Annotated in this window: 56 protein-coding genes (2 of these 56 cut by a window edge); 4 read left to right on the plus strand and 52 right to left on the minus strand. The window is 56.9% G+C overall.

What is annotated here, in order from left to right; translation table 11 throughout:
• The 19 genes from flhF to motA form a co-directional block, all read right to left on the minus strand.
• Nucleotides 1–984: the 5' portion of a flagellar biosynthesis GTPase FlhF gene (flhF, locus tag AT959_RS14270; protein ID WP_066884178.1), read on the minus strand. The gene continues 486 nt to the left of window position 1, outside the view; only the first 984 of its 1470 coding nucleotides appear in the window; its start codon is at nucleotides 982–984; the stop codon falls past the left edge of the window.
• A complete protein-coding gene (gene flhA, locus AT959_RS14275; RefSeq protein WP_066884180.1) occupies nucleotides 981–3065 on the minus strand; it encodes a flagellar biosynthesis protein FlhA in 2085 nt (694 codons plus the stop codon). Before flhA ends, flhF begins: the two co-directional genes overlap by 4 nt.
• Nucleotides 3066–4199: a flagellar biosynthesis protein FlhB gene (gene flhB, locus AT959_RS14280; RefSeq protein WP_066884182.1), complete on the minus strand. Its 1134-nt coding sequence runs from the start codon at nucleotides 4197–4199 to the stop codon at nucleotides 3066–3068.
• Between the two features lie 177 nt (nucleotides 4200–4376).
• On the minus strand, nucleotides 4377–6299 hold the full coding sequence (locus tag AT959_RS14285) for a chemotaxis protein CheA (protein ID WP_205629919.1): 1923 nt from the start codon (nucleotides 6297–6299) through the stop codon (nucleotides 4377–4379).
• Nucleotides 6300–6311: 12 nt separating this feature from the next.
• A complete protein-coding gene (gene cheZ, locus AT959_RS14290) occupies nucleotides 6312–7157 on the minus strand; it encodes a protein phosphatase CheZ (protein ID WP_066884184.1) in 846 nt (281 codons plus the stop codon).
• Nucleotides 7158–7162: 5 nt separating this feature from the next.
• Nucleotides 7163–7558 carry a chemotaxis response regulator CheY gene (gene cheY / locus AT959_RS14295; RefSeq protein WP_066884186.1) on the minus strand — a complete coding sequence of 132 codons (396 nt, stop codon included), beginning with the start codon at nucleotides 7556–7558 and terminating at the stop codon, nucleotides 7163–7165.
• A gap of 25 nt (nucleotides 7559–7583) precedes the next feature.
• The gene (locus tag AT959_RS14300) at nucleotides 7584–8522 is read right to left on the minus strand and encodes a chemotaxis protein (protein WP_066884188.1); all 939 of its coding nucleotides are present in this window, start codon (nucleotides 8520–8522) and stop codon (nucleotides 7584–7586) included.
• Nucleotides 8523–8541: 19 nt separating this feature from the next.
• Entirely contained in the window at nucleotides 8542–9513 is a 972-nt protein-coding gene (locus AT959_RS14305; protein ID WP_066884190.1) for a chemotaxis protein, read from the minus strand.
• 172 nt (nucleotides 9514–9685) lie between these two features.
• On the minus strand, nucleotides 9686–9991 hold the full coding sequence (locus AT959_RS14310; RefSeq protein WP_066884193.1) for an STAS domain-containing protein: 306 nt from the start codon (nucleotides 9989–9991) through the stop codon (nucleotides 9686–9688).
• A 79-nt stretch (nucleotides 9992–10070) separates the two neighbouring features.
• The gene (locus AT959_RS14315) at nucleotides 10071–11123 is read right to left on the minus strand and encodes a protein-glutamate methylesterase/protein-glutamine glutaminase (protein ID WP_083518417.1); all 1053 of its coding nucleotides are present in this window, start codon (nucleotides 11121–11123) and stop codon (nucleotides 10071–10073) included.
• A 55-nt stretch (nucleotides 11124–11178) separates the two neighbouring features.
• Nucleotides 11179–11784, minus strand: a complete 606-nt coding sequence (gene cheD / locus AT959_RS14320; protein WP_066884197.1) for a chemoreceptor glutamine deamidase CheD — start codon at nucleotides 11782–11784, stop codon at nucleotides 11179–11181.
• A gap of 20 nt (nucleotides 11785–11804) precedes the next feature.
• Nucleotides 11805–12710, minus strand: coding sequence for a CheR family methyltransferase (locus AT959_RS14325; RefSeq protein ID WP_066884199.1), 906 nt, complete (start codon nucleotides 12708–12710; stop codon nucleotides 11805–11807).
• A 2-nt stretch (nucleotides 12711–12712) separates the two neighbouring features.
• Nucleotides 12713–15556, minus strand: a complete 2844-nt coding sequence (locus AT959_RS22030) for a methyl-accepting chemotaxis protein (RefSeq protein WP_066884201.1) — start codon at nucleotides 15554–15556, stop codon at nucleotides 12713–12715.
• A gap of 28 nt (nucleotides 15557–15584) precedes the next feature.
• Nucleotides 15585–17984 carry a methyl-accepting chemotaxis protein gene (locus tag AT959_RS22035; protein WP_157651312.1) on the minus strand — a complete coding sequence of 800 codons (2400 nt, stop codon included), beginning with the start codon at nucleotides 17982–17984 and terminating at the stop codon, nucleotides 15585–15587.
• 25 nt (nucleotides 17985–18009) lie between these two features.
• Nucleotides 18010–18510 carry a chemotaxis protein CheW gene (locus AT959_RS14340; protein ID WP_066884204.1) on the minus strand — a complete coding sequence of 167 codons (501 nt, stop codon included), beginning with the start codon at nucleotides 18508–18510 and terminating at the stop codon, nucleotides 18010–18012.
• A 22-nt stretch (nucleotides 18511–18532) separates the two neighbouring features.
• Nucleotides 18533–20875 (minus strand): chemotaxis protein CheW, encoded by a 2343-nt coding sequence (locus AT959_RS14345; protein ID WP_066884206.1) that lies wholly within the window; start codon nucleotides 20873–20875, stop codon nucleotides 18533–18535.
• Nucleotides 20876–20962: 87 nt separating this feature from the next.
• The gene (locus tag AT959_RS14350) at nucleotides 20963–21328 is read right to left on the minus strand and encodes a response regulator (protein ID WP_066884208.1); all 366 of its coding nucleotides are present in this window, start codon (nucleotides 21326–21328) and stop codon (nucleotides 20963–20965) included.
• Between the two features lie 200 nt (nucleotides 21329–21528).
• Nucleotides 21529–22476, minus strand: a complete 948-nt coding sequence (gene motB, locus AT959_RS14355) for a flagellar motor protein MotB (RefSeq protein ID WP_066884210.1) — start codon at nucleotides 22474–22476, stop codon at nucleotides 21529–21531.
• Nucleotides 22477–22504: 28 nt separating this feature from the next.
• On the minus strand, nucleotides 22505–23362 hold the full coding sequence (gene motA / locus AT959_RS14360; RefSeq protein WP_066884212.1) for a flagellar motor stator protein MotA: 858 nt from the start codon (nucleotides 23360–23362) through the stop codon (nucleotides 22505–22507).
• Nucleotides 23363–23549: 187 nt separating this feature from the next.
• Here motA and AT959_RS14365 point away from each other — a divergent pair, with 187 nt between their 5' ends.
• Nucleotides 23550–24095: an NUDIX hydrolase gene (locus AT959_RS14365; protein ID WP_066884469.1), complete on the plus strand. Its 546-nt coding sequence runs from the start codon at nucleotides 23550–23552 to the stop codon at nucleotides 24093–24095.
• Here the strand turns inward: AT959_RS14365 and AT959_RS14370 are convergent, their stop codons facing one another.
• The 11 genes from AT959_RS14370 to AT959_RS14415 form a co-directional block, all read right to left on the minus strand.
• On the minus strand, nucleotides 24096–24764 hold the full coding sequence (locus AT959_RS14370; RefSeq protein WP_066884214.1) for an energy transducer TonB: 669 nt from the start codon (nucleotides 24762–24764) through the stop codon (nucleotides 24096–24098). It abuts the gene before it with no gap.
• Between the two features lie 100 nt (nucleotides 24765–24864).
• Complete coding sequence (locus AT959_RS20610; protein ID WP_083518418.1) at nucleotides 24865–25005, minus strand: DUF3149 domain-containing protein; 141 nt, start codon at nucleotides 25003–25005, stop codon at nucleotides 24865–24867.
• A gap of 27 nt (nucleotides 25006–25032) precedes the next feature.
• Complete coding sequence (locus tag AT959_RS14375) at nucleotides 25033–25542, minus strand: FixH family protein (RefSeq protein WP_240481842.1); 510 nt, start codon at nucleotides 25540–25542, stop codon at nucleotides 25033–25035.
• A gap of 13 nt (nucleotides 25543–25555) precedes the next feature.
• Entirely contained in the window at nucleotides 25556–26968 is a 1413-nt protein-coding gene (gene ccoG / locus AT959_RS14380; protein ID WP_066884218.1) for a cytochrome c oxidase accessory protein CcoG, read from the minus strand.
• Between the two features lie 145 nt (nucleotides 26969–27113).
• Nucleotides 27114–28013, minus strand: coding sequence for a cytochrome-c oxidase, cbb3-type subunit III (gene ccoP, locus AT959_RS14385; RefSeq protein ID WP_066884220.1), 900 nt, complete (start codon nucleotides 28011–28013; stop codon nucleotides 27114–27116).
• A gap of 15 nt (nucleotides 28014–28028) precedes the next feature.
• Nucleotides 28029–28205: a CcoQ/FixQ family Cbb3-type cytochrome c oxidase assembly chaperone gene (locus tag AT959_RS14390; RefSeq protein ID WP_066884223.1), complete on the minus strand. Its 177-nt coding sequence runs from the start codon at nucleotides 28203–28205 to the stop codon at nucleotides 28029–28031.
• 5 nt (nucleotides 28206–28210) lie between these two features.
• Complete coding sequence (ccoO, locus tag AT959_RS14395) at nucleotides 28211–28852, minus strand: cytochrome-c oxidase, cbb3-type subunit II (RefSeq protein WP_088178985.1); 642 nt, start codon at nucleotides 28850–28852, stop codon at nucleotides 28211–28213.
• A gap of 10 nt (nucleotides 28853–28862) precedes the next feature.
• Nucleotides 28863–30290, minus strand: coding sequence for a cytochrome-c oxidase, cbb3-type subunit I (ccoN, locus tag AT959_RS14400; RefSeq protein WP_066884228.1), 1428 nt, complete (start codon nucleotides 30288–30290; stop codon nucleotides 28863–28865).
• A gap of 294 nt (nucleotides 30291–30584) precedes the next feature.
• Complete coding sequence (ccoS, locus tag AT959_RS14405; RefSeq protein ID WP_066884230.1) at nucleotides 30585–30785, minus strand: cbb3-type cytochrome oxidase assembly protein CcoS; 201 nt, start codon at nucleotides 30783–30785, stop codon at nucleotides 30585–30587.
• Nucleotides 30785–33223 (minus strand): heavy metal translocating P-type ATPase, encoded by a 2439-nt coding sequence (locus AT959_RS14410; RefSeq protein WP_066884232.1) that lies wholly within the window; start codon nucleotides 33221–33223, stop codon nucleotides 30785–30787. The genes ccoS and AT959_RS14410 overlap by 1 nt, the downstream gene beginning before the upstream one ends.
• A 57-nt stretch (nucleotides 33224–33280) precedes the next feature.
• Nucleotides 33281–34048: a 3-hydroxyacyl-CoA dehydrogenase gene (locus AT959_RS14415; RefSeq protein WP_066884234.1), complete on the minus strand. Its 768-nt coding sequence runs from the start codon at nucleotides 34046–34048 to the stop codon at nucleotides 33281–33283.
• A 206-nt stretch (nucleotides 34049–34254) separates the two neighbouring features.
• Here AT959_RS14415 and AT959_RS14420 point away from each other — a divergent pair, with 206 nt between their 5' ends.
• Together AT959_RS14420 and AT959_RS14425 are read left to right on the plus strand one after the other, a co-directional pair.
• Complete coding sequence (locus AT959_RS14420; RefSeq protein WP_066884472.1) at nucleotides 34255–34446, plus strand: hypothetical protein; 192 nt, start codon at nucleotides 34255–34257, stop codon at nucleotides 34444–34446.
• An 85-nt stretch (nucleotides 34447–34531) separates the two neighbouring features.
• On the plus strand, nucleotides 34532–35500 hold the full coding sequence (locus AT959_RS14425; RefSeq protein ID WP_083518419.1) for a diguanylate cyclase: 969 nt from the start codon (nucleotides 34532–34534) through the stop codon (nucleotides 35498–35500).
• 20 nt (nucleotides 35501–35520) lie between these two features.
• Here the strand turns inward: AT959_RS14425 and AT959_RS14430 are convergent, their stop codons facing one another.
• Nucleotides 35521–36225, minus strand: coding sequence for a lytic transglycosylase domain-containing protein (locus tag AT959_RS14430; protein ID WP_066884237.1), 705 nt, complete (start codon nucleotides 36223–36225; stop codon nucleotides 35521–35523).
• Between the two features lie 28 nt (nucleotides 36226–36253).
• The gene (locus AT959_RS14435) at nucleotides 36254–37675 is read right to left on the minus strand and encodes an undecaprenyl-phosphate glucose phosphotransferase (RefSeq protein ID WP_240481844.1); all 1422 of its coding nucleotides are present in this window, start codon (nucleotides 37673–37675) and stop codon (nucleotides 36254–36256) included.
• A 165-nt stretch (nucleotides 37676–37840) separates the two neighbouring features.
• Here AT959_RS14435 and epsA point away from each other — a divergent pair, with 165 nt between their 5' ends.
• Entirely contained in the window at nucleotides 37841–38644 is an 804-nt protein-coding gene (gene epsA, locus AT959_RS20615; protein WP_083518421.1) for an XrtB/PEP-CTERM-associated transcriptional regulator EpsA, read from the plus strand.
• Between the two features lie 16 nt (nucleotides 38645–38660).
• Here the strand turns inward: epsA and AT959_RS14450 are convergent, their stop codons facing one another.
• The 20 genes from AT959_RS14450 to xrtB all read right to left on the minus strand — a co-directional run.
• Nucleotides 38661–39059 carry a VanZ family protein gene (locus AT959_RS14450; protein ID WP_157651313.1) on the minus strand — a complete coding sequence of 133 codons (399 nt, stop codon included), beginning with the start codon at nucleotides 39057–39059 and terminating at the stop codon, nucleotides 38661–38663.
• A complete protein-coding gene (locus AT959_RS14455; RefSeq protein ID WP_066884247.1) occupies nucleotides 39016–40458 on the minus strand; it encodes a mannose-1-phosphate guanylyltransferase/mannose-6-phosphate isomerase in 1443 nt (480 codons plus the stop codon). Before AT959_RS14455 ends, AT959_RS14450 begins: the two co-directional genes overlap by 44 nt.
• A gap of 175 nt (nucleotides 40459–40633) precedes the next feature.
• Nucleotides 40634–41119 carry an FxDxF family PEP-CTERM protein gene (locus AT959_RS14460; RefSeq protein WP_066884249.1) on the minus strand — a complete coding sequence of 162 codons (486 nt, stop codon included), beginning with the start codon at nucleotides 41117–41119 and terminating at the stop codon, nucleotides 40634–40636.
• A 134-nt stretch (nucleotides 41120–41253) separates the two neighbouring features.
• Nucleotides 41254–42372 carry a nucleotidyltransferase family protein gene (locus AT959_RS14465; RefSeq protein ID WP_066884251.1) on the minus strand — a complete coding sequence of 373 codons (1119 nt, stop codon included), beginning with the start codon at nucleotides 42370–42372 and terminating at the stop codon, nucleotides 41254–41256.
• 79 nt (nucleotides 42373–42451) lie between these two features.
• Nucleotides 42452–42955 carry an FxDxF family PEP-CTERM protein gene (locus tag AT959_RS14470; RefSeq protein ID WP_083518422.1) on the minus strand — a complete coding sequence of 168 codons (504 nt, stop codon included), beginning with the start codon at nucleotides 42953–42955 and terminating at the stop codon, nucleotides 42452–42454.
• Between the two features lie 127 nt (nucleotides 42956–43082).
• Nucleotides 43083–43622, minus strand: coding sequence for a dTDP-4-dehydrorhamnose 3,5-epimerase (gene rfbC, locus AT959_RS14475; protein ID WP_066884254.1), 540 nt, complete (start codon nucleotides 43620–43622; stop codon nucleotides 43083–43085).
• Nucleotides 43622–44500: a glucose-1-phosphate thymidylyltransferase RfbA gene (gene rfbA / locus AT959_RS14480; protein WP_066884473.1), complete on the minus strand. Its 879-nt coding sequence runs from the start codon at nucleotides 44498–44500 to the stop codon at nucleotides 43622–43624. The genes rfbC and rfbA overlap by 1 nt, the downstream gene beginning before the upstream one ends.
• 15 nt (nucleotides 44501–44515) lie before the next feature.
• Complete coding sequence (rfbD, locus tag AT959_RS14485) at nucleotides 44516–45403, minus strand: dTDP-4-dehydrorhamnose reductase (RefSeq protein ID WP_066884256.1); 888 nt, start codon at nucleotides 45401–45403, stop codon at nucleotides 44516–44518.
• 1 nt (nucleotide 45404) lies between these two features.
• Entirely contained in the window at nucleotides 45405–46463 is a 1059-nt protein-coding gene (rfbB, locus tag AT959_RS14490; protein ID WP_066884258.1) for a dTDP-glucose 4,6-dehydratase, read from the minus strand.
• Between the two features lie 94 nt (nucleotides 46464–46557).
• On the minus strand, nucleotides 46558–47121 hold the full coding sequence (locus AT959_RS20620; protein ID WP_157651314.1) for a serine O-acetyltransferase: 564 nt from the start codon (nucleotides 47119–47121) through the stop codon (nucleotides 46558–46560).
• On the minus strand, nucleotides 47118–47867 hold the full coding sequence (locus AT959_RS14495; RefSeq protein ID WP_205629921.1) for a WecB/TagA/CpsF family glycosyltransferase: 750 nt from the start codon (nucleotides 47865–47867) through the stop codon (nucleotides 47118–47120). The genes AT959_RS20620 and AT959_RS14495 overlap by 4 nt, the downstream gene beginning before the upstream one ends.
• A gap of 28 nt (nucleotides 47868–47895) precedes the next feature.
• The gene (locus tag AT959_RS20625) at nucleotides 47896–49047 is read right to left on the minus strand and encodes a glycosyltransferase (protein WP_083518424.1); all 1152 of its coding nucleotides are present in this window, start codon (nucleotides 49045–49047) and stop codon (nucleotides 47896–47898) included.
• A gap of 3 nt (nucleotides 49048–49050) precedes the next feature.
• Nucleotides 49051–50127 carry a glycoside hydrolase family 26 protein gene (locus AT959_RS14505; protein ID WP_066884264.1) on the minus strand — a complete coding sequence of 359 codons (1077 nt, stop codon included), beginning with the start codon at nucleotides 50125–50127 and terminating at the stop codon, nucleotides 49051–49053.
• On the minus strand, nucleotides 50124–51092 hold the full coding sequence (locus AT959_RS20630; RefSeq protein ID WP_083518426.1) for a glycosyltransferase family 2 protein: 969 nt from the start codon (nucleotides 51090–51092) through the stop codon (nucleotides 50124–50126). Before AT959_RS20630 ends, AT959_RS14505 begins: the two co-directional genes overlap by 4 nt.
• Nucleotides 51089–52591, minus strand: coding sequence for an O-antigen ligase family protein (locus AT959_RS21215; protein WP_157651315.1), 1503 nt, complete (start codon nucleotides 52589–52591; stop codon nucleotides 51089–51091). Before AT959_RS21215 ends, AT959_RS20630 begins: the two co-directional genes overlap by 4 nt.
• Complete coding sequence (locus AT959_RS14520; RefSeq protein WP_205629922.1) at nucleotides 52591–53799, minus strand: Coenzyme F420 hydrogenase/dehydrogenase, beta subunit C-terminal domain; 1209 nt, start codon at nucleotides 53797–53799, stop codon at nucleotides 52591–52593. The genes AT959_RS21215 and AT959_RS14520 overlap by 1 nt, the downstream gene beginning before the upstream one ends.
• Nucleotides 53792–54997, minus strand: coding sequence for a polysaccharide pyruvyl transferase family protein (locus tag AT959_RS14525; RefSeq protein WP_066884270.1), 1206 nt, complete (start codon nucleotides 54995–54997; stop codon nucleotides 53792–53794). The genes AT959_RS14520 and AT959_RS14525 overlap by 8 nt, the downstream gene beginning before the upstream one ends.
• 9 nt (nucleotides 54998–55006) lie before the next feature.
• The gene (gene epsI, locus AT959_RS14530) at nucleotides 55007–55693 is read right to left on the minus strand and encodes an exosortase-associated protein EpsI, B-type (RefSeq protein ID WP_066884272.1); all 687 of its coding nucleotides are present in this window, start codon (nucleotides 55691–55693) and stop codon (nucleotides 55007–55009) included.
• Nucleotides 55694–56971: an oligosaccharide flippase family protein gene (locus tag AT959_RS14535; RefSeq protein ID WP_083518427.1), complete on the minus strand. Its 1278-nt coding sequence runs from the start codon at nucleotides 56969–56971 to the stop codon at nucleotides 55694–55696.
• A 26-nt stretch (nucleotides 56972–56997) separates the two neighbouring features.
• Nucleotides 56998–57671, minus strand: partial view of an exosortase B gene (gene xrtB, locus AT959_RS14540; RefSeq protein ID WP_066884276.1) — the 3' portion only. Its footprint extends 196 nt past the window's final position; 674 of the gene's 870 nt are visible here — the last part of the coding sequence; its start codon lies off the right edge, out of view — the gene reads right to left on this strand; it ends in the stop codon at nucleotides 56998–57000.

The raw sequence follows: 57671 nt of genomic DNA on the forward strand, positions 1-57671 counted from the left end.
ATAAACCGAAACCCCGAGGATACGACCGTAGATCCGTAGTTGCTCGTGCGCGCCAATCCGGTAGCCATCAGTAGTGACCAGCGCAACCTTGCTCGGACCGTGGCGCAGAACACAGCGGGCAGCAAGCTTGGCCGTCGTGGTGGTCTTGCCGACACCGGTCGGGCCAACCAGGGCATAAATCCCGCCACGATCAACGATGTCGCTTTCGTTACCTATCGTAAACAACGAGCGGTCTGCCGCCCCCTTGACCCAGGCCATCGCCTGCAGGCCATCCATCTCCATCGGCAAATCCGCCAGCAGGTCGCGGGAAAACTGTGGTGAAAAGCCGGCGTCCAGCATCTGGCGCAAGACATCCGTCTTCACCGGCTCGGAACGCGCCGCCTCGCCCCAGGCAAAGCCGGCCAGATGTTGCTCGACAATCTTGCGCAGGGAGCGAATTTCGTCCATCACTTCCATCGGCACTACGTCTGCCTCGGTCCGGCGCGGCGGCGGGCCGGCTTGCGTCTGGATGCGCGGCGCCGGCGATGGCGCTGGCTTTTGTACCGGCGGCGGCGTGAATCCTGCGGTCGACTGTTGTGGACGCCCCATTTCCAGATTACGCAACGCCCCCGTTCGGGGAATAGCGGCATTCACAGTCGCAACCGGACGCGGCGCGGCGGCCGGCGCGACCGGCCGTGCCGCCATCGGGGCCGGTTGCGTCTGAACGCGCGGCGGCACACCTTGAGCCGCCTGAGCGCGGGCCGAACTCAGGGAAACCCGGTAATCGTCATCGATTTCGGCAATCGCTGGTCGTCGGTCCGGTGGCGTCGTATCGGCCACCTGAGTCGGAACGATCATCGCCATATCGCGCGCGGCGACGGCCATGATCTCAACCCCGCCAGGAATTCCGCGATTGGACAAAATGATCGCATCGTTACCGAGCGTTTCCTTCACTTTCCTCAAGGCATCCCTTGCATTGGCGGCGATGAATTTTCTGACGTTCATGTTCTACCTCCGATTATCGAGGTGACCTTGATAATTCGTGTTTCTGGAACTTCGTTATGGGCCAGCACCTTCAACTGAGGCACGGTGCGGCGCAGGAAGCGGGAGAGCAGCAGACGCAGACTGGCAGGCACGAGCAATACTGCCGGCAGACCAAGCGTTGCCTGACGCTCGGAAGCGGCGGCGGTTTCACGGACCAGGGTATCGGCCAGGCCCGGCTCAAAACTTGTATTTCCCGTACCACCGGCCACGGCTTGCGCCAGCAAGCGCTCCAGCGCCGGATCGAGGGACATCACCTGCATTTCGCCAGTACCCGGGAACAGTTGTTGCACGATGGCTCGACCGAGTGCGTTGCGAACCTGGGTGATCAATTCATCAGCATTCTGGGTACGGGTCGCGTGATCGGCGACTGTTTCGATGATGGTCCGCATATCGCGGATATGCACACCTTCGTCGAGCAACCCCTGGAGGACCTTTTGCAGAGTGCCCAGCGGCAACACCTTGGGAACCAGGTCCTCGACCAGTTTGGGCATTTCCTTGGCCAAGTGTTCGAGCAACTGCTGAACCTCCTGACGACCGAGCAATTCGGAAGCATGGGTCAGAATCAGGTGATTGAGATGGGTGGCCACCACAGTGGACGCATCAACCACGGTATATCCGTAGGCCTGAGCTTGGTCGCGCTGACTGGCATCGACCCAGGTTGCCGGCAAGCCAAAGGCTGGATCGGTGGTCGTTGTACCATTCAGCGTGCCGGCAACGCGCCCGGGATTGATGGCAAGAAACTGGCCGGCATAGGCCTCACCGGCACCGACCTCGACGCCCTTAAGGAGTATCCGGTAGGCATTCGGCTTCAATTCGAGGTTGTCGCGGATATGGACCGGCGAGACGAGGAAGCCCACTTCCTGCGCGAATTTCTTGCGAATCCCGCGGATGCGACGCAACAACTCGCCATCCTGCGACTTATCGACCAAGGGAATCAGGCGGTAACCGACTTCCAGACCCAGCACATCCAGCGGCGCAACATCGTTCCATGTCGCCTCGACGGTTTCCACAACTGGTGCTGGCGCAACCTTGACCGGGGTTTCGACGATCAGTTTTTCCTTCTCCAGCATCTTCCAGGCAAACCAGCCAAGCATCGAGGCCAGCGCCAGGAAAACCAGATTCGGCATCCCCGGAATCAGGCCGAGAAAACCGACGATTCCGGCCGTAATCGCAATAGCCCGGCCATTCTTGAACATCTGCCCCACTACCTGCTGACCGATATCGCGATCGTCAGAGACACGGGTCACCACCATACCTGCGGCGATCGAGATGATCAGCCCCGGAATCTGCGCCACCAGACCATCGCCGATGGTCAGCAGGGTGTAATTCTTGGCCGCCAAGGCGAATTCCATGTTGTGCTGAACAACACCAACCACCAGACCACCAACCACGTTCAAGAGCATGATGACGATACCGGCCACCGCATCACCACGCACGAATTTCGAGGCACCATCCATCGAGCCAAAAAACTCGGCCTCACGGGCGATATCTGAACGACGCTTGCGGGCATCCTCTTCGCCGATCAGGCCGGCATTCAAATCCGCGTCGATCGCCATCTGCTTGCCCGGCATCGCATCGAGCGTGAAGCGCGCCGACACCTCGGCAACCCGCCCGGCACCTTTGGTAATCACGACAAAATTGATGACCGTCAGAATCAGAAACACCATGATACCGACCGCAAAATTGCCGCCGACCAGGAAGTGGCCAAAGGCTTCGATAACCTTGCCCGCCGCATCCGGCCCGGTATGCCCCTGCAACATGACGATCCGCGTCGAGGCCACATTCAGTGAAAGACGAAGCAGCGTGGTGACCAGCAGCACTGTCGGGAAAACGGAGAAATCCAGGGTTTTCTGGGTGTTCACGGCAACCAGCAGGACCAGCACCGAAATGGCAATATTGAACGTGAACAGCAAATCCAGTGCAAATGCCGGCAATGGCAGAACCATCATGGCCAGAATCATCAGGATCAGCACTGGCGCGGCCAGTTGCGTCACATTGAGACGACCAAACAGATTCTGCATCCGGAGCGAAGCGCCAGCCATTTAGCTCGCCTCCGGCACAAGTTCAGGCGGCACCGGCAAATTGCTCGGCTGAACCGGATAGGCACCACCAACCTGACGCCAGTTGGCAAGCTGGTAGATATAAGCAAGAACCTCCGCAACTGCGTTATACAGGGCGGAGGGTATTTCGGCATCCAGTTCGGCGTGCTTGTATAACGCTCGCGCCAAGGGCGGCGCCTCCAGGAGAGGCACCGCGTGTTCCGCGCCAACCTCTCTTATCTTAAGCGCGATCGCTCCCTGCCCCTTGGCCACCACTTTGGGAGCGGTCATTCCGGCCTGGTAGGACAAGGCCACTGCAAAATGTGTCGGATTGGTGACGATCACGCTGGCCTGCGGCACCGCAGCCATCATCCGCTTGCGAGCAGCCTGCATCTGAAGGCTGCGGATGCGTCCCTTGACATGCGGATCACCCATCATTTCCTTCATTTCCTGCTTGACCTCTTCCTTGGTCATCTTCAATTTGTGGAAGTGTTGCCAAAGCTGAAATGGCACGTCAGCGGCGACAACCAGAACAAGTGCCGCAACCAGTATCAGGAAGGAATAGCTGATCAGATTGCCGGCATGCGCCAAGCCCGCGTCCAGAGGTTGCGCGAGCAAGCCGAAAATCTCGTCCCGCTCTTTCCAGATCAGCATGGCGGCAATTCCTCCAACCAAAGTTGCCTTGAGTACAGCCTTGCCAAGCTCCATCAGACTGTTCCAAGAGAACATGCGCCCCAAACCCGTCAGCGGGCTTAGCCGAGCCAGGTCAGGAACCAGCGCCTTGACTGAAAACACCCATGCGTTAAGGAAGAAGGGCGGAAGTATCGCGGCCAGCAGCAACAGGGCTAATAAAGGAGAAAAAACGAGCACCGCATCCAACGAAAGATCAGCCAGTCGCGGCAGCATCAATGCCGGCTCATGCATATGGCGCACTTCCATGGTCAGACCTTTGCGGGCCATCGCGATGACACCCTCAGTCAACCACCCCCCCATCATCCAGAATGTGGCGGCTGCGACCATCAAAACCAGAAACGTGCCAAGTTCACGGGAATGGGGCACCTGCCCCTGCTCGCGGGCCTGCTCGATTCGCCTACCACTAGGCTCTTCTGTTTTATCGAGGTCGCTCTCTTCCGCCATAGCCGTCTTTGGGTGTAGGTGCGGCTATTATAGGAAAAACCAAGGAAATTAAATAGGTACGGGTGTTTATTTAGCTTGTTTCTCAAATGCCACCCGCAAGCGCATGACAACAGAGTAAACATTTAAAAACAAAAGAGGGGGCAAGCCCCCTCTCAAGTGGTTGACCGAAAACGGGAATCAAGCGAAATCGAGCGCCCGCAACCCAGAACCAATTTCGGAATGCTGGCCGAGATCGGTCAACAACTCCTTCATGTCGAGGATCAGCACAATCTGCCCGTTGGAAAGCGTCGTCACCCCGGCCACACCCTTAGGCCGGAAGTCTTCGAGCGACTTGATCACCGCATCGTCACGACCGGCAAAGCTATCGACCCCAAGAATGAAGCTACGCTCCGCCGTCTGCATGAAAACGCCATACTCCGGAGACTGCTGCAACGGCCAGCCAAGCAAGCGGGCCAAGGTAATGACCGGCAACACCTCGCCCCGCACTACCAAGGTTTCCTTGCCGCCGACCTCCTGAATCCGGTTTTGCTCAATCGGCAGAATTTCGCGGACCAGTGACAACGGCAGCGCAAACGGCTGGTCCCCCAACAACACCAACAACACCGGCAGGATCGCCAGCGTCAATGGCAGGGAGATAATGAACACCGAGCCTTTGCCCGGCTCGGAGCGAATTTCGATCGAACCATTCAGCTTCTGAATATTGGTCTTCACCACATCCATGCCGACGCCGCGCCCCGAAACATCGGAAATCTGTGACTTGGTAGAGAAACCAGGCAGGAAAATCAGATTCAGACTTTGCCGCTCATCCAGCGTATTGGCTTCTTCCTCGGAGATCAGGCCCTTTTCGATAGCCTTGGCCCGAATCCGTTCAGCACTCATGCCCTTGCCATCATCAGCAATGATCAGAACGATGTGATCGCCCTCTTGGCGCGCCTCGAGGCGAACCAGACTCTTCGTTGGCTTGCCCGCTGCCTGGCGTTCGGCCGGCATTTCGACCCCGTGATCGACCGCGTTGCGAATTAAGTGAATCAGCGGGTCGGCCAAATCCTCGATCATGGTCTTATCGACCTCAGTCTCTTCGCCAGCCAGCACCAACTCGACATCTTTCCCCAACTGACGGGCCAGATCGCGGGCAATGCGCGGATATTTCTGGAAGAGGCGGCCAATTGGCTGCATCCGGGTCTTCATCACCGAGTTTTGCAAGTCCGAAACCAGTAGGTCCAACTGACTGACAGCCTGATCAAGGGCGTGCAGGGTTTCGGAATCATTCTTACCGGCGAGAATATCGGCACGCAGACTGGTCAGGCGGTTCTTGGTCAGACCGATTTCACCGGACAGGTTCAGAACCTGATCAAGACGCGAGGTATCGACCCGAATCGTATTTTCCCGACCACGCTCTTCCGAACGCCGGGCAGATGTCGGTTGGCCGCCAGGGCGATCCGTTGTACGCCGACCGAACGGTGATGGCGCAGGTGCCTGCCCGGCCGGGGTAACTTGCGTTGCAGCATCCACTGCCGCAGGGGTCGTCACGGGCGCACTGGCCGCATCGGTTTCGGCCTTGGTAATCACCTCGCCCTGTGCTGGCGCAGGCTGACCGGTCACAATGGCGTGCAAAACATTCCAGTCCGGTTCGCCTGCCACAGCCGCCTGCGGTGCCGCTGATGGCGGAGTGGCCATCACCTCAGGCGCCGGCGCAGCCCCTGGCAACTCACCATTGAGCGCCCCCTGGAGTGCGGCAATAACCTCGGCATCGGCCGCCTGCGGCTGGCACATCTGCCCCAACTCGCCGAACATGTCGCGTACACCTTTGGTGGCCGCCATGATGACATCCATCAGCTCGGGGGTCAGCTCCAGTTCGCCGTTACGCAAACGGTCAAAGAGATTTTCCGTCAGATGACAAAGCGTCACCAGTTCGGTGGCATTCAGGAAACCGGCCCCTCCCTTGACGGTGTGAAACCCGCGGAAGATATCGTTCAGCAGGCTACGGTCATCCGGCATTTTCTCAAGATCAACCAGCTTGTTGTCCACATCCGACAACAAATCATGTGCTTCTTGCAGAAAGTCCTGCAGAAGGTCTTCCATTCCGCCAAAGTCGCTCATTTTCGACCCTCCTCAGAAACCGAGGCTATCCAGCAAATCATCAACCTGCTCCTGATTAACGACGACGTCGGTACGCCCTTCGGCGTTAACCACGGGCCCGTTCATCAGACTATTAACTTCCTCGGTGCGCTTGGTATCCGGCAACACCTCAAGCAGCACACCCATCAAGCCGGTCTCGAGATCCTGCGCAAGACTGACGATTTTCTTGATGACCTGACCGGTCAAATCCTGAAAATCCTGAGCCATCATGATCTCAGTCAACTGGGCATGCGTTCCCTTGGTCTTCTCGGGCAACTGTCCATTCAGGAAGGCACGCGTATCGACTGCCAGCGCCTTGAAATCCTGCGGACCGAGCTGATTGGCGAATACCTTGTCCCAGCGCTCACCGAGCGCCCGGGCGCCATTCTCAATATCATCGACCAGCGGACAGGCAATATCCGTTGCATTGAGTACGCGACATGCGGCCTGCTCGGTCAAATTGGCAACGTAGGCAAGGCGGTCCTTGGCATCGGGCAAGGCAGAAACCGTTTGCGAAAGCAGCTTGTCGTAGCCCAATTGCCCCAGGGTATCGTGCAGCAGCCGGGCCATATGGCCGATACGGTTGAATACAGCCTCCTGCCGGGGCCACTCCTCACCCGTCGGTTCCCCGGTAGCGGAGCCAGGAGCCTCGACCTTCGCCGCTTGCGTCTCGGCAGCAACGCTGTCGAACAGCGCCTGCAGATCATCGCTATCATCGGTAACCGGTGCCTTGGCCACAGCGACTGGGGCTGGGGCTGGCTTGGCTGCCACCGGAGCAAAATCGCCCGCTATCGAGTCAAAGAGCGCCTCGAGATCGTCAGAATCATTGGTTGCAGTCATGATGATCAGGCCTGCCCCATTTTTTCGAAGATCTTGTTCAGCTTCTCCGACAAGGTTCCCGCCGTAAAGGGCTTGACGATGTAACCGCTGGCCCCGGCCTGAGCCGCGGCAATGATGTTTTCCTTTTTTGCCTCGGCCGTGATCATCAACACTGGCAAATGCTTCAGTGTCGGTGTCGCCCGAATCGTCTGCAATAGCGTCAGACCATCCATATTCGGCATATTCCAGTCCGTAACCACGAACTCAAAGCCACCACCCTGCAGTTTTTGCAGTGCAATTGCCCCATCTTCAGCTTCATCGACATTGGTGAAGCCAAGCTCCTTGAGCAAATTACGGACAATACGACGCATGGTGGAAAAATCATCCACCACGAGAAATCTCATTTTCGGATCAGCTGCCATGCAGAACTCCAGAGCTTACTTGTTGTTATCGTTCGATCAACGGGCGCAGCGTATCCGCCAGCGCCTCGGCATCAAATTTAGCGACATACGCGTCCACCCCGACCGACTTGCCCATCGCCCGATTGGCCTCGGAAGAAAGTGAGGAGTGCATGACAACTGGCACCCCTTCGAAGCGAGGATCGGACTTGATATTCTTGGTGAGGACGTAGCCGTCCATTTCCGGCATTTCCGCATCGACCAGAATCAGACGAATTTCGTCACGAATGCTCCGGCCAATCTGCAAGGCATGAGCAGCGATTCCTTGCAGACGCGTCCAGGCCTCCATGCCGTTGGTCGCATGCTTGTGGCGCACACCGAGCTTGTCCAGCACTTCGGATATTTTGCGGCGAGCGACAATCGAATCGTCAACGAAGAAAACGCTGGTTTCAGGATCAACGCGGGCTGGATGAATGTCGACAATCATCGCTTCGCCAAAGGCATTCGCCAGAATCTGCTCGACGTCGAGAATCGACACCAAACCGCCGCCTTCCAACTCGATGACGGCAGTGATCAAGCCCTGATTGGCCGACAATACGCTTTCCGGCGCTTTGACCCGCTCCCAGTCAACCCGAATAATCCGGTCAACTTCATGCACCAGGAAACCCAGGGTACGCTTTGAATACTCGGCGACCATCATGGTCTTACCGAGACCAGGCGGTACACCTTCGAGGTGCATGAACGGCGCCAGCGACAGAACCGGGATGACATTGCCCCGCAATGAAATCAGCCCCTCGACGCCACGCGGCATGTTCGGGGTCTTGGTAATGCGCGGGGTACGCCCGACCTCACGCACCTTGAAGACATTGATGCCGAATATTTCGCGCGTCCCCAGCGAGAAAAGCAGGATTTCCATTTTATTGGAACCTGCCAGACGAGTACGGGCATCGACGCTATCGAGAAGGTTTTTGCTTTCAACAAGATCCATTGTTCTCTCCGACTAGCGCTCAGGCAATTTTGGCGAGTGTCGCGGCGTCCACGCCCAGGCGACGAGCCAGGGTTTCCGAAAGACGCTGCGGTTCAAACTTGGGGACATACTCGTCAACGCCAACCGATTGGCCGAGTTTCTGATTGGACATACCGGACAGCGAAGAATGCATCACTACCGGAACACCATTGAAGCGGGGGTCAGACTTGATTTTCTTGGTCAGGATATAGCCATCCATCTCGGGCATTTCGATGTCGGTCAAGACCAGGTTGATCAGCGCGGAGGCCGGCTTGCCAACTGATTGCGCAAAATTCGCAACCTTCTCCATCTCTTCCCACATCTGACGCCCATTGACCGCGACCACCCCCTTGACGCCCATGACTTCAAGGGTGCGCTGGATCTGTTTGCGAGCCACGCTGGAGTCGTCACAATAGAAAACCGTCACATCCGGACGGTCTACCGGCACGACACCGCGGAACATGATCTCATTGTCGATGCTGGTCGTCTCGGAAAGCACTTTCTCGACATCCATCATCATCACCAGACGGCCATCAACAAGTTCAGTCACAGCTGTGACCAGGCCGCCGGTCTGCGCCGTCAGCATTTCCGGCGGCACCCGCATCTTGCTCCAGTCCAGCCGGAGGATGGTATCGACCCCCTCCACCAGGAAACCCTGCGTATGGCCGTTGTACTCCGTCACGATCATTATCTCGCGCGGCGTTTCGGCGGAAATCCCCGAGTATTTGGCAAGGTCGATGACGGGAACCAGGGCCCCGCGCAGGCTGACCATCCCCTCGACCGAGGAGGGCATATCAGGCGCGGCAGTAATCAGCGGCGTGCGCATCACTTCGCGAACCTTGAAAACATTGATCCCGTAAGTCTCGCGGCGACCAGTGCGCTGATCCACGCCAAGGAAGAAAAGCAATATTTCGAGCTTATTGGTGCCGGCCAACTTGGTCCGTGCATCAATATTCTTCAGCAACTCCGACATCGTCATCCCCTCGCAATTCGTGCAATCGGCTTGTTTTCATGGCTATGGCGCCGAGGCGAACCTAGGATACACGCTTTTCTATGAGCTTCAAACCGCGCTCCAGCCAACCATTTCGGGCAAATCCAAGAGCTGCCCGCACTCATTCAAAGTATCGGCCAATCTCGGGCCGACTTTAGCAAATCTGGAACAACTTGCCAAAATTGGCAATATCCAGCACTTGTTTAACGTTACCACGAACACCACTCAAGCCGACCTCCTTGTTGGCGCCACCCATCTTGTCGCGCAACATCAGGAGCATGCCCAGGGCCGAACTGTCGAGATAGTCGACTGCCGAGAAATCCACGGTCACTGCCCGGACCAGCGCATCGGCGACCAGCGGTTCGTAGGCGCCCCGAAATTCACGGTGGGTATTGAAATCGAAACGACCGCTCAATTTGATGATCGCCTTGGCCCCATCCTTGATCACGTTTGCTTGCATGGTTTTTCCTATCGAAAATCGAGGTTAACTTTTTCTAGTGTAATACTTTAGCAATAGGCGGCAAACCGCCAGCCTGCGATTAGCGACTCACTGCCAGCAATGTTCGACGCGCCATCTCGTCAAGCGGACACTGCTCTTCGACAGCCCCGACCAGAAACGCTTCGCGCGGCATGCCGTAGACCACGCAACTCGCTTCGTCTTGCCCGAGTGTTCGGGCGCCAGCCTGACGCATGCGCATCAGCCCCTGGGCGCCGTCCTTGCCCATGCCGGTCAGGATCACCCCCACCGCCTGCCGGCCAACGACTGCCGCCGCCGAGTCGAACAGCACATCGACTGAAGGGCGGTGCCGATTGACCGGCGGCGTGGCGAGCAGTTCGGTAACAAGGCCGGAGGCCGAGCGCTTGACCTGCAAATGCGAATGGCCCGGGGCGATGAAGACCTTGCCTGGCTCCAGTTTTTCGTTGCCTTTCGCCTCGATGACCGTCGGCTGGCAAAGGCTGTCGAGCCGTCGGGCGAAGGAGCCGGTAAAGGATTCGGGCATGTGCTGGACGATCATGATCGGCGGGCAATCGGCCGGTATACCGAGGAGGAACTCCTTGATCGCCTCGGTGCCGCCGGTCGACGCGCCGACAAAGATGATTTTCCCGCTGCTGGCGGGACGCCCGGCCAGGGAGGTGCTGACAGACGGGACAACGGCGGGCGCGATCTCTGACTTCATAACCTGACGGCGCAGGCGCGCCCCTTTGGCAGCACGGATTTTTTCGACCAACTCTTCGGCATAGATTTCCATCGTCTTCGCGCTGTCGGCCCGCGGCTTCCCGATAAAGTCGATCGCCCCCAGCTCGAGTGCCTTCAAGGTCGTGTCCGAGCCGGCCTGGGTGTAAGCCGAAACCATGACGACCGGCATCGGCCGCAGACGCATCAGACGCTCGAGAAATTCCAGGCCGTCCATTTTGGGCATCTGAACATCGAGCGTCAGCACATCGGGATTCAATACCTTGATCATTTCCCGGGCCGTTGGCGCATCGGGAGCCGCCCCGACGACTTCCATGTCTGGCGCAGAATTGATCATTTCGGTCAGCAAGCCGCGCATCAGCGCAGAGTCATCAACGACCAGAACACGAATCTTCATTGACATCAATCCGGCACAAATCCATCAAAAAGAGATGCGGATGCAAAGGCCCGCATCAAATAAACAACTCGACGTCGCCTTCGACCTTGGTGACGGACAGGCGATCCTTGTAGTCCCGCTCGCGACTGAACAGCGTTTCGTTATGGACGCGATGCAGTTTTTTGACCAGAACCCGACCGGTAGTCGGGAAATAGTAGACTTTTCTCGGATATGAATCCAACAAGTCCTTGGCCACCACCGGGATCTTTTCGGTTTTCAGATAATCAAGCACAAATTCGGCATTCCGGGCGCCGACATTGCTGCTCGACAAGCTGGCTAGCACCGCACCGCCCCCAAATACCTTGGCTTCCAGACGATTGCGGCGCGCCCCCATTTTCAGCAGATGGTTGATCAGCACTTCCATGGCGTAGGTACCATAGCGGGCCGATGAACTGACATGGCCCCGCCCGCCGTCATCCGGCAACATGAAGTGATTCATGCCGCCGATGCCGGAGTCGGTATCCCGAATGCAGGCGGCGACGCAGGAACCCAGCACGGTAACCAGCAACATATCCTGATCGGAAACGAAATATTCCCCCGGCAGTATCTTGGCCGCGGGGGCGTCGAAATTCCGGTCGTAGTAGCGATTGCTGGACAGGTGCTCGTCGTAGGCGTGCTGCACAGGGCTCCCTGGAGATAGGATTAGCGGGGCTTGCTCAGGGCATAGACCGTCTTGCCCAGAGATTTGAAGAGATCGGCGGCGTGCAGGAAGCTTTCGGAATGGCCGGCAAACATCAGGCCATCCGACTGCATCATCGGCGCGAAGCGGGAAAGGATCTTGTACTGGGTCGGCTTGTCGAAGTAGATCATCACACTCCGGCAGAAAATGATGTCGAGCGGCCCTTTTACCGGCCAGTTCGGCTCCAGCAGGTTGATCCGCTGAAACTCGATCAGGCGCTTCAGTTCCGGACGCACGGCAACGTAACCTTCCTGCGTCCCGGTGCCGCGCAGGAAAAACTTGCGCAAGCGCTCGGGCGAGAGCTTCTCGACCCGGTCCAGCGGATAGACGCCTTTTTGCGCCGTGGCCAGCACATTGGTATCGAGGTCGGAGGCAATCACCGAGACATGCGAGGTATTGGCCCCGAAGGTTTCGGCGATGGTGATGGCGATCGAATAGGGCTCTTCGCCGGTCGAGGCGGCCGAACACCAGACCCGGATCGGCCGCGAACTGCCCAGCTTGCGCAGATGCTCGGCAAAAATCGGGAAGTGATGCGGTTCACGGAAAAACGAGGTCAGATTCGTCGTCAAGGAATTGACGAAACGCTCCCACTCATCGCCGCCATTCTTTTCCAGCGCATCGAGATACTCGGCGAAGCTTTGCTTACCGGTGGCGCGCAACCGCCGGGCCAGGCGGGAATACACCATATCCTGCTTGACCGGCGACAGCGAGATGCCGGCATGTTGATAAATCAGCTTTCTGACCCGCTCGAAATCCGCCGTCGAGAAGAAAAACTCGCGCAGGCTTGTTTCCCGTGCCGGCAGCGGACGCGTTGCGCCCAGCCCGGATGCACTGATACCGGTGGTGCCCGGCTTACGTATTTCAGCCATGATCAGAACTCTTCCCACTCGTCATCAAGTGAAACGGGCAATGCCGCCTTGCGCATGCTCAGTCGCTTGGCAGCGGGCGCCGGCTTTCTCACCTCGGCTTTTTGCACTTCTGGCGGGGTTGACCGCAGCAGTGGCGTATTGACCGCCTCCTGCCCGACCCGGAACACCGCCACCGACTCGGCCAATTGCCGCGCCTGCTCTTCCAGGCTTTCTGCAGCCGCAGCCGCTTCTTCAACCAAGGCGGCATTCTGCTGCGTCACCTGATCCATCTGCCCGACCGCCAGGCTGACCTGTTCGATCCCCGAACTCTGTTCGCGACTGGCGGCGGCGATATCGGTCATGATGCCGGTGACCCGCTTGATGCTGGCGACCACTTCCGACATGGTGCGCCCGGCCTGATCGACCAGACGATTGCCACGCTCGACCCGATCCACCGAGTCCGAAATCAAGCCCTTGATTTCCTTCGCAGCCGTCGCGCTGCGCTGGGCCAGATTGCGCACTTCGGTCGCCACCACGGCAAAGCCGCGGCCCTGCTCACCGGCCCGCGCTGCCTCGACCGCGGCATTGAGCGCCAGAATATTGGTCTGGAAAGCGATGCCATCGATCACCCCGATGATGTCGGCAATCCGGGTGCTGGCCTGATGGATGGAGGCCATGGTCTCGACCACCTGCCCCACCACCTCGCCGCCCTTCTCCGCCACATTCTGCGCCGAGCCGGCCAGGCCGTTGGCCTGCCGGGCATTTTCCGCATTCTGGCGGACCGTCGCCGTCAGCTGCTCCATGCTCGAAGCCGTTTCCTCAAGACTGCTCGCCTGCTCTTCCGTCCGGCTGGAGAGATCCTGATTGCCCGAGGCGATTTCCTTGGCTGCCGTATTGATCGCGTCGGCCGAACCCTGGATATCTCCGACCAGTTCGCGCAGACGGGTCACCGTTTCGTTGGCATCGTCGCGCAGCTTGGCAAAGGTACCCTGATACTCGGTATCGACCGTACAGGTCAGATCGCCGCCGGCTACCCGTTCGAGCAAGCCGGCAATTTCGCCGATCGCCGAACCGCTGGTCTCCAGCAGGCTGTTGATGCCACTCCCGAGCTCCTTGTAAAAGCCTTCGAGCGTATCGGTATCGAGCCGCGCTTCGAGATCGCCGGCCGACGCCTTGCTGATCAATGCGGCGACCGAACGCTGGGCATTCAACTCGGCAGTCCGGTCCACCCACTCGCCGACCGTACCCAGTCGCTGGCCGCGCTCATTGACGATCGGGTTGGTCAGGACGTTGTAGATTCGCCCACCGATATCCATTTCCGTACTGCGCGTCTGCTGCAATTCACGCAGCGACTGCAGCGCGGCGGCCGGATTCTCGTAGAAGCTACCGATATTGCTGCCGACAAAACGGTCGACCGAGAAATCCGGCTGCTTTTGCCGCAGGCCGTCCTCGATGCTGCGCAAGGTATTGAGCAGACCGCGGTTGGCGTAGATCACCGTGCCATCGTCATCGGCAATGCGCAGATTGGCCGAGACGCAATCGAGCGCAATGCGGATGCGCAGGTTGTCGTTGGCCAGGCGAATACTCTCCGCGACATTGAAGCCCTGCTGAATCTGCATCGACTGCAAGCCCTGCAAGACTTTGCCCATTTCATCATTGCGGGAAATATCGACATTACGGGTGAAATCGCCATTGGCCAGCGACTGCATGGTCTCGATGGTGGCGGCGATCGGCCGCGTTACCGAGCGAATGATCAGCCCGGCGATCACCACCCCGGCGGCACAGGCGGCGGCAACCAGGAGCAGCACCCAGAGCCGCAACTGGGCCAAGCCCTCGTTGCTGGCCAGCAATTGCGCCCGGCTCAACTCGTTTTGTTGCTGCAGCAACTGGTCGGCCTTTTTGGCGGCTTCCGTATATAACGGGTTGATCCGCTTGAGCAGGATTTCATTGGCCTCGCCGAACTTGCCTTCGGCCAACGCCCCGCGTGCTGCCAGCAAACCGTCACTGACAAAAAGCTGGCGGGCTTGCTGGTACTCATTGACCAGGGCTTGCTGCTCGGCCGAGGCAACCGCTTTTTTATAGACTTCCCACTGCCGACCGATCTCGGCGATATTCCTGTCGATCGCCCCGAGATGGAAATCCAGGGTGTGGTCGTGTGCTTTGGCGTAAGCCCCGCTCGGGTCGTGCTGCAAGGCGAGCAGCACCTGCGACCGGTTATCGGCCATCAGCTTGCCGATCACAGCCAGCGCCTGTACCGGTTCAAGACGATCGTGATACAGCCCCTCCACGGCGTCATTACTGCGCCCGACACCCCACAACCCCATGCCGGCGACCACCACCAGCGCCAGCAGCAAGGCGGCAAAGCCCGCCACCATGCGACTCTTCAAGGACAGCGCGGCGAACAGACCGGGACCACCGCTGACCACCTGGCCATGACGGATCTGCGAACGGCCGGCCCGTTTCTCGCGGAACAGCCGATAGGCACTATCCGCCGCCGCAATCTGCGCCTGGCTGGCCTTGCGGCGCACCGACATGTAGCCGGTGACCTGGCCGTTTTCAAGGATTGGGGTCGCCGTCGCCAGCACCCAGTAAAAATCGCCATTCTTGCAGCGATTCTTGACCAGGCCAGTCCACGGCCGTCCATCCTTCAGGTCCCGCCAGAAATCGGCGAAGGCCTCGACCGGCATGTCGGGATGACGGACAAGATTGTGCGGCTGACCAACGAGTTCCGACTCAGTGAAGCCGCTGATATTGATGAAGTCCTTGTTGATGTAGGTTATCTGGCCCTTGAGATCGGTTTTCGAAACGATCAAGGTATCGTCGCCGAGGGTCACCTCGACATTGCTCACAGGAAGATTGGTTCGCACGTTCGCTCTGTTGGTCTGGTGATTGTTGTTAGAACTCGGCCCATTCGTCATCGCCACGCGCGATGCTGTCCGGCACTTTCGCAGGGCTGGCACGACTGCCCAGGCGAACCGGTTCCCGATACGGCAGGGCAGCTGGCGTCTTGCGGGCGGGCGGCTCGCTGTGACGCGGCTGGGCAACACTCCGTTCGACGTTGTGCGTCAAGGCGAAGACCGAAACCGACTGCGCCAGGCTGCGCGCCTGTTCCTCCAGACTTTCGGCGGCGGCAGCGGCCTGCTCGACCAGCGCGGCATTTTGCTGGGTGACCTCGTCCATCTGGCTGACCGCCAGACTGACCTGCTCGATGCCGGCACTTTGCTCCCGGCTGGCATCCGAAATATCGGCCATGATCTTGGCCACACGCTTGATGCTCGCCACTACTTCTTCCATCGTCCGCCCGGCCTGATCGGCCAGCCGGTTGCCGGCCTGCACCTTGTCCACGGAGTCGGAGATCAGGCCCTTGATTTCCTTGGCGGCCGCCGCGCTGCGTTGGGCAAGATTGCGCACCTCAGTGGCGACCACCGCGAAACCACGGCCCTGTTCGCCGGCCCGGGCGGCCTCGACGGCCGCATTGAGGGCGAGAATATTGGTCTGGAAAGCAATGCCGTCGATGACACCGATGATGTCGGCAATCTTGTTGCTCGACTGGTGGATGGCGCTCATCGTCTGCACCACCTGACCGACGACTTCACCGCCCTTGACCGCAACTTGCTGGGCGTTGCCGGCCAGTTCGTTGGCCTGCCGCGAGTTGTCGGCATTCTGTCTGACCGTGCTGGTCAGTTGCTCCATGCTGGAGGCCGTTTCTTCCAGGCTGCTCGCCTGCTCTTCGGTCCGACTCGACAGATCCTGGTTGCCCGAAGCGATTTCCTTGGCCGCCGTATTGATCGAGTCCGTCGCATCCTTAATCGACAAAATGATCTCCTGCAGGTTGTCGACCGTAACGTTGGCGTCATCCTTCAACTTGCCAAGCATGCCTTGATACTGGGTATCGATTTTTTGCGTCAGGTCGCCGCGCGACATCCGGGCGAGCATGGCACCGACATCATCAAGGGCACGGGTATTGGCCGCCAGCAGGTTATTGATGCCTTCCGAGATTTGCTTGAAGAAGCCGGTCATGTGCCCTGCATCAAGACGCTTGCTGAAATCGCCGGCCACCGCGGCATCGATGATATCCGAGACTTCCTTCTCGATAGCCACTTCGGCCGTGCGATCTCGCCACTCGACTACCGTCCCCAGGCGCTCACCACGTTCATTGACGATCGGACAAGCAACCAGGCTGAAATAACGGCCACCGATGTCCATTTCGGCGCGGTGCATGCCCTTCAAACCGGCCAGCAGATTGCGCTGGTGGCTCGGCTGCTTGTGATAGATGTCGAAGTTGGAGCCGAGCATGGCATCAGCCCGGAAATTGGGCAGTTGCTTGCGCAGATCGCTCTCGGCGGCCCGCATCATTTCCAGCACTGCCGCATTGCAGTAGATGATCTTGCCGTCCGGGTCCGCCACCATCACGTTGTTCGAAGTCACATCCAGCGCCACCTTGATGCGCAGCGTCTCATCGGCCACCCGGCGGTCTGCCTCGATACGCCCCTTCAGTTCGGAACGCATTTTCTCCAGCGCACGCATCAGGTCGGCCACCTGATCGCTGCCGGAAACCTCGATCCCTTGTTCAAGATCGCCGGCTGCGACGGCATCGGCCACCTTGACGGCGCGGGCCAGCGGCAAGGTGATGCTGCGGGCGAAGACAAAGGAAAACGCCGCAATCAGTGCGGTAACCACAATGGCCAGCGCCAGCATCAGCTTGGCGGTCGAGTCGTAGGTCTGCTGGGCGGCAAGATGCATGTTCTTGCCGCTTTCGGCGTAATACTGGCGCAGCGCATCGGCCGCCTCGCTCGCCTTGGCGTAGGCCGGACGAACGGCTTCGGCATAGATATCGGCTGCTTTGTCAAAATCGCCGGCCTGCAGGGCGGCGCTGGCGACCATCAGGCCATCCTTGACGAAAACGGCGCGCGACACTTCATAAGCTTCGGCCAGTTTCTGTTCCTGATCATTCAGCTGGCGCGACTTGAACTGCGCCCACAGTGCGGTAATCGTGTCCCGGTTCTTGGTCACCTGATCGGTATGCAAGCTGATCGGATGGTCGTGCCGGGCCGCCTGCTTGCCGGCCGGGTCATGCAGCAGCCCGGCGACGATCTGCAGGTTGTTTTCCGCCATCAGCGTCTGAATCCGCAGGACAATCGCCCCCGGCTCCAGCTTGTCGCTATAGATCGACTCGGTGGCCCGGTTCAGATCGCGCATGTAGGTTAGCGCCACGATCACCAGTACCGCAAACCAGAAGGCCATGCCGAGCGCCTGCCAAAAGAGCCGGCTACCAATCCGCATATTATTCAGCATCTTCACTCTCCTTTGCCGCACACCGTCAGGCGCTTGCGTTGTCGATCAGTTCCATGTCGGCGCTGGTCATCAGGCGCTCGATGTCGGTGACGATCATCATTCGGGAATCCATCGAGGCCAGCCCCAGGATATACTTGGTATCGAAGGTCCCCGAAAAATCCGGGGCCGGGCGAATTTGCGAGGCAGTCAGCGAAATGACATCGGAAACGCTATCGACGACCACGCCGATCACCCGCCCCGCCACGTTCAGGATGACGACGACGGTAAAGGGGGTGTATTCGATCTTGCCCAGATTGAATTTGATGCGCAGATCGACAATCGGCACGATGATACCGCGCAGGTTGATTACCCCCTTGATGAAGGGCGGCGCATTGGCGATCAGCGTCGGCGGCTCGTAGCCGCGAATTTCCTGCACCTTGAGAATATCGATTGCATATTCTTCGTTGCCCAGCGTAAAGGTCAGATATTCGCTGGCGATCAGATCGTCTTCGCCTGCTGTCACCCCGCCATGCGTCATCGCTTCCATTGTCTGCTCCTTGTTGCGGCCGTCAGCCGGCTTTCTGCATATTCGATTTGGCCATGCCGGCGATCGCCGACACGTCGAGGATCAGGGCGACATGCCCGTCGCCCATGATGGTTGCCCCAGAAATTCCGTTCACCCGGCGATAATTGGCCTCCAGGCTCTTGATCACCACCTGGTGCTGGCCGAGCAAGGCATCGACGAACAAGGCGGCCTTGGCGCCATCGGCATCGAGCACGACCATGATCCCCTGCGTCAAATCACTCCAGCCCGACTTCAGGTTGAAGACCTCGTGCAAGACCACCACCGGCAGATATTCGCCGCGCACCTGCATGACCCGGGCCTGGTTGGAAAGCGTTTTGATATCGTCGGCTTCGGGCTGCAGTGACTCGACGACATAGGAGAGCGGCAGGATGTAGGTCTGATCGCCGACCGCCACCGACATGCCGTCCAGGATGGCCAGCGTCAGCGGCAAGCGGACGGTCATCCGGGTGCCGACGCCGAACATCGACTCGATCTCGACCCGCCCGCCCATCGCCTGGATATTGCGGCGCACGACATCCATGCCGACGCCGCGCCCGGAGACATCGGTAATCTGCTCCGCAGTCGAGAAGCCCGCTTCGAAGATCAGATTGAAGACTTCGCTGTCAGTCATCTGATCGGACACCTGCAGGCCGCGTTCGCGGGCCTTGGCCAAAATCTTCTGGCGGGGCAGGCCGGCGCCGTCATCCCCTACTTCGATAACGATATTGCCGCCCTGGTGATAGGCCTTCAGGGTAATCGTCCCGACCGGATTCTTGCCTGCGGCAATGCGCTTTTCGGGCAGTTCGATACCGTGATCGAGGCTGTTGCGTATGAGGTGGGTCAGCGGGTCGGCAATACGCTCGATCAGGCTCTTGTCGAGCTCGGTCGTTTCACCGGAAGTTTTCAGTTCGACCTGCTTGCCAAGCTTGTTGGAGAGATCACGCACGACACGCGGGAAGCGCGAGAAAACAAAGGAAATCGGCATCATCCGGATGGACATCACCGACTCCTGCAGGTCACGCGTATTGCGCTCGAGCTGGGCGAGGCCGTTCAGCAAGCGCTCCGGAGCGTTCTCCTGCATCTGGCTCGAAGTCTGCAACAACATGGCCTGGGTAATCACCAGTTCGCCCACCAGATTGATCAGCTGATCGACCTTCTCGATGCTGACCCGAATCGATGAATCGCTGGCGGCCGCGGCGGATGCCGCCGAGCGCACGGCCCTGGCGGGCTCGCGGGCCAGGCTGGCAACCGCGGTTGGTAGCTGGGCAAGCGGCGCCGGCTCGGACGATTCGGCAACAGTTTCGGGCACCGGCGCCGGCAAGGGCACAAAGAACCCATAACCCTCGCCCTCGTCAAGCGTCGGCGGCACGATGGAATCGCCACCGGCAGCGGACAGGGGGGCAAAAAACCCGTAGCCATCACCATCTTCAGGCAAAGCAGTGGGTTCGGTGATCTGGGCTGGCGTTACCGCAGACAAGGGCTCGAAAAAACCATAGCCATCATCATCGTCTGCCGCCTCGACCGCCGCCGCGATCTCCCCCAAAGGGCGCTCAACAAGCGGCTCGAAAAAGCCATAGGCCTGCTCTTCATCCGGCGCCCCGGGAGCCTCGGCAAAAAACCCGAATTCATCAGCCGTCGCAGCCGACTTGTCTTCAGCAACCCGCCAGGCGCCATTGTCGGCGACAAAATCGATCTGATCGGCGAAGTCGCTCTCCACACCAGCCGTCGTCAGACGCAGTTGCCAGAAGCCGACGCCATGCGGTGCATCGTCCGGCTGGCTGAGAATATCCAGCTGACCAAAAGCCCGCAGATCTTCCAGCAAGTGGACAACGCCATCGCCTTTGGCCGACGCCTCGGTCGGCACAAACTGAATATCGAAAATACGCTTGCTGGCAAGGTTGACCGCAGGCCTCGCCTGGCCAGCCGGTTCGACCGGCGCTGCAACGGCGACCACCGCCTCATCGGCGGACAACTGGCGCAAGCGGGCACAGATCGCCTCGACCGCCGCCTGATCCACCGCCCCCCGGCCCTGGTGGGCCTCGAGCATTTCGCGCAGTACGTCGCCGGACTCGAGGAACGCGTCCACCATGTCGGCGCGCAATTCCAGTTCCTGCTTGCGAATACGATCAAGCAGGTTCTCGAGAATGTGTGTTGTATCGGCCAGATCGGTGAAACCGAAAGTTCCGGCACTCCCCTTGATCGAATGCGCGGCGCGGAAAATCGCATTCAGTTGCTCCGTATCCGGATTCTCGACGTCCAGATCGAGCAGGAGCGCTTCCATTGCCGCCAAGTGCTCCGCCGACTCATCGAAGAACACCTGGTAGAACTGACTCATGTCGATAGCCATGCTACCCCCTAAGCACGGCCGCCATCAGCGCGGCAGCCGGAAATCGAATGCAACGAACACCAGCCAATGGCGGTGCCGGTGTCAGCTTCAGCCGATTACCTTGCGCACGACTTCAATGAGCTTCTGCGGGTCGAAGGGCTTGACCAGCCACCCCGTCGCACCGGCCGCCCGGCCTTGCGATTTCATCGCATCGGAGGACTCGGTGGTCAGCATCAGGATAGGCGTTGAGGCGTATTGCGGGATGCCACGCAAACTCTTGATCAGGGTCAGGCCATCCATGCGCGGCATGTTTTGGTCGGTCAACACCAGGTTCACGCTTTTTGCCTTGGCCTTGTCCAGCCCATCCATCCCGTCCACTGCCTCGATCACCTCATATCCGGCACTCTTCAGGGTAAAGGAGACCATTTGACGAATGGACGCCGAGTCATCTACTGCAAGAATGGTTTTAGCCATGTTTTCCTCTAGTGCAAATCAGAACAACCCGACATCACCGCTGGCGTGGCCGGATTGCCTGACAGGATTGTTATCCACGCCCTTTTTCAGGGCCCTTAATTTTTGCGACAGTGGCTCGACGTGTGCGCGCAAGCCAGTCAGTATCTTCAGCGTGCCGGTCGGGCACTTGCCATCGCCGGCTCATCCCCGAGCATCACCAACTAGCCGGCGGTTCCCTTGCCGACATTGGGCAACTTCAGACCTTCGGGCACCGCCTCCTCGTTGGGAACCTCGGACTCCGGTCCTTCTTCCTGGAGGATCGCCATTTCTGTTTTCTGGTTCAGTACAACAATGCTGATCCGCCGGTTGACCGAATTCAGCGGATCATTTTTATCGAACAGCACGGTGGAGGCCAATCCGACCACCCGCAACACCTTGCTGTCATCCATCCCGCCCAGCACCAGCTCGCGTCGCGACGCGTTGGCACGGTTGGCCGAGAGTTCCCAATTGGAAAAACCGCGCTCGCCGCCGGCAAATTGTGCGGCGTCGGTATGCCCGGCCAGACTGACACGATTGCTGACACCATTGAGCGCCTTGCCGATCTGGCGCAGGATATCCCGCGTGTACGGCTTGAGATCGGCGCTGCTCGAATCAAACATCGGCCGGTTCTGCTCATCGACGATCTGGATGCGCAAGCCCTCGGACGTGATATCGAGCAACATCTGCTTTTTGAACTGGGCCAACTGCGGACTCTGTTCGATCATTTTTTCAATATCGGCCTTCAAGAGCTCCAGACGCTCCCTCTCCTTGCGCCGAAACTCGGCTTGAGCCTCCTTGGAAAAGGAAGTTGCCTTCTTTGCCTCAACATCCCCCTTCTTGACCTGCCCGGATTGCCGCGTCAGATCCTTACCGCCGCCCTGAAGCACACTGGTCGCATCGCCCGACCCCGCCCCACCTTGCTGGGAAAGCTTGAGCGGGTTCTGGAAAAAGTCGGCAATACCCTGCAAATCGCCCTTCGCGGTCGAGCCCAGCAACCACATCAGCAGGAAGAAGGCCATCATCGCCGTCACGAAGTCGGCATAGGCAATCTTCCAGGCGCCACCGTGCGCACCGCCGGCTACGACCTTCTTGCGCTTGATTATTATTGGACGTGTGGAATCGTCGCTCATCTCTCAGACCTGATCATTGGCAACAGAATCACTTACCCTTGCGCGCCTTGAGTTCTTCCTCCAACTCGCGGAAGCTCGGACGCGAGTGGGAGTCCAGAGTCTTGCGACCGAACTCGATCGCCACCTGGGGAGCATAGCCGGACATTGAGGCCAGCAAGACCATCTTGATGCATTTATAGATCGTCGAACTTTCGTGCGACTTTTGCTCGATCAGCTTGGCGATCGGTTCAACAAAGCCATACGCGATAAGAATACCAAGGAAGGTGCCGACCAGCGCCCCACCGATCATCTTGCCCAGCACGGCTGGCGGCTGGCCGACCGAGCCCATCACGTTGACCACCCCCATCACCGCGACCACGATACCGAAAGCCGGCGTCGCACCGGCAATATTTGACACGACATGCCCCGGCTCGGCCCCCTCGTGGTGATGGATTTCCAGTTCGACATCCATCAGGCTCTCGATTTCGACCGTATTCAGATTGCCGCCCACCATCATGCGCAGGTAATCGGTCGTAAACTCCATGATGTGATGGTCATGAACCAGTGCCGGATACTTGCTGAAAATCGGGCTGGCCTCGGGGTTCTCGACATCCCCCTCAATGGACATCAACCCTTCTTTACGGACCTTGGCCAGAATCTCGAAGAGCATCGCCAAGGCGTCGATATAGAAGGCTTTGTTGTATTTCGAGCCCTTGACCACGCCAGCGACGGCAGCAAGCGTCGCCTTGATCACCTTCATGTCGTTGGCGGCAACGAAGTAGCCAATCACCAGACCAACGATAGCCACGTACTCGGTTGGCACCCACAAAGCGAGCAGGCTGCCGTGAATGGCGTAGGTACCCAGCGCCGCTGCCAGAATGATGACATAACCGATGATTAGAAACATGTAGAGCCCCTGAGTGCGCCCAACTGGCAGTGGCGCAAATGTGCATACTTATTTGTGTTCGCTATTGTAGCCACAGGCTCCGCCGTAGTGCAAAGGAAGACGCTGCGCCCACCTGCTTATCCCCCCTCTTTCCAGCAGGTGGACAGTGATAAACTTAAAACCATTGCCTCCGCCAGGAATTCGCGTGATCAGATACTGCAACCGCTGCGGCGCCGATGTCTCGTTCATCGTACCGGCCGGCGACTCACTCCCCAGATTCGTATGCAATAGTTGCGGCCATATCCACTACGAAAACCCGCGCCTCGTTGTCGGTTGCGTGGCAACCTGGGAAGAACGCATCCTGATTTGCCGACGGGCCATCGAACCACAACTCGGCTTCTGGACCTTGCCGGCCGGCTTCATGGAAAACGGCGAAACCACCACCGAAGCAGCAACCCGGGAGACCATGGAGGAAGCTGGCGCAAAAATCATCGTAGACGCCCCTTTTGCCATGGTCAGCATCGCCCACATCAACCAGGTGCACCTCTTCTATCGCGGCCGCCTTGCCTCGCCGGACTACGCAGCAGGTGAGGAAAGCCTGGAAGTGGCCTTGGTTGCCGCCAATGAAATCCCCTGGAACGAACTGGCTTTTCGTAGCGTCCGGCATTGCCTGGAACGCTTTCTCGAAGACCGGGCCAGCGGTCGCTTCCAATTCCACGAAACCGCACTGACCCCGCTGGCCAGCACGCCCTGATCACTCATCAAGGGAATAACGCACCGGCAGGCTGACGCTAACCGCCTTACCGCGCAACGACTCCGGCAGCGATGCCGCGAGTACGGCCTGGCCGATCATCTCCAGTGCCTGACGATCCAGGATCTCATGCCCGGAGCTTTTGCCCAGAGAAACCAGAGGCAAAGCCCCGGGAATCGGGATGCTGATGGTGACGGTCACCACGCCCTCCCAGTTACGCTCACGGGCCAGCGCCGGATAGCGTTTATAGCGCCGCGCCTCTTTGGCCAGCGCAAGACGATACTGGCGCAAACCGTCGGCATCGATGACTTCCGTCGGCATAGCGGTGATCGTTTGCATAGCGGGAGCAGCCACTCCATCATCCTTGGCTGGTGAAACGGAGGATAGTGCTGCGGTAGACGGCCTATTTTCGGCCAAAACCGGCGCCTCGGAACGCGAGTTTTCCCGCGCCGGCGCAATGATGCGTTCCGGCCTGACTCTGAGGCTTTTCGGAACCACCCGCTCCTGCTCCGAATGAGCCGGCGCCTCCGGCACCGCCGCTCTCGACAGAACGGCCTCAAGCGCCTTGGGGACCGAAGCATTGATCGGCACCAACGGCAACTCCATGACCCGCAAACCCAAAAAAAATAGCAGATGCAGAAACAGGGAGGCGATCAGGGAGCGCAGCAACATAGGCCCGATTATTCGCTAATTCGACGCCCAAAAAAACAACCCCCGCCAGAAATACATGGCGGGGGAAATTCCGCCCGAAAGCGGAGAATGCCGCAAGGGCTTATTTGCCCAGCTTGCGGGACTCTTCTTCCATCTTGCTGGAATAGAGCTTACCCATCACACCGCCGATGACCAGAACGCCAATAATGACGACCAGGCTCATCAGACCGATATCGCTACTAAACAACAGTTCCCATGCCATGTGCCACCTCCCAGTAACAAAATTAAACTACTTATTAGCCCTGGCCGTCAGGCGCAGCGGCTCCTCTGAATCAGCCAACCAGTCGCCCTGCAAGCGCCACTGACCAGCGGGATCCTCAATCGACACCAACCAGCGCCCAGTGACATCAGTACTCAGTTTGCCGGTGTACAAACCCTGTCCGTCAGAAGTCAGTTCGATCAACTGATCCTGACCAGCCCGTGTCGGGTGAGCGAGTTTCAAGCTGATCGTCGATGGCAGCCCGGCATCGCCCTCGGCGCGAAGCAGCAGACGAAGGTTCAAGCCTGAACGCATCACGTCACCGTGTAACCCCAGGCTGCTCGCCTGATGGTCGCGCTTCAGGGTCTGATTTACCGCCAACCCCTGCTTGTAATAGTCATCGGTTACCAGACCGTCGTTACTGACCACGGCCAACCATGTGGTGACCACGCCGGCGACGATCACGACTGCCGGGCCAGCCATCAGCAGCCAGGGCCAGCGCTCCTTGTACCAGGGTTGGTTGCTCGTGCGCAGTGTCATTGCATTACTCATGTCAGGGCATCAGGAAAGAGGCCTTCTCGTGAACCGCGATGGCATCGTGATTCAGGGCCTTGATATCAAAATAAATCGTGTTGGCGCCTTTTTTGCCAGACTCTGGCGGCACCCGCACAACAATGGTCACTTCGTGGTTTTCGGCACTGTCCACCGCAACGATTCGCTCGCCGACAATTTCGATGCCATCCATCCCCTCCACCGACAGCGCATAACGCTTGGGCTCTTCGGTGGTATTCATCACTTTCAGGTTATAGACGTTTTCAATCCGGCCATCGTCAGCCTCCCGGGCGAGAATCGAACGGTCACGGATGACATCGACCTTTAACGGCACGCGCGAAGCCAGCGACCAGGCTGAAGCCACAACGATGCCGAGCAGGATGACCGTGTAGAGCAGAATACGGGGCCGGACCACATGCGCCACGACATCCTTCAGCGAGAAGTGCTTGGCTAGGGCATTTTCAGTCGTATAGCGAATCAGGCCGCGCGGCAAACCCACCTTGTCCATCACCGGGTCGCAGGCATCGATACAGGCGCCACAACCGATACATTCATACTGGATGCCATTGCGAATATCGATGCCGGTCGGACAAACCGCCACGCAAAGACCGCAATCAACGCAATCGCCGAGACGCCCCGCCGTCGTATCTGCACTCTTCTTGCGTGCCCCACGAGGCTCCCCGCGCTCGGGGTCGTAGGTAATAACCAGCGTATCAGGGTCAAACATCACCCCCTGGAAACGCGCATAGGGGCACATGTACTTGCACACCTGCTCGCGCAGGAAACCAGCCTGCATGTAGCAGAAGCCACCGTAGAACAGGATCCAGAACAGCTCCCAGCCGGAAAAATCAAACGGCAGAGCAGCCAGCAACTCCCGCATGGGCGTGAAGTAGGCAACCAGCGTAAAACCAGTCCAGATCGAAATCAGCAACCAGACGGCGTGCTTGCTCGCCTTGAGACGCAGTTTGCGTGCGGTCAACGGCCCCTTGTCGAGTTTCAGTCTGGCCGAGCGATCCCCCTCAATACGGTTCTCCACCCACATGAAAATCTCGGAGTAAACCGTTTGTGGACAGGCGTAACCACAGAAAAGACGACCGGCAACCGCAGTAAACAGGAAAAGAGCGTAGGCCGAAATAATCAGCAGCAGCGCCAGATAGAAAACATCCTGCGGCCAGAGCACCAGGCCAAACAGGTAAAACTTGCGCTCCACCAGATGAAAGAGGACCGCCTGCCGATCATTCCACAGCAACCACGGCGTGCCGTAAAAAAGAATCTGGGTAAACCAGACAAATACCCAGCGCCAAGTGTTCCACCACCCCTTGACGTCGCGAATGTAGATCTTTTTATGTTTTTCATAAAAAGAGACCGTCGCCGGAGGAGCAGACTTCTTGGAGTTGAGTTCGGTAGGTTCCATGCACTTGACCGTATCGGTAGCAAAATTACGCTGGGCAACTGTTTGCAGGCAGCAAGCAAACGTAATTTTGGTACAGATCAGATACTAACAACGTTGCCAGATAAGAAAAACGGGGCGGCGAACCGCCCCGCATCGACAAACGATATTACTTGGCGCCTTGGCTCAGGCTGAGCACATAGGCAGACAGCAGATGAATCTTGGCATCACCGAGGAACTCCTTCCAAGCCGGCATCTTGTTCTGACGGCCGTTGGTGATCGTTTCGGTGATGGTAGCTTCGGAAGAACCGTACAACCAGACCTTGTCGGTCAGGTTCGGGGCACCAAGAGCCTGCATACCCTTGCCATCCGGGCCATGACAGCCAATACAACCGGAGGACGCAAAAGCTTCCTTGCCCTTGCCGGCACGCACTGAGTCATTCGGCAGACCAGACAGCGAACGGACAAAGTTTGCCAGATCCTTGATGGTATCCGCACCCAGGTGTGCATGCGGCGGCATCATGCCCATGCGGCCATTGTTGATGGTTTCCTTGAGTTGCTCAGGAGCACCACCATACAGCCAGTCGCTGTCGGCCAGGTTCGGGAAACCCTTGGCACCACGCGCATCGGCACCATGACACTGCATGCAGTAGGTCAGATACAGACGCTTGCCCATTTCCATCGCTTGCTTGTCGCCAGCCACAGCCTGCAGATCCATGGCCATGTACTTGTCGAACAGCGGCTTGACGGTAGCATCCATCTTCTCGACTTCAGTCTTGTGCTGGCCAACGGCAGTCCAACCCAGCATGCCCTTGAAATTACCCAAGCCCGGATAAAGCGCCAAATAAACCAGGGCAAAGATCACGGTGATGACAAACAACCAACTCCACCACTTGGGCATCGGGTTGTTGTACTCCTCCAGGGTCTCGTCCCAGACATGGCCCATGGTCTTGCCGGGCGTGAAGGTCGCTTTGCCCTGAACGATCAGCAACACGGCGCAGGCAAGAATACTCGCCACGACGATCACAATCACGTACAGGTTCCAAAAATCGCTAACGAAATCGCTCATTTGCTTTCCTTTATTTCAGCGCTGGTGCGACGTTGTGGACGCCGCACCTTCGTCATCATGCTCTGCGAACGGCAGGTTGGCAGCTTCATCAAACCCCTTTTTACTGCCCCTGGCATAAGCCCATGCAACAATCCCGAGGAAGCAGAGCAGCCCCAGAACCGTCGTGATGGAACGCAGATCGTTGATGTCCATGGCTATTACTTGGTGTTCTTCAGAGCCGTACCCATACCCTGCAGGTAGGCAATCAGAACGTCCATTTCGGTCATGTCGCCGATCGCCGCCTTGGCACCCTTGATTTCTTCATCAGAGTAGGTCGGGATACCGCGAGCATTCGCGTAGCCACGCATGATTTGCATCTTCTTCTCGATGTCGGCGCCCACCGAATCCTTGGCCTTGGTGTTTGCCAGGAAGGCAAAGGCAGGCATGTTGGATTCCGGCACCACGTCACGCGGATTCATCAGGTGGGCACGCTGCCATTCGTCGGAGTAACGGCCGCCGACACGATGCAGGTCCGGACCAGTACGCTTGGAACCCCACTGGAACGGGTGGTCATAAACGTATTCGCCGGCCACGGAGTAATGGCCGTAACGTTCGGTTTCAGCGCGGAACGGACGAATCATCTGCGAGTGGCAAAGGAAGCAGCCTTCACGGATATAAACGTCACGACCAGCCAGACGGGCCGCATCATAGGGCTTCAGACCTTCAACCGGCGTCGTGGTCGACTTCTGGAAGAAGAGCGGAACGATTTCGAGCAGGCCGCCCCAAATCACGGTGAGCAGCGTCAGGACGATGAGCAATCCAACGCTTTTTTCAATTTGCTCGTGCTTGATCATTATTATTTCTCCCCAATCAGGCGTGATGAGCGGCAGGAACAACCACCGGCACATCCTTCACTTTGCTGCCGGCAATGGTCTTGAACATGTTGTAAGCCATGATCAGCATGCCCGTCAGGAACAGAACGCCACCCAACCAGCGAATTGCCCAGAACGGATAGGAACCCTTGACCGATTCAACAAAGCTGTAAGCCAGCGTGCCGTCGGTATTCACCGCACGCCACATCAGACCCTGCATCACACCGGCGATCCACATCGAGGCGATGTAAAGCACGGTACCGATGGTGGCGATCCAGAAGTGAACCGTGACCAGCTTGGTGCTGAACATTTCCTGCTTGCCGAACAGGCGGGGCAGCAGATAGTAGATGGAACCGATGGAAACCATGGCAACCCAGCCGAGAGCACCGGAGTGCACGTGACCGACCGTCCAGTCCGTGTAGTGCGACAGCGCGTTGACCGTCTTGATCGACATCATCGGACCTTCGAAGGTAGACATACCGTAGAAGGACAGGGAAGTGATCAGGAACTTCAGAACGGGATCATCGCGCAGTTTGTGCCAGGCGCCAGACAGCGTCATGATGCCGTTGATCATGCCACCCCAGGACGGAGCCAGCAGAATCAGCGAGAAAACCATACCAACCGATTGCGTCCAATCCGGCAGCGCGGTGTAGTGCAGGTGGTGCGGACCAGCCCACATGTACGTAAAGATCAGCGCCCAGAAGTGAACAACGGACAGACGATAGGAGTAAACCGGACGGCCTGCCTGCTTCGGAACGAAGTAGTACATCATGCCCAGGAAGCCAGCAGTCAGGAAGAAGCCGACTGCGTTATGGCCATACCACCACTGGATCATCGCATCCTGCACACCGGAGTAGGCAGAGTAGGACTTGGTCAGCGAAACCGGCACGGCGGCGCTGTTAACCAGGTGCAACAGGGCGACGGCGATAATGAAAGCACCGAAGAACCAGTTGGCAACGTAGATGTGGGAAACGGTACGCTTGGCAATAGTGCCAAAGAAGACCAGCGCGTAGGAAACCCAGACCAGCGTGATCAGGATGTCGATCGGCCATTCCAGTTCAGCATATTCCTTGCCGGACGTAATACCGAGCGGCAGGGTAATCGCAGCCAGAAGAATGATGATTTGCCAGCCCCAGAACGTAAAGGGAACCAGCGGGCCGCCCCAAAGGCGGGCGTGACTGGTACGCTGAACGCACCAGTAAGATGTTGCAAATAGTGCACAGCCACCAAAAGCAAAAATAACCGCATTGGTGTGCAACGGACGAAGACGTCCAAAATGCAGCCAGGGGCCAATATTCAGCTCCGGCCACACAAGTTGCGCAGCAATGATGACACCGACAAGCATGCCGACGATGCCCCAGATGACAGTCATGACGGCAAATTGCCGTACGACCTTATCGTTGTATGTGGTTTGCGTTCCAGACATGAACCCACCTCTCGTTAATGAAAAACAGAATGTCCACCTCCCTGAACCCAAGGCGGCGCATAAAAGCGGATGGTATTCTAGATTAATAGCGGGGTTTTGACCTAGATCAATCTACCGATTATCTAGCCGGAAATAGTCCGAAATACCTAGCATTGGCGCCATTTTCGCGCCTCGCGTGGACAAAAAAAGGGTGCGTCGTAACGCACCCCAACCCCAACAGAGAATTTTTGCCAGGCACTCGCCTCGCATCACCCGAATAATGCCCAGCTATCGAGTCCGGGGCGTTGACGCAGGTCAAATCTTCTCCGTATTGTTGTTGTCTGGCTGACGGGCATTTTGCGCCGGTGGCGGACGCTCATCGTCATCCATCAAGACCCGGAAGCCCGGCCCCTCGAGATCATCGAACTGTCCACTGCGCACCGACCACCAGAAGGCAAGGGCGATACCGAAAACCAGGATGACCGAAATCGGAATCAGCAGGTAGATACTTTCCATCAATCTTTCTCCAGGCGCTGAATGCGCAGGGAATTGAGCACAACCAGCAGAGAACTGGCCGACATGCCGATCCCCGCCAGCCAAGGCGTTACATAGCCGGCAATGGCCAACGGCAACGCGACAAAATTGTACGCAAAGGACCACCACAGGTTTTGCCGAATGATGAGCAAAGTCCGCCGCGCCCGGCGCAAGCCGTGGCGCAGGTGATCGAGATTTTCGGAGAGCAGCACAAAATCGGATTGCGTCCGTGCCAGCTGCGCACCACCGCCCATAGCAACCGAGACCTGGGCCTGCGCCAGCACCGGCGCATCATTGACCCCATCGCCAACCATCGCCACCACCGCCCCGGTCGCCTGCAACTCCTTGACACAGGCATACTTGCCCTGCGGAGTAACCCCTGCCCGAACGTCGTCAATCCCCAACTCGCCAGCCACCCGCCGGGCAACCGACGGCGCATCGCCGGTTAATAACAACACATGCCGGCCAGCGGCACGCAATTCACCAACAAGGGCCTTCGACTCGGGACGCAATTCGTCGCCAAGTCGAAAAAGGGCCAGACAGGCATGAGTGTCGGCGAGCAGCACGACGGTTTCGCCGCTTTCCAGCCAGTCGACCGCAGCACTCGGCAGCGTGGCCCCGGACAGCGCCAGCGCATAGCCCGGCCGGCCAATCCGGAACTTCCGGCCATCAACCAGCGCCTCGACGCCCTGCCCCGGCTCGCTGATGACCTGTTCCGCGGTCGGCAAATTGGTGCCGGCCGCCTGGCGCAGCGCGGTAGCTACCGGATGTTCGGAGGATTGCTCCAGGGCTGCCGCGATCGCGACACATTCAAGCTCGCTCAGGTCCGCCGTCGCCTGCACACCGCAAAGATGCATCCGCCCACTGGTCAAGGTCCCGGTCTTGTCGAAGACAAAATGAGTCGCCCGCGCCAGCGTTTCAATGGCATGCCCGCGCGTCACCAGCAGACCATCCTTGGCCAGCGCGCCAGCCGAAACGGTCAGCGCAATCGGTGTCGCCAGCGACAAGGCACAAGGGCAGGTCACCACCAGCACCGAAACCGTGATCCACAATGCCTTGGCCGGATCAACGAAATACCAGCCCGCAGCAACCAGCACGGCAATCAGCAGCAAGACCGCAACAAATATGCTGGCAATGCGATCAGCCAATTCAACAATGTGCGGCTTTTCGGTCGCGGCCCGTTCCATCAACTGGATGATGGCCGACAGACGAGTTCCGTCGCCGACCTGCTCGACGCGAACCACCAGCGGGCTTTCGGCATTGATCGAACCACCGGTCACCGGATCGCCCGGCACCTTGGCCACCGGCCGGCTTTCCCCGGTCAGCAAAGCCTCGTTGGCACAACTGACCCCCTCGATAACCCGGCCGTCGGCCGGCACGATATCGCCAGCCCGCACCAAGACGTAATCCCCAGGCAGCAAATCCGCCACGACGCGCTGCTCGGTGCTGCGGTCGACCGGGAAATTGGGCATTTTTTGGGCAAAGGCTGGCAACAGCTTGGCCAATGCCTCGGTCACGCCCAAAGCCTTCTGCCGCGCGTTCATCTCCAGATAGCGCCCGCCGAGCAGGAAAAAGACAAACATCGTCACCGAATCGAAATAGACTTCGCCGGACTGGACAAGCGTTGCCCACAGGCTGGCGACGAAAGCCGCCCCCACCCCAAGGGCTACCGGCACGTCCATGCCGACCCGACGCAACTTGAGGTCACGCCAGGCATTGCGGAAAAAGGGAGCCGACGAATAGAAGATCACCGGCAGCGTCAGCAGCAGGCTGGCCCAGCGCATCAGGCTTTCGATATCGGCCGTCATGTCGCCATTGGCGATATACACCGGGTAGGCGTACATCATCACCTGCATCATGCCAAAACCAGCCACCCACAGGCGCCACATTGCCTCCCGCCGCTCCTTGCGGGAAATCTCCTCATTCTTGGCGGCATCGTAAGGGTAGGCACGGTAACCGATAGCGGCGATCGCTCCCAGGATGTCGGACAGCTTGATCTGTGCCTCATCCCAGCGGACGCGAGCCCGCCGCGTCGCATAATTGATATTGACTGCGGTCACGCCCTTCAATTTACCGACATGCTGCTCGTTGAGCCAGATGCAGGCGGCGCAGGTTATGCCCTCAAGCAACAGCGAGGCTTCGCGCTCGCTCTCGCCCAGCGCCTTGACGAAACTTTTCTGGAAATCAACATGATCGTAGAGCGCCAACTGCTCAAGGATCGCCGGCATCGCCTCGCGCGGCGACTCAGGCAACGCATCGCGACTCCGGTAATAGTCCGCCAGACCGTTGTCGACAATCGACTGCGCCACCGCCTGGCAGCCATAGCAGCACATGGCACGCGGCAGACCGGCCACCGTGACCGGCAAATCTACATCGTCAGGAATCGGTTGGCCGCAGTGGTAGCAGGAGTCTTCAGACATGCAAATAAAAAAGGCACCGAAGTGCCTTCTTGGTCAATGGCGGAGCCGAAGTATAGTTTATTTGACACCCATCCGGATGGCACCATCCAGGCGAATAACCTCACCATTCAAATAGCTATTCTCGGTAATGTGCTTGACCAGCGCGGCATACTCGGCCGGCTTGCCCATCCGCGAAGGAAAGGGAACCATCTTGCCCAGCGACTCCTGGACTTCTGCCGGCATGCCGAGCAGCATGGGGGTTTCCATGATGCCCGGCGCGATGGTGACGCAGCGAATACCGCTCCGTGACAGTTCGCGCGCCACCGGCAACGTCAACGCGACAATCCCGCCCTTGGAAGCGGCATAGGCCGCCTGCCCCAACTGGCCTTCATAGGCGGCAACCGAGGCGGTATTGACGATCACGCCACGCTCGCCGCCGGCATCCGGCTCGCCCTTCATCATCGCCTCCGCCGCCAAGCGGATCATGTTGAAGGTGCCGACCAGATTGATGTTGATAACCTTGGCAAAGCTTTCCAGGCGGTGCGGCCCTTCCTTGCCGACGACCTTTTCAGCCGGCGCCACACCGGCGCAATTGACCAGGCCATGCAGGCCACCAAAGCTGGAAATTGCCGTTTGTACCGCGTTGACCGCAGAACTCTCGCTCGCCACATCGGTTTCGACAAATTTCGCCCCCCCCCCCAACTCAGCCGCCAGCTTTTCTCCGGCTTCGCGATTCAAATCCGCCAGCACTACTTTGGCGCCGGCTTCAACCAGCGTCCGTGCCGTCGCCGCGCCCAGACCCGAACCGGCACCGGTGACCAGAAAGATTTTATCCTTGATCTGCATAGCTGCTCTCTCCTTCTCTCTCTTCGAAAAACCTGTAAAACAGAACCCTCTCTCCAGACGGTAGCGTATGGAGAAAAACATCATCTTAACCCGAGCCGGCAAGGCATACATAGCCGCATCGAAAATGACGGATAGCATTTCCGGAGCCCGCCAACTAAAGTGAGGGTGCAAGGAAAGCACCTCACTTCAAAATGGAGGCAATTGCCATGTCGATATTCGATTCCCCAATCGCCCGCTGCGAAGTGGTCCGCGAAATGGTTCTGACCGACGAAACCCAAGCCGAATGCGCTCGCGAACACGACTGCGCACCGGGTCAGGTTTGCCCTCTCTGCGGATACTTCAGCGAAACCAGCGGCCTCGCCGAGACCCCGCCGCCCATTGCCAATCCATCGCATTGAGCCGCCGGCGCACAACCGGGAGTGATATGATGGTTGGGCAAACATACCCCGCCAAACCGCACAGCCCCCGGCATCCAGACCACCAATGGACGATACAGAGAGACAAACCGTACTGGTCATCGATCGCTCTGCAGCCCATCGCACCCTGATTTGCGAATGCTTGGCCCAGCTTCCTGAAATCCGGCCCTTGGGTGCCGCCACCGGTGCCGAAGCTTTTCGCTTGTACCAGCGCCACGCCCCCAGTATGGTCCTGCTCGACATTGCGCTGTACGACACCGATGGCATCGCCTTGGCCAAGGAAATACGCACCCTGGAATCGAGCCTCGGTCATTCCGGCCTCGCCAACTGGACCCCCATCATCTTCCTCTCCACCATTCAGGATGAAGAGCAACTGGCTCAAGGCATCCTCGCCGGCGGCGACGATTTCCTCTACAAGCCGATTTCGGAAGTTGTCCTACTAGCCAAGGTACGCGCCATGTTGCGCATCGCCGGCATGCAAAAGGCAGTACACGAGGCGCACCGCAAACTAAAGGAAACCTCCCTGCTCGACGGGCTGACCAACATTCCAAACCGCCGCCACTTCGACGAAACGCTGTCCATTGAATGGAAACGCTGCATCCGCCAGGAAAGTCCGTTAAGCATCATCATTGGCGACGTCGATTTCTTCAAGCAATTCAACGATCTCTACGGCCACCAGGCGGGCGACACCTGCTTGCGCGCCGTGGCTGGCGCCCTCAACGAATCGCTGTTTCGGGTCGAAGATACCGTCGCCCGCTACGGCGGTGAGGAGTTTGCCGCCATCCTGCCCGGCACGGACAGTCATGGCGCCCTCGCCGTTGCCGAACGCATGCGGCGCTCAGCACGCGAACTGGGAATTCCACACGAACAAGGGGTAGGTGGGCTGGTCAGCTGCAGCTTTGGCATCGCCACCGGCCTCCCCTCCACCGACCTGGCACCTCACCAGTTGCTACAGGCTGCCGACAGTAAGCTCTACGGCGCCAAACGCGCCGGGCGCAACCGGGTTGCCCTCGATCTGGACGCCATCTTCGCCTGACACCCCCGCCAAAAGCTCAACTAGTGGCGGGCCGTATCAATCAGCCGATAGGAAGCGAGGTCGCCATCGATCAGGCGAACACCTTCAACATACACCCGCGGCACAGGATTTTCCTGGACGACCTTGCCATAGCTCCGCAGCACTTCCTGAACATATCCCCGGGTTTCCGGATAGGGCGGGATTGCGTTCCCGAAGCGACGCACCGCCCCTTCCCCCGCGTTATACGCGGCAAGCGCCAAGGACACATTGTCAAAGCGATCGAGCAGATGGCGAAGGTAAGTCGTTCCCGCCTTCAAATTACTCTCCGGCCGGTCCAAGTCGCTCACCCCAAAGCGGAGGCCGGTCGCCGGCATGACCTGCATCAGCCCAACAGCTCCCTTCGGCGAGACAGCCTCCGGCCGATAGGCTGATTCGGTCTTGATCACCGCATGCACCAAGGCCGGATCGAGCCCCCGAGCGGCGGCGTGCCGCTCAATCATCGGCGACAGACCCTGTGCCGCCGCTGATTTCACTTTCGGCGACGACGCACCGGAAACAATCCGGTACTCCGAACGCTGAATCTCAAGACGAAAAGGGCTGGCTTCGGGCAATCTCTTTTGAACCGGCATACGCGCCCCCAAAGGCGGCGCCTGCCGAGCATTTTCAAGTGCGGCCAACGGATGCAAAACGACCTGCACGGCCAGCAGGAAAGCGGCCAGCGATACTTCGCGGCCAATCCGGCTCACCGGGAAAGCCCGCCCCTGGCAGCCACACTCAATAAGCACTCGCATCCTTGAAGACCAGCAGGACGGTACGCACAATGATGTAGATATCCAGATGCGGCGACCAGTTACGCAGATATTCCAGGTCGTAATCAATACGCGCCTGCATCTTGTCCAGCGTTTCCGTTTCGCCACGATAGCCATTGACCTGTGCCCAACCTGTAATGCCCGGCTTAACCTTGTGGCGCACCATGTAGCCCTTGATCAGCTTGCGGTACATCTCATTGTGGGCAACCGCATGGGGGCGTGGCCCGACAATGCTCATCCGCCCCTGTAAGACGTTCAGGAACTGCGGCAACTCATCCAGCGAAGTTTTGCGCAGAACCGCACCAACCCGGGTGATCCGTGCATCACCCTTGCGTGCCTGGGGAACATTCGGGCCATCCTCGCAAACCGTCATCGAGCGGAATTTGTAGACCATGATCTCCTTGCCATCCAGACCATAGCGCCGCTGTTTGAAGATGATCGGCCCCGGCGAACTCGTTTTGACCAGCGCGGCCACGACGAGCAGCACCGGAGAAATCAGCAGCAGAATCAGCAGAGAGAGCACAATATCGCTGACCCGCTTGACGATACCGTTCAGGCCGGAGAATGGCGTATCGCAAACGGCCACCACCGGCACCCGACCAACTGCATCCATCCGCGCCTGAATCAGGTCGGTGACAAAGATATCCGGGACAAAATAGACCGACGCCGTTGTATCGTTCAGCGACTCAAGCAGCGAAAGGATACGGGGCTGCGTCGCCATCGGCAGCGCCAGATAGATGATGTCGATCTCGTTCTCCTTGACGTAGTTCGCCACGTCAGAGAAGCGACCGATCAGTCGACCATGACCGATATCCAGGCGCTCGATCAAGCGGTCATCAAAGTAACCGTCGAGTTTGATGCCCTGCATCGGATGTGCGTCGATTTCGCCCGCCAGATGGCGGCCCAGTTCGTTACATCCGACAACCACTGCACGCTTGGGAAAACCACTTGCCGCAAGCACGGCCGGTGTCACCAAGCGAAATAAAAAATGGCTGAACAGCTGCGCCGTCGGCGCCATCCACAACCAATTGAGCAAGACCTCTTCTGGGAAAAGCGCATAGAGGCCAGTTGCCAGGCCGAAAAATATCAACAACGCGGCAATGCCCAACCAACTCAGGACAACCTCGCGAATACTGCCCAGCACGCTCTCCTGAATCAGGCTCTTACCGGGAAAGGTCAGCGAAAAAACGAGCACGCCAAGCACCGCATAGTGCGCATACTGATCATCGCGAAACCAAAGCATCAGGCCGAACAAGGTGGCAAGCACCGACACCGGATCAACGAGCGACTCGAAAAGCCGGAAAAGCGCCCCACCAACACGCTCCATGCCCAAAAATGGACGGTTCGCAGTGACTCCACCAAATCTGGACGAAGACAATATGTTCATGGAATTAAATTTCAGTTATTTCCCGGTTGGTATCAGTTCGATTGTATACCAACTCCAATGGCATGCTGCAACGCAGCATTGCGAAACACTGTGAAATATTTAATGCTGAAGAAGAACGATGGATTGATAATATATCGACTCACTAAAAGGTAGCAAAAAACACCAATGGCATCGCTCGACACCGCCTTCGATCCCGATCTTGTCGTCAGAATCATGCGGAACTCCTTGTCCATACAGAGCCATTTTCAACTCCTGCTCTGGCTACAAGGAGACTTCCAGGAAGCCATCCCACATGATGTTCTTATTTCTTTCAGCGGCGCAATCGGCGGCGAGACATATCACTACGATATCGTTTCTGCGATTCCCGGAATACGTACTGCAAAATTGCCGCACAGCAGCATACGTGACTTCAGAGCCGGGGTTCATCAGCACTGGTCGGAAGGTGGCGGCCGAGTAACTTCAGCCTCAATTTCAGAGGGTTGCGGCAGTAATCTTGATGTTTCAGAGCTACACACTGAATTACGTCAGATGAAACATATTTTATTCCATGCAATTCCTGACACGCGATTCAACGCAGATCACCTGTATATCCTGCTGCGGCATGACCAAGGATTTTCGGACCATGAAAGAAAGCTCTTCGAGCTTGTCCTCCCACACGTCGACGCCGCCGTCCGGAAAATCGATGGTTTACCGGTATTCGAACCCGACCAAGTCGCAGCCCCGACCCTGCTCAACTCTCTGATCAAGGCCGGCCTGACCACTCGTGAACTCGAGATTCTGGAGTGGGTACGCAGTGGCAAGACCAATATCGAGATCGGCATGATCCTCGACATCAGTTCCTTCACCGTCAAGAACCACCTGCAGCGGATTTACAAGAAGATAAATGTCAGCAACCGCGCCCAAGCGGTTGGCAAACTAGAAGACATTGCCAGCAATGGGCTTCCTGAAATGGCAAACGATTACAATTGAAAGCAATCGCCCTGGCTTAGCGGCGGCACCAAACCGCACGCAGGGTAGCTGCGGCAAGAACACCGAGTAGCCCCGCCAGCCAGTCACCAAGCCCAGGCTCACGGCCCGGCAAAAGGAGTTGATGAAACTCATCCGCCGCTGAAATCAGTAGCGGAATACATAGCGCCAGCCATAGCGGCATTACCAGCGCACTGTCCAGCACAAGAAACAGGATCGCAAAAGCCACGGCATGGGTCAGCTTGTCGAAAGGCGGCGGAACGATACCCACCGCAAATGGCTGTGCCCCCAGCACAAACAAGGCGGCGACACCGAGTATTGCCACCACAAGCCAGAAGCGGCTGCGCACCCAGACAGGATGCGCAGCCATCGATTTAGCGTCCGTAACGATCTTCGAAGCGAACGATATCGTCTTCACCCAGATAGCTGCCGGACTGCACCTCGATCATCTCGAGCGGCAACTTTCCCGGATTTTCAAGGCGATGCAGCGTACCAAGCGGGATATAGGTGGATTCGTTTTCCGAAACCAGCAGCGACTCCTCACCCCGGGTCACCCGCGCTGTACCGGAAACCACGATCCAGTGCTCGGCACGATGGTGATGCATTTGCAGCGAGAGACTGGCGCCAGGATTCACCACAATGCGCTTGACCTGGAAACGCGGGCCGGCATCGATGCTGTCGTAATAGCCCCACGGGCGGTACACCTTGCGGTGCGCCGCAAATTCGGTGCGCGAATCGGCTTTCAGCCGGCCAACGATATCCTTGACCTTCTGGATCTGCTTGCGGTCGGCCACCAGCAAGGCATCTGGTGTTTCAACAACGACCACATCCTTCAGGCCGATACAGGCGATCAGACGACTATCGCCAACCACCAGGGTATCGCTCGTATCCAGCGCCAGCACATCCCCCATCAGCACATTGCCGTCGGCATCATGCGCCCCGATCTCCCACAGCGCGCTCCACGCCCCGACATCCGACCACTTTGCGGCCAGCGGCACCACGGCGACCTCACCGGTGTTTCTTTCCAGGCCGGCCAAGCGTTCCATCACGGCATAGTCGATCGAATCGGACGGGCAAGCCGCAAAAGCCGCCTTGTCCGGACGCAGAAAATCGTTGTCCTGCTGCCGGCCTTCAAAAGCCTTCAGGCAAGCTGCCGCAATATCGGGACGACATTGCTCCATCTTGCTCAGCCAGGTCGAGGCCTTGATTGCAAAGATGCCGCCGTTCCACAAATACTGACCCGAGGCCAGATATTGCTCGGCCGTCGCCTGATCGGGCTTTTCGACAAACTGCTGCACCAGACGGATATCCCCCTCCAACTCGCCGAGGCGGATGTAGCCGTAACCAGTCTCCGGCGCATTCGGTTCGATGCCGAAAGTGACCAGTTTACCCGTCTCGGCCAATTGGGCAGCTTTGGCTACAGCCTGGCGGAATGCGTTTTCATCGAGAATGACGTGATCCGCCGGCATCACCAGCATCACCGGATCCTCGCCTCCCGCCTGAGCGGCCAGCGCCGCCAGCGACAAGGCGGGTGCGGTATTACGGCCACAGGGTTCAAGCACCAGCGGTGCATGCGGTATGCCAACCTGACGCAATTGCTCGGCGATCAGGAAACGATATTCGTCATTACCGACCAACAAGGGCGTTGCCAGACGATCCCCCGCCCCCAGGGCCATGCCATTCAAGCGCAAGGCGGTGGCCTGCAGCATTGTGTGCTCACCGGTCAGCTTGAGCAGTTGCTTGGGATACTGCTCGCGGGAAAGGGGCCAGAGGCGGGAACCTGAACCACCGCAAAGAATGACGGGCTGAAGAATCATGATGGAATAAAAGCCTGCAAAAATCGAACAATCGCTAGCGTAGCCGAAGGACGCGCAACTGGCACGAGCTAAGGCTTAGCGAATTATAAATTACCTTACCGAATTCGTGAAAATCGGCACCCGAAAGCAATACAAAAAGCCGCCCGCAGGCGGCTTTTAACACAAGAACACTAAATCAGATGCTCTTGCGACGACGACGTACCACCGCACCAACAATACCCAGGCCAGCCAGGAACATGGCATACGACTCTGGTTCCGGCACCGGTGCCAGATTCCCGTACAGGCTGTACAAACCACCACCGGACGGAGCGGCCCCCTTGACGGTCAGCGTATAACGGCCAACACCTAGGCTGGTTGCGCTGAAGGTCGCGGCATTGCCGGTATAGCTGACATTCAGACCGGGACCGGTCAGTGAAAGCTCGCTGAAATTCAGTGCCTGAACGGTAACGAACCCGAAATTGAGATCCCGGGAACCGACACCACCGACCAACGATGACAGGCTCGTTACATTAAAGGTAAAGCTATCTTCAAAGGTGTTGCTGGAAACCTGGAAGAGACCGGGGGCACCTTGAGGCAGCGCATAGGTGCTGGCATTGGCAGCACACGCAGCAGTCAGTGCAGTAACGGCAAGCAGCGACTTGAAAGCGACAGGCATTTTCATGGTGGAACCCCTCAAAATAAATTACAGGTTCATAGTAATGGCATACCCGGCAGGCAAAAATAGCCCGAATGGACTAAGCGAAACGTCATACTGCAATGCAGCACTAAAATACAGAATCATTATCCACACTAAATCTATGGGTTCTGCAAAGCAGCATTAGCCCCCCCCCGGGCATCGCCCCAGCGCAACTTGCAGCGATCATCACCAACGTAAGTCGTCTCGCCGGCCCGGTCTACGCAATAGCGTGGCGAAACGATCATTTCCGAAAACTCCATACCCTCGCCGATCCGGGTGTACTCGAACAACACGCTGCGAATCACCTTGGCTCCCTTGCGCAGGTGGCTGCCATGGCCGATCCAGGCCGGGCCGATCACCGAGCACCCCGGCTCGATCCGGACGCTGGAACCGATATAAACCGGCCCGACGATCTTTGAGCTATCCCAGTTGATCGACGTATTCGGGCCAACCCAGACGCCCGGCTTGATCTCCTTGCCCGGCATATCCATCTCAGCCACTTCGCCGCGCAGCACGCGCTGCAGCACCGACCAATAGTCGGTTACCCGACCGATGTCGATCCAGTTGAAAAAGCGGCTCTGGGCATAAAACGGAAAGCCCTTGTCGGCCAGCAACGGAAAGAGCTGGCTGCCGATATCGAATTCGATATCAGAGGGCACCAGATCCAGCACCTGCGGCTCAAAAATATAGATACCGGTACTGGCCAGATTGGACTTGGCCTCGGCCGGCTTCGGCTTTTCCTGGAAGGACTCGATCTTGCCATCGTCGTCGGCCACCACGATGCCGTAGTTCTGCACCTGCTCGTTCGGCACCTCCAGCGTCACCACACTGGCCAGCGCGCCCTTGCTGCGGTGTTCGAACAAGGCGGCACCGATATCGAGGTCGATGATTGCATCGCCACAAATGACCAACGTCGTTTCATCAAAGAAACCGCTGAAGTCCTGAATGGCCTTCATGCCGCCAGCAGACCCCTTGGGCTTGGGAATGATGTCGCCGTAATCGGCCACACCTTCGTAGGAATAACCGATGCTGGCGCCCCAACGGCGACCATCGCCGAAATACTCTTCGATCTTTTTATGGTGATAGGCCACATTGACCATGATCTCGGTAATGCCGTAACGCACCAGATGCTCGATCAGGTACTCCATGACCGGCTTGCCGAGAATCGGCACCATCGGCTTTGGCCAGTCCTTCGTCAACGGGCGGACCCGCGTCCCCTGGCCGGCGGCCAGAATCATCCCTTTTGCCACAGCAATACTCCATAACAACCAAAAAAAAGCCGCCCGAAGGCGGCATCCTGCTGCCTGATCCTGAAGATCAGACGTTCTTGCGGCGCTTGGCAATCATGCCAATGATGCCCAGACCAGCCAGGAACATGGCGTAGGTTTCCGGTTCGGGAACCGGGGCCATGCTGACCGACGGGGTGCCCGAGGTTGCCCAATTGACGCCGTTCGGGCCACTCCAGGTACCGATGAAGCTCAACGTGTAAGCGGCACCGGAAGACAGGGAGCTGAAGGTCTTGACGAAGGAACCCGAGGTCACGCCGGCGATATCACCGGTAACGGCATCGCCGAGATTATTCTTGTTGAAAATAATCTGGTTGGTAATGCTGTCGGTCAGCGTCAGCGAGTACTTGCCATCAACTTCGGTAGACCAGCCCTTTTTGGCATTGGCGGAAATCAGATCTTCCCAGGAGAGCAGGAAGGAAGCAGTGGAGGAAGTCGCCGTGAAGTTCAGCGTGGCGATATCCTGAAACGATGCCGCCTGAGCAACGCCCGGCAGAGCAGCGGCAAAAGCCAGCGCAAGCAATGTCTTTTTCATGACATACCCATTGGAAGTTAATGACAACGGGAAGGTAACAATAAAGCCCCGGGTGACCAATAGTCTGAACAGACTAACGGGCGACGGATAGCCCTCTCAATGCCACTGACAGCAAGGATTTCCAGCGTTAGCCGGTAGCCTCACGAAAGGCGATTCCTGCTGCATCCTTGGCTGAAAGCGAGGGCATTCCGTCAATCGGCCAGGCAATAGCCAGATCCGGGTCATTCCAGGCAATGCAGCGCTCATGGGCCGGCGCATAGTAGTCGGTCGTCTTGTAGAGAAATTCGGCCGTTTCCGACAGGACGACGAAGCCGTGTGCCAGGCCCGGCGGAATCCACAATTGCTTCTTGTTGTCGGCCGAAAGAATCTCGCCAACCCACTGACCGTAGGTTTTTGAGTCTTTTCGAATGTCGACCGCAACATCGAAGACTTCGCCCTGCACGACGCGCACCAGCTTGCCCTGCGGCTGCTGCACCTGGTAATGCAGGCCACGCAGGACGTTTCTGGCCGACTTGGAGTGGTTATCCTGCACGAACCGGACATCGAGCCCGGTGGCTTCGTGAAAGGCCTTCTCGTTGTAGCTTTCGTAGAAGAAGCCGCGCTCGTCGCCGAAGACCTTCGGTTCGATAACGAGGACGTCGGGAATGGCGGTCGGTGTTGCACGCATCAGAATACCTTTTCCTTCAGAACGCCCATCAGGTACTGGCCGTAGGGATTCTTCAACATCGGTTGGGCCAGCTTTTCCAGTTGGCCGGCATCGACCCAGCGCTTGCGATAGGCGATTTCTTCCGGACAAGCCACTTTCAGGCCTTGGCGCTTTTCGATGGTGGCGATGAACTGGCTGGCGTCGAGCAGGCTTTCGTGGGTACCGGTATCGAGCCAGGCATGGCCGCGGCCCATGACCTGCACGTTAAGTTGCTGGCGTTCGAGATAGACACGGTTAACGTCAGTGATCTCCAGTTCACCACGCGGTGACGGCTTGAGATCGCGAGCGATGTCGAGCACCTGGTTGTCGTAGAAGTAGAGACCGGTGACGGCGTAGTTGGATTTCGGGACCTTGGGCTTTTCCTCTAAGCTGATCGCCTGCCCCGCCGGGTCGAACTCGACCACCCCGTAACGCTCCGGATCATGCACGTGGTAGGCAAAGACGGTGGCGCCGCTCGGCTGGGTGCCGGCGGCAGCGAGATCGTTGGCGAATTCGTGGCCGTAAAAGATGTTGTCGCCGAGGACCAGCGCGCTGTCGCCATTACCGACGAAGTCGCGGCCGATGATGAAGGCCTGGGCGAGGCCATCCGGGCTGGGCTGGATGGCGTATTGCAGATTCAGGCCCCATTGACTTCCATCGCCAAGCAGTTGCTGGAAGCGCGGCGTGTCCTGCGGCGTCGAGATGATCAGAATGTCCCGGATACCGGCCAGCATCAGCGTGGTCAGCGGGTAGTAGATCATCGGCTTGTCGTGGATCGGTAGCAGTTGCTTGGAGACGGCGAGCGTGACCGGGTAGAGCCGGGTGCCGGAACCGCCGGCGAGGATGATGCCTTTACGCATGGAGTTGTCCTTCAATCAGAGTATTTGTTGCAGCACGTGGGCTAGGCCGTCTTGCCAGGCGGGCAATTCCAGGCCGAAGGTCTGGCGAAGCTTGCCGGTATCAAGGCGGGAGTTGGCTGGGCGCGGTGCGGGCAGCGGGTAGTCGCGGGTGGCGATCGGCTGCACGTCGTCGGCGCTCAGCTTGAGCGGCCGGCCGGCGGCCTGGGCGGCGCGGATGACGGTCTGGGCGTATTCGTGCCAGGTGGTGCAGCCGGCGGCGACCAAATGGTAGAGGCCGAAAGGGAAGTCGGCCCGGCCTTGGTGTTGGTACTGGCCGAGAATCTGCGCGGTGACGTCGGCGAGCAGCGCGGCCGAGGTCGGGGCGCCGAACTGGTCGGCGACGATGTTCAGGGCATCGCGTTCGGCGGCGAGACGCAGCATGGTCTTGGCGAAGTTGCCGCCATGGGCGCCGAATACCCAGCTGGTGCGGAAGATCAGGTGATCGGCACCACTCGCCTGCAGGGCCTGTTCGCCGGCCAGTTTGCTCTGACCATAGACGCTTTGCGGGTTGGGCGTGTCGTCTTCGCGGTAGGCACCGTCCTTGCTACCATCGAAGACGTAGTCGGTCGAGTAGTGGATGACCAGCGCCCCCAGGCGGGCGGCGGCTTCACCGAGGACGCCGGGGGCCACGGCATTGACGGCGTAGGCCAGGGCGGGTTCGGACTCGGCCTTGTCCACCGCGGTGTAGGCGGCGGGGTTGATGATGACTTGCGGCTTGAGGTCGGCGATCAGTTGGCGAACGGCGTCAGGGTTGGAAAGGTCGCATTCCTGATGATCGACCGCAGCAATCTCGCCCAGCGGCGCCAAGGCGCGCTGCAGTTCGAAGCCGACCTGGCCGTTTTTGCCGGTGAGCAGGATTTTCATGTCAGGCGCCGTATTGTTTACCCAGCCACTCGCGGTAGGCACCGCTGGTGACGTTGGCGACCCAGGCCTGGTTATCGAGATACCACTGTACGGTCTTCTTGATGCCGCTCTCGAAAGTTTCGGCCGGTTTCCAGCCGAGTTCGCGTTCGATCTTGCTGGCGTCGATGGCGTAGCGGCGGTCGTGGCCGGGACGATCCTTGACGTAGGTGATCTGGGCCTTGTAGGGCAGGCCGTCGGCGCGCGGGCTGAGTTGGTCGAGGATGGCGCAGAGGGTATGGACGACGTCGAGGTTGGGCTTTTCGTTCCAGCCGCCGATGTTGTAGGTCTCGCCCAGTCGGCCGGCTTCGAGGACGCGGCGGATGGCGCTGCAGTGGTCCTTGACGTAGAGCCAGTCGCGGATTTGCTGGCCGTCGCCATAGATGGGCAGCAGCTTGCCGGCCAGCGCGTTGTGGATGACGAGCGGAATCAGCTTTTCCGGGAAGTGGTAGGGGCCGTAGTTGTTGGAGCAGTTGGTGGTCAGCACCGGCAGGCCGTAGGTGTGGTGGTAGGCGCGGACCAGATGGTCGGAGGCGGCCTTGCTTGCCGAGTAGGGGCTGTTCGGTTCGTAGCGGTGGGTTTCGGTGAAGGCGGGGTCGTCCTGGCCGAGCGAGCCGTACACCTCATCGGTCGAGACGTGCAGGAAGCGGAAGGCGGCTTTGGCGTCATCCGCCAGCCCGCCCCAGTAGGCGCGGACGGCTTCGAGCAGGCGGAAGGTGCCGACGATGTTGGTCTGGATGAAGTCTTCCGGGCCGTGAATGCTGCGGTCGACGTGCGATTCGGCGGCAAAATTGACCACAGCGCGCGGTTGGTGCTCGGCCAGTAGCTGGGCGACCAACTCGGCATCGCCGATGCTGCCCTTGACGAAGATGTGCCGGGCGTCGTTCTTCAGGCTGGCCAGGTTCTCCAGATTGCCGGCGTAGGTCAGGTCATCGAGGTTGATGACGGTTTCGTCGGACTGGGCCAGCCAGTCGAGGACAAAGTTGCTGCCGATGAAGCCGGCGGCGCCTGTTATCAAAATCATAGCCACTCCATTAATTAACAATACTTTTCGAACGACCCGTCGCCAAACTCAGTTGCGACCAACGTCAACAATTTACAAACGTGAACTTCCCTGCTCAGGACCCGATTACTTCGTCGTAATCTTCCTGGCTCCTTTTGCCAATAACTTTGGCAGGCACACCGCCGACCACCGAATTCATTGGAACATCACGGACAACAACAGCACCTGCAGCGATTACCGCATTATTGCCAATCAAAATCCCGCCCAGCAAAGATGCCGAGGCACCAATGCTTACACGATCGCCGACAGTCGGCCCCCCCCTCGTTTCCCCAACGGAAACTCCCTGCATAACCGTCACCTGCTCACCTATACGGCTATCCGGATGCAAAACAATCGGGCCAAAGTGACCGAAATATGCACCAGGTCCAAGGTAGCAACGAGGATGTATTTCTACCCCGCTATACATTCGGATGATAGGAAAAGCCGCACGTCCGCACAGGTAGAGCAACTTGGCGAATGGATTGCCCTTTTGCAACCCAAAATAACGCGTTACGCGGTAGTGCAATAAGCCAAGAAACGCTGGGTGAGAATAGACCGCCGCGATCAATGCAACAGAAAATGGGCGGCCTTGCCGGTTATACCTTGCAACATCGCGCCGAATATCTGAAAGCATACTCATCGCGTTGTACGCCATTCCTTGAAAAGAATTTGCGGAAAAACCAAGGCATCTTTGAAGTAGCGCCCCGCCAAGCGCCGAGGCTCCGAAGCCGCACGATGCAGCCACTCCACACCGCATTTGCGCATCCACATCGGCGCTCGCGGTTTTTCACCAGCCAGAAAATCAATGGTTGCACCAACGCACAATGCCACCTTGACCGGCAGTTGCTTGGCGTACTTATGCACCCAAAGCTCCTGTTTTGGTGCCCCCAGGCCGACTACCAACAAATCAGCACCAGAATCGGCAATTGCGCGACAAACCTCCTCGCACTCCACATCGTTTTTCTCGAAACCAAACGAAGGACTCAACGAGGCAATCACTTTAACGCGCGGCCATTTTGCATGAATATGAGCGGCTGCTCGCTCGGCAACACCAGGCGCAGCACCAAGCAAAAACACCGATAACCCATCAATACCATCAGATTCAAAGCGATCAAAAATCGCCGGCACCAAATCACTCCCGGGCACAGTGCCCGGCAAGGGCTTACCAAACATCTTCGAAGCCATTACAACCGGCCGACCATCAGCAAGGACAAGCGCCGCATCCTTATACGCCTCACGAAATGGACGCTGGGTTTCCAGCTTCACGACGTGGTCCACGTTCGGCGTTACAACATAGCGGCATGTACGCGCATCAGCCCGAAGCCAATACGCAAGAACATCGACCGAGCCGGCCATATCCAATGAATCGATCGTGATACCGAACATTTGAATTTTCTGACCTAAATTGACCATTTCATTTCTCACCAATCTGCCCAATCAAACGTTGTATTTGTGTCGCGAATCGCTCCGCACGAAGCCTCGCCCAATCAACAGCCTCTTGAGAACCGGCTACTTGACGAACTACCGCCTCGGCAACACGCAAGGCGAATAGCTCAGGATCATCCGTAACGCTTACGGACTCCGGAGGTTCCTCGATTCCACGCAAAGCCACAGATGTCGCCACGATAGGACGACCGGAGGCAATCGCGTCAATCGTCTTGATCTGCACCCCACCACCGGCAATAGAAGGAATACAAACCACCCGGCAGGCTGACATGAAATCCATTGCATCGGGCACAAAACCCAAGCTTTCTACGGGAGGCTTGATAAAGCCATCAGCGCCTTTGCCGGCAACAGCCACCTGTACATCGCGAGGCAACCGGGGAACTACCTTATCGACAAACCAACGCAAACCTTGGGCATTGGCACCCCAAGTCCAGGTACCAATCAAACCCACATCCCAAGAAAATTCGCACTGCCGCATGCCATCCGCCACTCGCGCCACACCAGGCAGATCGAGTCGAACAACATTTCTGCAAGACGATTCACGCCGAAAAATCGACGCATCGTGCTCAGTCAAAACCCAAGTCTGTGATGCACGCCCGGCCAAACCAAATTCAAGCCGGCCAATAAGCCTTGCTTCACGCAGAAGCAAATAGCGCCGAAGCTTTGAAACCACAGATGCCAACTGAGAACTGTAAAGCTCCGTCTCAACGTTATGCGCCACGAAAACGAGCGCCTGAGTGCTCGGCAAATCGCTGGCCAAAAAAGCCATCTGCGCATGATCGAGCACCACAACACTGCCGGCATCGATACGCAAATGCTCCCGTAACACCTGCCGATAGTCATCGGAAACATATTTCTCAGAAGAATAGGGGCGCCCCGACAAAAGCGCGGAAAGCATCCAAGCCAAGGGTTTTATCCCGGCCGCCTCCGTTTCAATCGGCCGCACACCGACAACCACCTCACCAAGGCCAACAGGTGTCGTATCTTCAGGCCGACGATAGCCAAAGACCGTAACCGAATGGCCGGCCTGGCGCAGTGCGTCAATAAACGATTGCGACGCAATCTCGCCGCCAGTTCGCCGACGGCTCGGCAAAACCGTTGTGCAGTAAAGAATATTCATCGTTTATCGACCAAAACCCGGACCATAAATCTGTACACCGGAAACATCCTTCAAACGGAGCAAATACCCTGACTCAACCATGCGCCGGAAACCCGCGGCCGCCGGCGTACCATCTTTCGGCCCCCACTCGGCATTCCAGACCAAGATATAACTAAGCCCTTGAAAATCCTTTCGCAGAGCAGTTAGGACGCCTGCATCCCAAAAATCTACCAACTCTTGCGCACCGGGTCGCGCGCCAATTTCTGTAAAAGCCAGCGGCAAAGAGAATCTGCTCGCAATTTCCGAAACGACCTTGAAACTACGAACAAACGACTCATTGGCAATATTCGGAACTGGTGTGTTGTCGTAGCCATCGAGGCCAACAACATCGACATATTTCGGACCGGGCCAATAGCCCATAAAACGAGCAACAGAGGCCGTCTTATCAATGTTTGGCGACCACACCCAAAGGAGGTTTCGAACCCCTTTTTCACGGACCAGATAATCGTGACAGAACTGCCAAAGACTCACTAGCTGCTCACCGGACTTGGCATTCCCCCACCAGAACCACCCGCCATTCATCTCGTGAAATGGGCGAAACAAAACTGGCACATTTTTGCCGTTGACCGTAAGACTCTTCAAATACGAAGCAAGCCGGTCGAGATAAGCAACAAACTCCGTATGAGCCACGCCGCCAGGTAAAACAGCCGTTAACGGATCGCCATTTCGATCCCAGGAATTTCCACCCGTCACAAAATTTGGCATGTGATCGACCAGCGTCACAATGCCGCCAGCCAGATACTTTTCTTTCAAATACTTAACCCCAGTCTCGCGCCCGACGAGGTTTTTCTCAATGGAGCCATAGTCGTAATACTCAACACCGAAGACCAGCGGCTCCTTGCCCGTAATTCTCGCCTGGTCGTCCCAGCCTATCGTTTTCACACCACCATTCCACTGAGCCCCAAGGGCGGGACGCTCTCGGTTTTTAAGCAACCAGTGCGACAACGCCACGGTTTCCTCGGTATTACCAGCCAGCGCGTTAGTCGGTAACAACACAAGAAAAGCCAGTACATGAGCGAGAAAGACGAAAAACTTCTTCACAACGAACGCCTTCCGAAGAGGATTTGCACGATCAGCCACATACGCTCATGCTGCCCTCGAAAGCCTCGACGCAAAGCCTGCAACAGCATTACGAACCAAACAGCAGGAAGGGCGTACGGATAAAATCGGGCAGTGAATTTCAGGCGATTCCGAAAAAGGTAAAAATCAGATAAACGGCTGGTTCTCCTGGTATCGCTACTGGATCCAATCGTTGCCCCCTCCTTGTGATACACAACGGCCTCCGGGCAATATCCAAGGCGATAGATTTTCTTCGACCTTTCGGCCCAATCCAATTCCTCAAAAAACAAAAAATAGTCTTCAGCCATCAGCCCTACACGCTCGATGACTGATCGACGAACAAACATCGAAGCGCCGCAAACGTAATTCATCGCCTTCTCAACCTCGACTCTCGAATGAGGTTGCCCTGGAGTTGCCCAATGCCCTACATAGCGTGCGCGACCAGACCATGGATTATGTTTAGCGCCACCGTAAGCCTGGACGCGGTCTCCCGGCTCGACGTAACGCAACAACGCCCCACAAATCCCTACCTCAGGATCTTGTTCCATTCTTGCAAGCAGAGCCGACATCGCGTTGGGCTCAACCAAACAATCATTATTCAGAAACCAGAAATAATCGAAATTCGCAGCACGCATCGCCAAACGCACACCGACATTATTTCCACCGGCAAATCCGAGATTTGAACCGGTAGCAACAAAGACCACCTGCTTGCTGAATGCGTTACATATAGTTTCTGAACTATCTGACTCATCAATCAATGTTTCGATTGCCAGATCAGGATGAAGTCTTGCCCAAGATATAAACTTTTCTTCCGAGCCATCATTGGATGCATTATCACAAACAACAACACGGAAATCAGAAGCCCCTGTTGTATTCAATAGGCTTTCAATAGCTGCAATCGTGTCAGATGCATTTCGCCAATTTAGAACGATCACAGCCACACTCATTTAATCACCAGCGGCTTATTTAACACAACAACAGAAGCCAAAAGAAAAGCAAGAAAAAACAGATTACCAGTTAGCGAAAGTGTTACCGTGGTCATCAAAAACACAATAAGGGAAGTCGCGAAAGCCAGATGAACCACAGTATTACTATCACAATCACGCACAGCGCTTCGAATAGATATAAATACAGCAGAAATAATGCATAACAAATAACACCCTAACGCAACAACACCCGACTCAACCACAAACGACAAAAGCAGACTATCGATTGTGAGAATACCGCGTGCCCCTACAAAACCAATCAAACCTGCAGCCTGATTAACCCCATACCCAACAAGAGGACTATCTAAAACCAATGGGATAGCACGATAGAACATCAACATTCGAGCAGCGGTGCTTGATGATTCAGCAGAACTACGGCCAGATAGTACAAGTAATACCTGATCAACAAGCAACATCCCAATTAATGCCGCTAGAGCCAAGCCAAAAACCGAGATAATCAGCGTCCCTAATTTTATGTTTCGACGAAAAAACTGAATAGCCATAGCCAAAGCGCCCATGCTGATTACAGAAGAAAAACTCAACAAGACTCCGGAACGGGAACCCGTCAGCCAGGCCGATCCAATTGCGAAGCCAATAGTCAACAAGGCAACACAACGAAATATCACCCTATTGAAGCGAAAAAATCCCGCAATCAATAGTGGAATAATAGATACCAAAAACTGTGCATAGGTAAGAGGATGATCAAATGTTGACTGAATTCGATAGCCCGAATCTCGAATTTTTGAAAACATAGCCTCTTGTGCATACTCATCTGTTATAGGCAAAACCCCAACAAAAACATTTCTCTGCAACAGATACTCAAAAACACCAATCAAACATATAAAAAACGTCAAACAAACCAAAATCTTAATGAATTTTTGAACATTTTTTGGTTCACACATAGCCCCAACAAAGAAAATTGTCATTAATACAAAACAAACGATTTCGTTTAAAAATCCATATAAAGAACCTATTGGATTATCTGCAAATGCCACACTAAGGAATCTAAACAGCGCGAATACAAAAACTGGGAAAACAATGAGTTTACTACTCGACAACTCAATTGCTAATCTCCTCCTAAAACAGGGTGACCGTAACAAATACAAAAGCCCAAAAAACAATGAGAGCGCTAGAAAAACCCTAGCAGGAGTCACCCCAGGAAGCCCACCTATTCTTATATATGCATACCTTGGCCACAATAAAGCAGCAGATAGCAATAAAAACCCAAGCAAGAAAAACAATCTATTTGGATAAATCTTAGAAACCGGCAGAACAAAAATCAAAACGACCACTATCGGCGCAAAAAAAACAGGAAGCAGAACGTAAGCCTCAAGCCCAACGGCAGCACCACCAAGCACACAAAACACAAACAGCAATATTGAATAGCTCAATTTCGGAAAAACAACTTTCGCCTCAATTGGGCAAGAGCCATCTGGCACCGCATTAAATTTTTCGTCCATTATTTGTCGTTCAACGAGCGCAACCAAGTACCAATTGAATTTCTTAATAAACGCTTTTTTGAGCTATTTAAAGACAATTTCAACAGACCCATCTGAATATATTTTGGAATTTTTCTTAATGCCAATTTCCTACCAAATAACCGCGCCGCAACCATCCGTTTTCGATCTGCCTGGTAGGGCTGCATTCTTTCGATGTCTTCAATCGGCAAATCAGCAACTGCCAAGTAACCAGCCTCCACCGCATCATTGACGAGTTGCATGCCTTTTGTGCTTCGACTCAAAACAAGGCTCCTGCCGTCGCTTTCCTCAAAAGTCGGATAACCTTTATCGTTGCCGTACCAAGCATCTGCACAAGTCACATCGGCAAATTCACCAGTGCCATCCGGGCAAATTTTGCAGCGGAACTGAAGGTGGCGATTGAGGATATTTCCCCATGAACTGTCATAGTCCATTTCACCAACCTTGCCCTCTGCAGTTTCCGCACGAGCCTTGCCCGGCCAGCCATTTCCTCGATAGCGGAATCGAATAGTCTTCTCGGGCTCCAGCCCCATGGCACGAACAACAGCCTCCGTCCCCTTGAACCCGGGCGTACCTGCGCACATGAATGACATCAAGATAGGAAACTTCTCCGCCACCGTTGCTCGACGTCGGGAAATGGCGCGAAGCGCAGCAACGTCACAGGGCTTGCCGATAAAGGCGAAAACCCCTGGTTCTTGCAAGCAGTTCTCAAGGGCGACAAGTGGCGAGGCTGGCGCATAACGCGAGCCTGCACCGCGCAGGACATCGGCTCTGGTTCGGCTAATTTGCGCAATATTTGCAAACGCTTCGGTATCGGAGGGGGCTATATGCAGCACGCCATCGACCTTGCCGCTTTCGAGTAAGTAAATAGCCAGCGCGCTCAAACCACCACCCGACGACCCTTTATAGCGAATATCCTGCTCTACGGCGAAACCGGTTTGTGAGCGCTTTACCGGCCCCCACAGAGGAAGGAAGGTTTCATCACGGACGGTATGTTCAAGACGAATACCAGGACATGAGTTTGCGAAATCACCGGATTCTTCTACTGTTAACTGCCGGGTCTGCTGCGGCCTCGCGTAGCCCTTGGCATCGATTTCCATCCGTGCGGCAGGAGAAAAGAACATGCCTGCGCACAGACCACAACCGGTACAGAGATCACTCTTGACGACATCTTCGATCGCCTTAGTCATGACAGCGCTGTTCCAGTAATGTTTGCGCAACGTAGTCCACGTAGCAAGCCAACTTCTCATGGGCAAGTCGAATTCCCGCACCGACGTCCAAGGCTAGTTTTTCACGCTCGTCATAGGCTTTAGTCATCGTCGAAAATGCTTCGCCTACGCTCATTTTTTTGCAGTCAACGAGTACCGGATATTTCAGGGAAGCGAACAAACCGTTGAACTTCCGTGAATAGGCGAGCGGCACTGTCGGAACACCAGCCGAGAAGGCGCCAATACAGGCATGCATTCGACCGCCGACAAAGAAATCCAGCCCGGACATGAATGTCTTGGCATCGCATGGATTATTGAAGGGACCGGCAAGTTGCAGTCTTGGATATTGGCTTATCAGTTTCTTCGAGGCGTGGACGTCATCCTCTTCCGGAATATCCCGCGACATAACATGCGGGATCAGCCAAACATCGGCATCAGGTAGAGCCAGAGCCCATTCAATTGTTCGGTGGGTCAGCTCAACAAAGTCGAGGGTCAAACCAAGTTCATTCTTCCCACTGTAACCGCCCGCGAAAAGCAGACCTGATACGTTCAGGCCAATCTGGATTCTGCCTCCTTGTTTTGCTCGTTTAACGAATGGCAAGCGAAAGGCCATATCGATAGCCTCCTGACTTTTTGTAACCTGGCCATTTTCGTCAAGATATTGTTTCGACAGGGGATCACGTGCGAAAACTTGCGTTGCGCTGGCCAAGGCCCAGCGCGCCAGAATGGCGCTTGATGTTGTAGAAAACGGACCTATCGTCTGCGGACTAAGAATCATGCGACGCCCGCCCGCACCGGCCAGTCGCTTACTCAAACACAAGTAAACGAGGCGTTTCAGGCCATAGATATCTGAAAAACTATCGCCCTCGCCCACATCAAGTACGACTTGGCAGGAGGTGAGGCTTTTGCGGAGGTAGGAACCCGGACTCAGCAAGGCTTTGGCATTTACGCCGATGTACTCGATCTCTTCGAATCCGTCCGGCATGGGGATCGAACCGTCGAGTTGCCACCCAAATACTTTAATTTTTACCGTTTTTCCAGCGCGCTCGGCAGCTTCTTTAACAATTGCGATTTGCGAGAAAGTTAGCGCGACAACGCCAAGATTTCCTGATGCCATCGAATGCCAGAGCAAGCCGACAATAATGCTACGGGTGCTTTGATGCGAGGTGTTATTGGTCATGTTTTAGATTCAATTTTTAGCAAACTTACCGAGGACTCTGTCCCGCTGTTGCGGTGCCATCGCACCTATCAGCGCGGTGGCAAATTCATCCTGCAATCGATATTCAGTCGCTGGGTTGCTTCCGATTGATGAAATACGAACCAGGAGCCCATCAGGAATTTGGCCGTTCATGCCATAGCGAATGATGGCTTTTTTATGCCCCAAGCCTGATGTAATCAATTCCTCACCAACTACCACCCAATACGTTATCGGCTCTACCCGTTCTCCATGCGTACCTACCAAGCGTACGGCCGGAATGTCGGCATGCCCGATTCTCACTAATTCAACCTTGCGATCACCTATTTGAAAGCCTTGAGCCGGATAACAAACCTCTGGGTAATGTGACCTGCCCTCTCCGCGCTGGTCCTTACCGTAGGCCAAGGACAACATGACACGCTGCCCAACTGCATTTGAATAGGTTCTGGATAGTGTCTCTGTATAAACATTGGCCAGTTGTGCCTCTACACGAGGGTCGACCGTCAGCGGAGCAACCTGCATATCCTCATGCCACTCACCAAATGATTTGGGAACAAACGAATCAAGACGATGCTCTCCGCGTTGCTCCGCAATTAACTGGGTGGGCGTCAGGACTTTGGCTGCCGCACTTGCTGCAAGCATGCACACAGCGATTAATAGCCCTCGTTGCACAGGCCTCATTCAAAAGCTCCAAGCGCCAGATAACTGGGGGAGAAAAGCGACACATCCGAACACAGCCGTGGCGGAAACTTTCGTTGAAACGTTCATCACTTTGTTGCGAACAGCCCCCAGCATGTATATGAGCGCCAAGACAAAATTTGCCGTGATAACCGACCATAGCCAGCCAGCTACGCCATGCTCTGATACTAGTAAAGCAGCCAGCAGCAAGGCCAAGGCCAAATGAAGTGAAGTAGAAATTGCTCGGAATTGTTGGTATCCATGTGCGGTGAGAATTAATCCCCAAGATGCGGCAAAAAACCGCACGAAGAAGAGAATTCCAAATAAGGGCAGGAGTGTTGCCAACTCGGCATAGCCGCTCCCAAGCAGAAGCGACACAATTAATTCGGCTCCGTAGGTCAGCACGAGGCCGAACGAAATGCCACAGGCGAGAAAAGCCAACTGTACTTTTTCAGCTGATCGTTGGGCCGCAGCTTTATCTGAGGCGACTCTAGCCACGGAAGGCAGAAAGACATTTGCGAGAATGGGAGCCATTTGGGCTCCCCCCTGGAAAACGCGCATGCCGGCTTGATATAGCCCCACGGCTCCGACACCGACATATGCACGTAAAATCAAGCTATCGATATGCCCAAACAGGTTCCCGAGTCCAAAGTCGATGGCGTAGCTCTTGGAACGTTTCAAGAGCAGTAGGCCTTCCATCAGGGATGCCTTTTGGAGATTGCCCAGCGTGTTATGCAGGCCAATATAAACAACAAAGAACTGAACCAGGCGAGTTAGGCAATAGGCAATTGCCATCGAATTTTCGCTTGGTGAGATAAGCGCAGCGACTGAAACTGCAAAAAGTTGCATTACCGCGACGGCGGTGACCCATCGTGTTTCCATTGAGTAAAGCGATTTGGCGCGATAGGCAACAAAAAAGGTTTCTGCCAACATTTCCAAAAGGCTGGCGACAAGAAGCGTCAGCATGAGAATAGGCATTTCAACGAACGGTGCTGCAACACCTGCTAGCGCAATGAGCAGGAACGAGATAAGCAGGCGTGCCTTCAATGCTTGGGCTATCAGCGAGGGCAACCGAGAAACATCTTGGCCAATTTCTCGAAGCAGCAAGTTACCCAAGCCAAAGTTGGCCACCAACGAAAGCAAGTAGGTGGCCGAAAACCAGAACATATAGTGGCCAAAGCCATCAGGCCCGAGTGCTCTGGCGATAACAATAAACACCAGGACTCCACTACCAACTCTAGCGAATGTGCTCGCCCCCATCCACGCAAGGTGTTTAAGCACAGAGCCCCCACAAATGAATGCTCTGCTTACCCAACATTTTTATAACCTAGGCGTTGAAATTTTCCACTGAAGTGAAAAAGGCTATCAACACCGACAATTAACAGAAGAGCGCTTATGAACAAGACCATTCCGGCAAACCCGTGCAGGAACCCCTGCCCTGCTGCATCACCGTAGTGGTAAGTAATCAATGTGAGGGCGATGACCCGGATAGTGTTGGCGGTAAAAGAGATGGGAATTATCGTTAGGGCGAGCACAGCGTTCCGCAGAAACGACTCGTGGTTAATTACATGGAGGTAGAGCAAACCGAGCGCTTCGAGCGTAAACAGGGTATGCAAACCGGCACAGGCATCGGCAACCAGCAACTTGTACTGGCCAATCTGCAGGATGACCCCACTACGGGAGATTGGATACTTTAACCAATAGAGCATGTGCTCCGCTGCCCAGGAAACGCCGATTTTCATCGGAAGCGTCAGCGTATCCACGACTACACCGGGCAGAGGCATCATGAAAAGCAGGAAAAGCAGTGGAAACCACAGAGTACGAATCGCTGCCCAGCCCCTCAGGATAAGCAGCAGGCCCGCCAAGACTGGAATCTGCGAGCCAACCTCGAAAAGCAGGATGTCCTGCGAACGGCCAAGGATGTAGAGCAGCAGGCCAAAAACGAACACCGGCCAGCCGGCTTTGGCGGGTGCTGCCGGCA

The sequence above is a fragment of the Dechloromonas denitrificans genome, from assembly GCF_001551835.1.
GTDB classification, from domain to species: Bacteria; Pseudomonadota; Gammaproteobacteria; order Burkholderiales; family Rhodocyclaceae; genus Azonexus; species Azonexus denitrificans.

Coding starts and splice junctions, on each gene's coding strand:
- AT959_RS21215 (WP_157651315.1), bottom strand. CDS start 52,591: ATGGACGAAAAATTTAATGCGGTGCCAGATGGCTCTTGCCCAATTGAG.
- AT959_RS14415 (WP_066884234.1), bottom strand. CDS start 34,048: ATGCAGATCAAGGATAAAATCTTTCTGGTCACCGGTGCCGGTTCGGGT.
- AT959_RS14520 (WP_205629922.1), bottom strand. CDS start 53,799: ATGACTAAGGCGATCGAAGATGTCGTCAAGAGTGATCTCTGTACCGGT.
- ccoP (WP_066884220.1), bottom strand. CDS start 28,013: ATGAGCGATTTCGTTAGCGATTTTTGGAACCTGTACGTGATTGTGATC.
- AT959_RS14460 (WP_066884249.1), bottom strand. CDS start 41,119: ATGAAAATGCCTGTCGCTTTCAAGTCGCTGCTTGCCGTTACTGCACTG.
- AT959_RS14410 (WP_066884232.1), bottom strand. CDS start 33,223: ATGTCTGAAGACTCCTGCTACCACTGCGGCCAACCGATTCCTGACGAT.
- ccoN (WP_066884228.1), bottom strand. CDS start 30,290: ATGTCTGGAACGCAAACCACATACAACGATAAGGTCGTACGGCAATTT.
- AT959_RS14375 (WP_240481842.1), bottom strand. CDS start 25,542: ATGACACTGCGCACGAGCAACCAACCCTGGTACAAGGAGCGCTGGCCC.
- AT959_RS14370 (WP_066884214.1), bottom strand. CDS start 24,764: ATGTTGCTGCGCTCCCTGATCGCCTCCCTGTTTCTGCATCTGCTATTT.
- cheY (WP_066884186.1), bottom strand. CDS start 7,558: ATGGCAGCTGATCCGAAAATGAGATTTCTCGTGGTGGATGATTTTTCC.
- flhA (WP_066884180.1), bottom strand. CDS start 3,065: ATGGCTGGCGCTTCGCTCCGGATGCAGAATCTGTTTGGTCGTCTCAAT.
- AT959_RS20610 (WP_083518418.1), bottom strand. CDS start 25,005: ATGGCATGGGAACTGTTGTTTAGTAGCGATATCGGTCTGATGAGCCTG.
- AT959_RS14340 (WP_066884204.1), bottom strand. CDS start 18,510: ATGGAAGCGATGACGCATGGCGGGGTGACAGCAGGCGAAGACGATCTG.
- flhB (WP_066884182.1), bottom strand. CDS start 4,199: ATGGCGGAAGAGAGCGACCTCGATAAAACAGAAGAGCCTAGTGGTAGG.
- AT959_RS14465 (WP_066884251.1), bottom strand. CDS start 42,372: ATGATTCTGGCCGCCGGCCAGGGGACGCGGGTCCGCCCGTTGACGAAG.
- AT959_RS22035 (WP_157651312.1), bottom strand. CDS start 17,984: ATGCTGAATAATATGCGGATTGGTAGCCGGCTCTTTTGGCAGGCGCTC.
- AT959_RS14420 (WP_066884472.1), top strand. CDS start 34,255: ATGTCGATATTCGATTCCCCAATCGCCCGCTGCGAAGTGGTCCGCGAA.
- rfbA (WP_066884473.1), bottom strand. CDS start 44,500: ATGCGTAAAGGCATCATCCTCGCCGGCGGTTCCGGCACCCGGCTCTAC.
- AT959_RS14305 (WP_066884190.1), bottom strand. CDS start 9,513: ATGTCGGAGTTGCTGAAGAATATTGATGCACGGACCAAGTTGGCCGGC.
- AT959_RS14470 (WP_083518422.1), bottom strand. CDS start 42,955: ATGAAAAAGACATTGCTTGCGCTGGCTTTTGCCGCTGCTCTGCCGGGC.
- AT959_RS14345 (WP_066884206.1), bottom strand. CDS start 20,875: ATGGCTATCGACATGAGTCAGTTCTACCAGGTGTTCTTCGATGAGTCG.
- AT959_RS14350 (WP_066884208.1), bottom strand. CDS start 21,328: ATGGCTAAAACCATTCTTGCAGTAGATGACTCGGCGTCCATTCGTCAA.
- AT959_RS14285 (WP_205629919.1), bottom strand. CDS start 6,299: ATGAGCGACTTTGGCGGAATGGAAGACCTTCTGCAGGACTTTCTGCAA.
- epsI (WP_066884272.1), bottom strand. CDS start 55,693: ATGAGGCCTGTGCAACGAGGGCTATTAATCGCTGTGTGCATGCTTGCA.
- AT959_RS14525 (WP_066884270.1), bottom strand. CDS start 54,997: ATGACCAATAACACCTCGCATCAAAGCACCCGTAGCATTATTGTCGGC.
- AT959_RS14455 (WP_066884247.1), bottom strand. CDS start 40,458: ATGATTCTTCAGCCCGTCATTCTTTGCGGTGGTTCAGGTTCCCGCCTC.
- AT959_RS14425 (WP_083518419.1), top strand. CDS start 34,532: ATGGACGATACAGAGAGACAAACCGTACTGGTCATCGATCGCTCTGCA.
- AT959_RS20625 (WP_083518424.1), bottom strand. CDS start 49,047: ATGAATATTCTTTACTGCACAACGGTTTTGCCGAGCCGTCGGCGAACT.
- AT959_RS14325 (WP_066884199.1), bottom strand. CDS start 12,710: ATGGCTGAAATACGTAAGCCGGGCACCACCGGTATCAGTGCATCCGGG.
- rfbB (WP_066884258.1), bottom strand. CDS start 46,463: ATGATTTTGATAACAGGCGCCGCCGGCTTCATCGGCAGCAACTTTGTC.
- ccoG (WP_066884218.1), bottom strand. CDS start 26,968: ATGGAACCTACCGAACTCAACTCCAAGAAGTCTGCTCCTCCGGCGACG.
- AT959_RS14390 (WP_066884223.1), bottom strand. CDS start 28,205: ATGGACATCAACGATCTGCGTTCCATCACGACGGTTCTGGGGCTGCTC.
- motA (WP_066884212.1), bottom strand. CDS start 23,362: ATGTTTCTAATCATCGGTTATGTCATCATTCTGGCAGCGGCGCTGGGT.
- AT959_RS20620 (WP_157651314.1), bottom strand. CDS start 47,121: ATGAGTATGCTTTCAGATATTCGGCGCGATGTTGCAAGGTATAACCGG.
- rfbC (WP_066884254.1), bottom strand. CDS start 43,622: ATGCGTGCAACACCGACCGCCATTCCCGACGTCCTCGTTATCGAACCG.
- AT959_RS14435 (WP_240481844.1), bottom strand. CDS start 37,675: ATGAACATATTGTCTTCGTCCAGATTTGGTGGAGTCACTGCGAACCGT.
- motB (WP_066884210.1), bottom strand. CDS start 22,476: ATGAGCGACGATTCCACACGTCCAATAATAATCAAGCGCAAGAAGGTC.
- AT959_RS14315 (WP_083518417.1), bottom strand. CDS start 11,123: ATGAAGATTCGTGTTCTGGTCGTTGATGACTCTGCGCTGATGCGCGGC.
- rfbD (WP_066884256.1), bottom strand. CDS start 45,403: ATGAAAATCCTGCTCACCGGCAAAAACGGCCAGGTCGGCTTCGAACTG.
- cheZ (WP_066884184.1), bottom strand. CDS start 7,157: ATGACTGCAACCAATGATTCTGACGATCTCGAGGCGCTCTTTGACTCG.
- epsA (WP_083518421.1), top strand. CDS start 37,841: ATGGCATCGCTCGACACCGCCTTCGATCCCGATCTTGTCGTCAGAATC.
- AT959_RS14495 (WP_205629921.1), bottom strand. CDS start 47,867: ATGTTCGGTATCACGATCGATTCATTGGATATGGCCGGCTCGGTCGAT.
- ccoS (WP_066884230.1), bottom strand. CDS start 30,785: ATGGAAAGTATCTACCTGCTGATTCCGATTTCGGTCATCCTGGTTTTC.
- AT959_RS20630 (WP_083518426.1), bottom strand. CDS start 51,092: ATGAGTGTGGCTGTGATCGTTCTAAATTGGCGAAATGCATCTGACACG.
- AT959_RS14310 (WP_066884193.1), bottom strand. CDS start 9,991: ATGCAAGCAAACGTGATCAAGGATGGGGCCAAGGCGATCATCAAATTG.
- AT959_RS14300 (WP_066884188.1), bottom strand. CDS start 8,522: ATGGATCTTGTTGAAAGCAAAAACCTTCTCGATAGCGTCGATGCCCGT.